Annotated in this window: 53 protein-coding genes (2 of these 53 running past the window's edge); 26 read left to right on the top strand and 27 right to left on the bottom strand. The window is 65.4% G+C overall.

Annotated features, from left to right (window positions below):
* Nucleotides 1–208, bottom strand: the 5' portion of a protein-coding gene (locus DFO50_RS19450; protein WP_028498538.1) for a SelT/SelW/SelH family protein. The gene continues 92 nt to the left of window position 1, outside the view; 208 of the gene's 300 nt are visible here — the first part of the coding sequence; its start codon is at nucleotides 206–208; its stop codon lies off the left edge, out of view.
* Between the two features lie 131 nt (nucleotides 209–339).
* Here DFO50_RS19450 and DFO50_RS02425 point away from each other — a divergent pair, with 131 nt between their 5' ends.
* Both DFO50_RS02425 and DFO50_RS02420 read left to right on the top strand, forming a co-directional pair.
* Entirely contained in the window at nucleotides 340–894 is a 555-nt protein-coding gene (locus DFO50_RS02425; protein WP_028498537.1) for a YaeQ family protein, read from the top strand.
* A gap of 33 nt (nucleotides 895–927) precedes the next feature.
* Nucleotides 928–1566 carry an alanyl-tRNA editing protein gene (locus DFO50_RS02420; protein WP_028498536.1) on the top strand — a complete coding sequence of 213 codons (639 nt, stop codon included), beginning with the start codon at nucleotides 928–930 and terminating at the stop codon, nucleotides 1564–1566.
* A 30-nt stretch (nucleotides 1567–1596) separates the two neighbouring features.
* Here DFO50_RS02420 and DFO50_RS02415 read toward each other — a convergent pair whose 3' ends face one another.
* Nucleotides 1597–5460 (bottom strand): FAD/FMN-binding oxidoreductase, encoded by a 3864-nt coding sequence (locus DFO50_RS02415; RefSeq protein ID WP_028498535.1) that lies wholly within the window; start codon nucleotides 5458–5460, stop codon nucleotides 1597–1599.
* A gap of 225 nt (nucleotides 5461–5685) precedes the next feature.
* On the opposite strand from DFO50_RS02415, the gene hemA reads away from it, so the two are divergent.
* The 3 genes from hemA to prfA all read left to right on the top strand — a co-directional run bounded on the left by hemA (nucleotide 5686) and on the right by prfA (nucleotide 9292).
* Complete coding sequence (hemA, locus tag DFO50_RS02410) at nucleotides 5686–6936, top strand: glutamyl-tRNA reductase (protein WP_107888881.1); 1251 nt, start codon at nucleotides 5686–5688, stop codon at nucleotides 6934–6936.
* Nucleotides 6937–6954: 18 nt separating this feature from the next.
* Nucleotides 6955–8118, top strand: a complete 1164-nt coding sequence (locus DFO50_RS02405) for a hypothetical protein (protein ID WP_107888880.1) — start codon at nucleotides 6955–6957, stop codon at nucleotides 8116–8118.
* A gap of 97 nt (nucleotides 8119–8215) precedes the next feature.
* The gene (prfA, locus tag DFO50_RS02400) at nucleotides 8216–9292 is read left to right on the top strand and encodes a peptide chain release factor 1 (protein ID WP_107888879.1); all 1077 of its coding nucleotides are present in this window, start codon (nucleotides 8216–8218) and stop codon (nucleotides 9290–9292) included.
* Nucleotides 9293–9294: 2 nt separating this feature from the next.
* Here the strand turns inward: prfA and DFO50_RS02395 are convergent, their stop codons facing one another.
* Complete coding sequence (locus DFO50_RS02395) at nucleotides 9295–9699, bottom strand: YbaN family protein (protein WP_199489731.1); 405 nt, start codon at nucleotides 9697–9699, stop codon at nucleotides 9295–9297.
* Nucleotides 9700–9833: 134 nt separating this feature from the next.
* On the opposite strand from DFO50_RS02395, the gene DFO50_RS02390 reads away from it, so the two are divergent.
* The gene (locus DFO50_RS02390) at nucleotides 9834–10667 is read left to right on the top strand and encodes a dienelactone hydrolase family protein (RefSeq protein WP_036385467.1); all 834 of its coding nucleotides are present in this window, start codon (nucleotides 9834–9836) and stop codon (nucleotides 10665–10667) included.
* Between the two features lies 1 nt (nucleotide 10668).
* Here DFO50_RS02390 and DFO50_RS02385 read toward each other — a convergent pair whose 3' ends face one another.
* Nucleotides 10669–11871 (bottom strand): cyclopropane-fatty-acyl-phospholipid synthase family protein, encoded by a 1203-nt coding sequence (locus DFO50_RS02385; protein ID WP_112691968.1) that lies wholly within the window; start codon nucleotides 11869–11871, stop codon nucleotides 10669–10671.
* 347 nt (nucleotides 11872–12218) lie between these two features.
* Between DFO50_RS02385 and DFO50_RS02380 the strand changes: the two genes are divergently transcribed.
* Nucleotides 12219–12707, top strand: a complete 489-nt coding sequence (locus tag DFO50_RS02380) for a universal stress protein (protein ID WP_028498529.1) — start codon at nucleotides 12219–12221, stop codon at nucleotides 12705–12707.
* A gap of 59 nt (nucleotides 12708–12766) precedes the next feature.
* On the opposite strand, the gene DFO50_RS02375 is transcribed toward DFO50_RS02380, so the two are convergent.
* Complete coding sequence (locus DFO50_RS02375) at nucleotides 12767–13555, bottom strand: DeoR/GlpR family DNA-binding transcription regulator (protein ID WP_028498528.1); 789 nt, start codon at nucleotides 13553–13555, stop codon at nucleotides 12767–12769.
* A gap of 229 nt (nucleotides 13556–13784) precedes the next feature.
* On the opposite strand from DFO50_RS02375, the gene glpK reads away from it, so the two are divergent.
* Nucleotides 13785–15257: a glycerol kinase GlpK gene (gene glpK, locus DFO50_RS02370; RefSeq protein ID WP_112691967.1), complete on the top strand. Its 1473-nt coding sequence runs from the start codon at nucleotides 13785–13787 to the stop codon at nucleotides 15255–15257.
* 62 nt (nucleotides 15258–15319) lie between these two features.
* Here the strand turns inward: glpK and DFO50_RS02365 are convergent, their stop codons facing one another.
* The 4 genes from DFO50_RS02365 to DFO50_RS02350 all read right to left on the bottom strand — a co-directional run bounded on the left by DFO50_RS02365 (nucleotide 15320) and on the right by DFO50_RS02350 (nucleotide 20106).
* Nucleotides 15320–16522, bottom strand: coding sequence for a heme biosynthesis HemY N-terminal domain-containing protein (locus DFO50_RS02365; protein ID WP_107888875.1), 1203 nt, complete (start codon nucleotides 16520–16522; stop codon nucleotides 15320–15322).
* Nucleotides 16519–17568, bottom strand: a complete 1050-nt coding sequence (locus DFO50_RS02360) for a uroporphyrinogen-III C-methyltransferase (RefSeq protein WP_051528716.1) — start codon at nucleotides 17566–17568, stop codon at nucleotides 16519–16521. Before DFO50_RS02360 ends, DFO50_RS02365 begins: the two co-directional genes overlap by 4 nt.
* Complete coding sequence (locus DFO50_RS02355; RefSeq protein WP_112691966.1) at nucleotides 17561–18307, bottom strand: uroporphyrinogen-III synthase; 747 nt, start codon at nucleotides 18305–18307, stop codon at nucleotides 17561–17563. The genes DFO50_RS02360 and DFO50_RS02355 overlap by 8 nt, the downstream gene beginning before the upstream one ends.
* 68 nt (nucleotides 18308–18375) lie before the next feature.
* Nucleotides 18376–20106: a DEAD/DEAH box helicase gene (locus DFO50_RS02350; RefSeq protein WP_112691965.1), complete on the bottom strand. Its 1731-nt coding sequence runs from the start codon at nucleotides 20104–20106 to the stop codon at nucleotides 18376–18378.
* Nucleotides 20107–20484: 378 nt separating this feature from the next.
* Between DFO50_RS02350 and DFO50_RS02345 the strand changes: the two genes are divergently transcribed.
* The 4 genes from DFO50_RS02345 to DFO50_RS02330 are packed head-to-tail and all read left to right on the top strand — an operon-like array spanning nucleotide 20485 to nucleotide 22799.
* On the top strand, nucleotides 20485–21441 hold the full coding sequence (locus DFO50_RS02345; protein WP_028498524.1) for a CsgG/HfaB family protein: 957 nt from the start codon (nucleotides 20485–20487) through the stop codon (nucleotides 21439–21441).
* Between the two features lie 22 nt (nucleotides 21442–21463).
* Entirely contained in the window at nucleotides 21464–21772 is a 309-nt protein-coding gene (locus DFO50_RS02340; protein ID WP_028498523.1) for a hypothetical protein, read from the top strand.
* Nucleotides 21769–22146, top strand: a complete 378-nt coding sequence (locus DFO50_RS02335) for a DUF4810 domain-containing protein (protein ID WP_036385463.1) — start codon at nucleotides 21769–21771, stop codon at nucleotides 22144–22146. The genes DFO50_RS02340 and DFO50_RS02335 overlap by 4 nt, the downstream gene beginning before the upstream one ends.
* Nucleotides 22143–22799: a GNA1162 family protein gene (locus tag DFO50_RS02330; protein WP_036385461.1), complete on the top strand. Its 657-nt coding sequence runs from the start codon at nucleotides 22143–22145 to the stop codon at nucleotides 22797–22799. The genes DFO50_RS02335 and DFO50_RS02330 overlap by 4 nt, the downstream gene beginning before the upstream one ends.
* A gap of 68 nt (nucleotides 22800–22867) precedes the next feature.
* On the opposite strand, the gene DFO50_RS02325 is transcribed toward DFO50_RS02330, so the two are convergent.
* From DFO50_RS02325 to DFO50_RS02305, 5 genes are all read right to left on the bottom strand, one after another.
* On the bottom strand, nucleotides 22868–24409 hold the full coding sequence (locus DFO50_RS02325) for a DHA2 family efflux MFS transporter permease subunit (RefSeq protein ID WP_112691964.1): 1542 nt from the start codon (nucleotides 24407–24409) through the stop codon (nucleotides 22868–22870).
* Nucleotides 24410–24421: 12 nt separating this feature from the next.
* Nucleotides 24422–25567 (bottom strand): HlyD family efflux transporter periplasmic adaptor subunit, encoded by a 1146-nt coding sequence (locus DFO50_RS02320; protein ID WP_112691963.1) that lies wholly within the window; start codon nucleotides 25565–25567, stop codon nucleotides 24422–24424.
* Between the two features lie 84 nt (nucleotides 25568–25651).
* Nucleotides 25652–27115: an efflux transporter outer membrane subunit gene (locus tag DFO50_RS02315; protein WP_158537389.1), complete on the bottom strand. Its 1464-nt coding sequence runs from the start codon at nucleotides 27113–27115 to the stop codon at nucleotides 25652–25654.
* A gap of 90 nt (nucleotides 27116–27205) precedes the next feature.
* Nucleotides 27206–27700 carry a MarR family transcriptional regulator gene (locus tag DFO50_RS02310; RefSeq protein ID WP_028498519.1) on the bottom strand — a complete coding sequence of 165 codons (495 nt, stop codon included), beginning with the start codon at nucleotides 27698–27700 and terminating at the stop codon, nucleotides 27206–27208.
* A 115-nt stretch (nucleotides 27701–27815) separates the two neighbouring features.
* Nucleotides 27816–28055, bottom strand: coding sequence for a DUF2061 domain-containing protein (locus DFO50_RS02305; protein ID WP_028498518.1), 240 nt, complete (start codon nucleotides 28053–28055; stop codon nucleotides 27816–27818).
* Nucleotides 28056–28250: 195 nt separating this feature from the next.
* Here DFO50_RS02305 and yedA point away from each other — a divergent pair, with 195 nt between their 5' ends.
* Nucleotides 28251–29156: a drug/metabolite exporter YedA gene (yedA, locus tag DFO50_RS02300; RefSeq protein WP_028498517.1), complete on the top strand. Its 906-nt coding sequence runs from the start codon at nucleotides 28251–28253 to the stop codon at nucleotides 29154–29156.
* A gap of 106 nt (nucleotides 29157–29262) precedes the next feature.
* Here the strand turns inward: yedA and DFO50_RS02295 are convergent, their stop codons facing one another.
* The 5 genes from DFO50_RS02295 to DFO50_RS02275 form a co-directional block, all read right to left on the bottom strand.
* Nucleotides 29263–30141 carry a phosphoribosylaminoimidazolesuccinocarboxamide synthase gene (locus tag DFO50_RS02295; protein ID WP_107888872.1) on the bottom strand — a complete coding sequence of 293 codons (879 nt, stop codon included), beginning with the start codon at nucleotides 30139–30141 and terminating at the stop codon, nucleotides 29263–29265.
* 63 nt (nucleotides 30142–30204) lie between these two features.
* Complete coding sequence (locus DFO50_RS02290) at nucleotides 30205–30882, bottom strand: NYN domain-containing protein (protein WP_112691961.1); 678 nt, start codon at nucleotides 30880–30882, stop codon at nucleotides 30205–30207.
* 155 nt (nucleotides 30883–31037) lie between these two features.
* Complete coding sequence (locus DFO50_RS02285) at nucleotides 31038–32168, bottom strand: 5-(carboxyamino)imidazole ribonucleotide synthase (RefSeq protein WP_028498514.1); 1131 nt, start codon at nucleotides 32166–32168, stop codon at nucleotides 31038–31040.
* On the bottom strand, nucleotides 32165–32656 hold the full coding sequence (gene purE, locus DFO50_RS02280) for a 5-(carboxyamino)imidazole ribonucleotide mutase (RefSeq protein WP_028498513.1): 492 nt from the start codon (nucleotides 32654–32656) through the stop codon (nucleotides 32165–32167). Before purE ends, DFO50_RS02285 begins: the two co-directional genes overlap by 4 nt.
* A gap of 94 nt (nucleotides 32657–32750) precedes the next feature.
* Complete coding sequence (locus DFO50_RS02275) at nucleotides 32751–33236, bottom strand: TlpA disulfide reductase family protein (RefSeq protein ID WP_028498512.1); 486 nt, start codon at nucleotides 33234–33236, stop codon at nucleotides 32751–32753.
* Between the two features lie 69 nt (nucleotides 33237–33305).
* On the opposite strand from DFO50_RS02275, the gene DFO50_RS02270 reads away from it, so the two are divergent.
* The 4 genes from DFO50_RS02270 (at nucleotide 33306) to DFO50_RS02255 (ending at nucleotide 37666) form a co-directional block, all read left to right on the top strand.
* Nucleotides 33306–34250, top strand: a complete 945-nt coding sequence (locus DFO50_RS02270; protein ID WP_107888870.1) for a carbohydrate kinase family protein — start codon at nucleotides 33306–33308, stop codon at nucleotides 34248–34250.
* Nucleotides 34251–34333: 83 nt separating this feature from the next.
* The gene (gene gshA / locus DFO50_RS02265; protein WP_112691960.1) at nucleotides 34334–35617 is read left to right on the top strand and encodes a glutamate--cysteine ligase; all 1284 of its coding nucleotides are present in this window, start codon (nucleotides 34334–34336) and stop codon (nucleotides 35615–35617) included.
* A gap of 28 nt (nucleotides 35618–35645) precedes the next feature.
* A complete protein-coding gene (gene gshB / locus DFO50_RS02260) occupies nucleotides 35646–36593 on the top strand; it encodes a glutathione synthase (protein ID WP_028498509.1) in 948 nt (315 codons plus the stop codon).
* Complete coding sequence (locus tag DFO50_RS02255; protein ID WP_233495164.1) at nucleotides 36578–37666, top strand: FAD:protein FMN transferase; 1089 nt, start codon at nucleotides 36578–36580, stop codon at nucleotides 37664–37666. The genes gshB and DFO50_RS02255 overlap by 16 nt, the downstream gene beginning before the upstream one ends.
* 253 nt (nucleotides 37667–37919) lie before the next feature.
* On the opposite strand, the gene yihA is transcribed toward DFO50_RS02255, so the two are convergent.
* The gene (gene yihA, locus DFO50_RS02250; RefSeq protein ID WP_028498508.1) at nucleotides 37920–38567 is read right to left on the bottom strand and encodes a ribosome biogenesis GTP-binding protein YihA/YsxC; all 648 of its coding nucleotides are present in this window, start codon (nucleotides 38565–38567) and stop codon (nucleotides 37920–37922) included.
* 93 nt (nucleotides 38568–38660) lie between these two features.
* On the opposite strand from yihA, the gene DFO50_RS02245 reads away from it, so the two are divergent.
* From DFO50_RS02245 to ccsB, 3 genes are all read left to right on the top strand, one after another.
* Nucleotides 38661–39281, top strand: coding sequence for a cytochrome c (locus DFO50_RS02245; protein WP_028498507.1), 621 nt, complete (start codon nucleotides 38661–38663; stop codon nucleotides 39279–39281).
* 101 nt (nucleotides 39282–39382) lie between these two features.
* Complete coding sequence (locus DFO50_RS02240; protein WP_112691959.1) at nucleotides 39383–41395, top strand: cytochrome c biogenesis protein ResB; 2013 nt, start codon at nucleotides 39383–39385, stop codon at nucleotides 41393–41395.
* A 23-nt stretch (nucleotides 41396–41418) separates the two neighbouring features.
* The gene (ccsB, locus tag DFO50_RS02235) at nucleotides 41419–42564 is read left to right on the top strand and encodes a c-type cytochrome biogenesis protein CcsB (RefSeq protein ID WP_028498505.1); all 1146 of its coding nucleotides are present in this window, start codon (nucleotides 41419–41421) and stop codon (nucleotides 42562–42564) included.
* 441 nt (nucleotides 42565–43005) lie between these two features.
* On the opposite strand, the gene DFO50_RS02230 is transcribed toward ccsB, so the two are convergent.
* The 7 genes from DFO50_RS02230 to DFO50_RS02200 form a co-directional block, all read right to left on the bottom strand.
* On the bottom strand, nucleotides 43006–43665 hold the full coding sequence (locus tag DFO50_RS02230; RefSeq protein WP_028498504.1) for an amino acid ABC transporter permease: 660 nt from the start codon (nucleotides 43663–43665) through the stop codon (nucleotides 43006–43008).
* Nucleotides 43666–43726: 61 nt separating this feature from the next.
* A complete protein-coding gene (locus DFO50_RS02225) occupies nucleotides 43727–44509 on the bottom strand; it encodes a transporter substrate-binding domain-containing protein (RefSeq protein WP_112692034.1) in 783 nt (260 codons plus the stop codon).
* Nucleotides 44510–44599: 90 nt separating this feature from the next.
* Nucleotides 44600–45712, bottom strand: a complete 1113-nt coding sequence (rodA, locus tag DFO50_RS02220; RefSeq protein WP_112691958.1) for a rod shape-determining protein RodA — start codon at nucleotides 45710–45712, stop codon at nucleotides 44600–44602.
* Between the two features lies 1 nt (nucleotide 45713).
* On the bottom strand, nucleotides 45714–47771 hold the full coding sequence (mrdA, locus tag DFO50_RS02215) for a penicillin-binding protein 2 (RefSeq protein WP_051528714.1): 2058 nt from the start codon (nucleotides 47769–47771) through the stop codon (nucleotides 45714–45716).
* 4 nt (nucleotides 47772–47775) lie between these two features.
* Nucleotides 47776–48273: a rod shape-determining protein MreD gene (mreD, locus tag DFO50_RS02210; RefSeq protein ID WP_107888866.1), complete on the bottom strand. Its 498-nt coding sequence runs from the start codon at nucleotides 48271–48273 to the stop codon at nucleotides 47776–47778.
* Between the two features lie 4 nt (nucleotides 48274–48277).
* Nucleotides 48278–49183, bottom strand: a complete 906-nt coding sequence (mreC, locus tag DFO50_RS02205) for a rod shape-determining protein MreC (RefSeq protein WP_107888865.1) — start codon at nucleotides 49181–49183, stop codon at nucleotides 48278–48280.
* A 63-nt stretch (nucleotides 49184–49246) separates the two neighbouring features.
* Entirely contained in the window at nucleotides 49247–50290 is a 1044-nt protein-coding gene (locus DFO50_RS02200; RefSeq protein ID WP_028498499.1) for a rod shape-determining protein, read from the bottom strand.
* 148 nt (nucleotides 50291–50438) lie between these two features.
* On the opposite strand from DFO50_RS02200, the gene gatC reads away from it, so the two are divergent.
* From gatC to rsmH, 6 genes are all read left to right on the top strand, one after another.
* Nucleotides 50439–50726 carry an Asp-tRNA(Asn)/Glu-tRNA(Gln) amidotransferase subunit GatC gene (gene gatC, locus DFO50_RS02195; RefSeq protein WP_028498498.1) on the top strand — a complete coding sequence of 96 codons (288 nt, stop codon included), beginning with the start codon at nucleotides 50439–50441 and terminating at the stop codon, nucleotides 50724–50726.
* Between the two features lie 65 nt (nucleotides 50727–50791).
* Nucleotides 50792–52243 carry an Asp-tRNA(Asn)/Glu-tRNA(Gln) amidotransferase subunit GatA gene (gatA, locus tag DFO50_RS02190; RefSeq protein WP_112691957.1) on the top strand — a complete coding sequence of 484 codons (1452 nt, stop codon included), beginning with the start codon at nucleotides 50792–50794 and terminating at the stop codon, nucleotides 52241–52243.
* Nucleotides 52240–52488 (top strand): hypothetical protein, encoded by a 249-nt coding sequence (locus DFO50_RS02185; RefSeq protein ID WP_028498496.1) that lies wholly within the window; start codon nucleotides 52240–52242, stop codon nucleotides 52486–52488. Before gatA ends, DFO50_RS02185 begins: the two co-directional genes overlap by 4 nt.
* Before the next feature lie 11 nt (nucleotides 52489–52499).
* Complete coding sequence (gene gatB, locus DFO50_RS02180) at nucleotides 52500–53927, top strand: Asp-tRNA(Asn)/Glu-tRNA(Gln) amidotransferase subunit GatB (RefSeq protein WP_112691956.1); 1428 nt, start codon at nucleotides 52500–52502, stop codon at nucleotides 53925–53927.
* 274 nt (nucleotides 53928–54201) lie between these two features.
* Nucleotides 54202–54648 (top strand): division/cell wall cluster transcriptional repressor MraZ, encoded by a 447-nt coding sequence (gene mraZ / locus DFO50_RS02175; RefSeq protein ID WP_112691955.1) that lies wholly within the window; start codon nucleotides 54202–54204, stop codon nucleotides 54646–54648.
* A protein-coding gene (rsmH, locus tag DFO50_RS02170; protein WP_028498493.1) for a 16S rRNA (cytosine(1402)-N(4))-methyltransferase RsmH crosses the window boundary here: on the top strand, nucleotides 54645–54960 show its start. 638 nt of this gene lie beyond the right edge of the window; only the first 316 of its 954 coding nucleotides appear in the window; the start codon lies at nucleotides 54645–54647; its stop codon lies beyond the right edge, outside the window. Before mraZ ends, rsmH begins: the two co-directional genes overlap by 4 nt.

Raw genomic sequence — 54960 nt, 5'->3', positions numbered from 1 at the left:
TATCCGGAAAGCCGTCTTCTTCCTTGCGATCCCATAGCTGCTCGCCATCGAGCAGAATGCGGAACAGCCCGCCGCGCGCCGGAATCAGCGCGACTTCGGCCAGTTCGCCGTCGCTGAAGGTGGTCAGCAGTTCCTGCGCCATCCAGCCGGCGCGCAGCAGCCAGCGGCACTGGGTGCAATAGTGGATTTCCAGTCTGGGGGACGGCATGGCGGCTCCGGAATGACAATATCAGGGTGGCAAACCCTGCCACGGAAGCCGGGAACGCGCCAGCATGGCACACAAGACAAGGCGGCAAGCCGCGCGGACCGGTAAACTCGATCTTTTGCCCGGAAGTCCCCATGGCGCTCAAAGCCACCATTTTCAAAGCCGATCTCGATATTTCCGACATGGATCGGGGCTATTACGCCAGCCACAGCCTGACGCTGGCCCGTCATCCGTCGGAAACCGACGAACGGATGATGTTGCGACTGGCCGTGTTCGCGCTGCACGCCAGCGAGCGGCTGGCCTTTACCAAGGGCCTGATCGCCGATGACGAGCCCGAGTTGTGGCAGAAGAACTACGGCGACGAGATCGAACTGTGGATCGATCTGGGCGAGCCGGACGAGAAGCGGCTGAAAAAAGCCTGCGCCCGCGCCGACCGGGTCTGGCTGTACTGCTATGGCGGTCGTGCCGCCGACGTCTGGTGGCAGGGCATGCAGAGCAAGGTCAGCCGGCTGGAGAACCTGACCGTGATCAGCATCCCGCCGGACACGCTGGCGCAGCTGACCACGCTGACCCAGCGCGGGATGCAGTTGCAGGCGACAATCCAGGACGGGCAGTTGTGGCTGGCCGGCCCGGCGCATTCGGTACTGGTGGAAGGCGAAGTCTGGCAGGGCGACGCCGAACGACGATAGGAAAAAGCGGGCACAGGCCCGGCAGGAGCGAGCATGACCGTCAAGGCATTCTGGCAGGACCCGTACTGCACAGGGCTCGACACCCGCGTGGCGACGGTAAACGGCAACGAGGTGACCGTCGAGGCGACGATCTTCTACGCGGAGTCGGGCGGGCAGGAAAGCGACAGCGGCACACTGGCCGGGCAGCCGGTGCTGGCGGCACGCAAGGCCGGGCGCGACATCGTGTATACGCTGGCGGACGGGCACGGGCTGAACGCCGGCGACCCGGCACGGATCGAGATCGACTGGGACCGGCGTTACCGGCTGATGCGACTGCATTTCGCCGCCGAGATCGTGCTGGAGCTGGTCAGCGCCCGGGTGCCGGGCATCGGCAAGATCGGCGCTCACATTGCCGCCGACAAGGCGCGCATCGACTTTCTGCATGACAGCAATATCAGCGTGCTGTTCGCTGCGCTGGAACCGGCCCTGGCGAGCCTGGTCGCGGCCGATCAGCCGATCGTCAGCGCCTTCAGCGACGAAGCGGCCGAGCGGCGCTACTGGGAAATCGCCGGCGTCGGCCGGGTGCCCTGTGGCGGCACCCACCTGCGTCGTACCGGCGAAATCGGCCGGATCACGCTGAAACGCAAAAACGTCGGCAAAGGCAAGGAACGGATCGAGATCTTCGTCGATTGAGTGGCCCGGAGGCCACCCGATCGCACCGGTCTACAGCAGCACCCGTTCCACGCCGCCATCGCGGGCCCGGGCGACATAGTCGGCCATCCAGTTGTCACCGAGCACCGCCTTGGCCATTTCCACCACGATATAGTCGGCTTCAATGCCGGTGCTGTCCTGATAGCGCGACAGCCCCTGCAGGCAGGACGGGCAACTGGTCAGGATCTTGACCTGTTGCGCCGCTTCGCCGGCCTTTTCCGCCGCGATATCGCGCGCCCGGTTGATCTCCTCTTCCTTGCGGAAGCGGAGCTGGGTCGACACGTCGGGGCGCGACACCGCCAGGGTGCCGGACTCGCCGCAGCAGCGCTCGCTCTGCACCACGCCGCCACCGAGCAGACCGTTGACGGTCTTGATCGGCTGCTGGGTCTTCATCGGCGTATGGCACGGGTCGTGGTACAGATACTGCACCCCGGCCAGTCCCTCAATGTGGACGCCCTTCTCCAGCAGGTATTCATGGATGTCGATGATGCGGCAGCCGGGGAAGATCTTGTCGAACTGGTACTTGTCGAGCTGGTCGTAGCAGGTGCCGCAGCTGACCACCACCGTCTTGATGTCGAGGTAGTTCAGCGTATTGGCGACGCGGTGGAACAGCACGCGGTTTTCCGTCGTGATGACGTCGGCCTTGTCGCCGTTGCCGGTCGCGTTCTGCGGATAGCCGCAGCACAGATAGCCGGGCGGCAGCACGGTCTGGGCGCCGACATGCCACAGCATGGCCTGGGTGGCGAGGCCGACCTGGCTGAACAGCCGCTCGGAGCCACAGCCGGGGAAGTAGAACACCGCCTCGCTGTCCTCGGCCGCCTGCTGCGGATTGCGGATCACCGGCACCACGGCCGGATCTTCGATGTCGAGCAGCGCGCGGCTGGTCTTCTTCGGCAGATTGCCGGGCATCGGCTTGGTGAAGAAGTGCACCACCTGCGCCTTGACGTCGGGGCGGCCGACCGTGGCCGGCGGTGCCTCGATAACCGAGCGGGTCAGCCCCAGCGAACCGGCAACCTTCACACCCAGCCGCTGCGCCTTGTAACCGAAGCCGATCATCGAACGGCGCAGGGTCTTGATCGTCGCCGGGTCCTTGGCGTTCAGGAAGGCCATGGCGGCGAAGGTGCCGGGATTGAATTTCTTCTTGCCGGTGCGGCGCAGGAAGTTGCGCATGGCGATGGTGACATCGCCGAAGTCGATCTTGACCGGACAGGGGTTCGCGCACTTGTGGCAGACGGTGCAGTGGTCGGCCACGTCGGACAGCTCGTCGAAATGCTTGAAGCTGACACCGCGCCGGGTCTGTTCCTCGTACAGGAACGCCTCGGTCAGCAGGCCGACACCGAGAATCTTGTTGCGCGGCGAGTACAGCAGATTGGCGCGCGGCACATGAGTTGCGCACACCGGCTTGCATTTGCCGCAGCGCAGACAGTCCTTGACCATGTCCGAGATCGAGCCGAGCTCGGACTGTTCGAGAATCAGGCTTTCCGCGCCGAGCAGTTCGAACGACGGCGTATAGGCGTTCTTCAGGTCGGCGCCGGGCAGCAGCTTGCCCTTGTTGAAGCGGCCGTGCGGGTCAACCCGCTGCTTGTACTCGACGAACGGGCGGATTTCCTCGTCGGACAGGAACTCCAGCTTGGTGATGCCGATGCCGTGTTCGCCGGAAATGACACCGTTCAGCCCGCGCGCCAGCGCCATGATGCGTTCGACGGCGCGATGGGCGGTCTGCAGCATCTGGTAGTCGTCGGAGTTGACCGGCAGGTTGGTGTGCACATTGCCGTCGCCGGCGTGCATGTGCAGCGCGACGAACACCCGGCCACGCAGGATGCGGGCGTGGATGGCGCGGATCGCGGCGAGAATGGACGCATCGGTGTTGCCGCCGAAATGCGCCTCGAACTCGGCCAGCAGTTCGCGCTTGAAGCTGACGCGCAGCAGGAAGTCGCGCATCGCGTGGAATACCGTATGCGGCGGTTCCGGCGGGGTGACCGGCTCCAGCGGCGCCTGCGGATAGCGCTGGCGGTAGTCGTCGAACGGGGCATCGAGATGGTCGAGGACCCACTGCCAGCGGGCGCGGGTTTCGGCAATCAGCGCCAGCGCGGTTTCACGCCGATCGCCGATCAGTTCCAGGCTCGGCAGATCGGTGCCGAGCTTGTCGACCGGCAGCCGGCTGTGGAAATACTCGGTCAGTTCGTCGAGCAGGCGCAGCTTGTTGCTCAGCGACAGCTCGATATTGATGCGTTCGATGCCGTCAGAATAATCGCCGAGACGCGGCAGCGGGATCACCACGTCCTCGTTGATCTTGAAGGCATTGGTATGGCGGGCGATCGCGGCCGTGCGCGAGCGGTCGAGCCAGAATTTCTTGCGCGCTTCCGGCGTGACGGCGATAAAGCCCTCGCCGACGCGGGCATTGGCGATGCGCACGATGCGGCTGGCCATGTCGCCGACCGCGTTCTCGTCGTCGGACACGATGTCGGCCAGCAGTACCATCTTCGGCCGGCCACGGCTCTTGGCCTTGGTCGCATAGCCGACGGCGCGCACATAGCGCCAGTCCAGATGTTCGAGACCGGCCAGCTTCACGCCGGCGGCGTCGCCTTCATGGCCCGGCTTGAACAGGTCGGTGATCTCGACGATGGCCGGCGTCGCCTGGGCCACGGTGCCGAAGAACTCCAGGCAGACGGTGCGGGTGTGCGCCGGCATCCGGTGCAGGATAAAGCGGGCCGAGGTGATGATGCCGTCGGTGCCTTCCTTCTGCACGCCGGGCAGGCCGGCCAGGAACTTGTCGGTCACGTCCTTGCCGAGCCCGACCTTGCGGAAGGCCTGGCCCGGGATGTCCAGTTGCTGTTCCGACAGCAACTGCTTGCCGTCCGGCGTATGGCGGGTCAGGCGGAAGCTGGCCATTTCGGCATCGTGGATCTTGCCGAGGTTGTGGCCGATACGTTCGACCAGCAGCCAGTTGCCGTCCGGGTCGACCATGCGCCACGACGCCAGGTTGTCCAGCGTGGTGCCCCACAGCACGGCCTTCTTGCCGCCGGCGTTCATCGCCACGTTGCCGCCGATACAGGACGCCTCGATCGAGGTCGGGTCGACCGCAAACACCAGCCCGGCAGCATCGGCCGCCTCGGCTACCCGCTTGGTGACCACACCGGCGCCGCACTGGATGGTGGCGACCGGCTGGTCCAGCCCGGGCAGGGTCAGGTACTCGACGCCCTGATGGCGGTCGAGCTTCTCGGTATTGATCACTGCCGCGAACGGCGTCAGCGGAATGGCGCCGCCGGTGTAACAGGTGCCACCCCCGCGCGGGATGATGGTCAGCTCCAGCTCGATACAGGCGGCGACCAGGCGGGCGATTTCTTCCTCGCTGTCCGGATTCAGCACCACGAACGGGAATTCGACCCGCCAGTCGGTGGCGTCGGTCGCGTGCGACACGCGGGCGAGGCCATCGAAACAGATGTTGTCCTTGCGGGTGATGCCGGCCATGCGCTTCAGGATCTTGCGGCGCAGTGCGTCGGCCTGGTCGAAACCGGACTCGAACGCATCGACGGCGGCCTCGGTGCCGGTCAGCAGGCGGCCGACCTTCTCGTTGCCGGCGCGGCGCTTGGACACTTCGGCCAGCCGGTGGCGCATGGCCTCGACCAGCAGCGTCAGGCGCTGGCGGTTTTCCAGCAGGTCATCCTGCAGGTACGGGTTGCGCTGTACCACCCAGATGTCGCCGAGCACTTCGAACAGCATGCGCGCGGAACGGCCGGTGCGGCGTTCGCTGCGCAGTTCGTCGAGGATGTGCCAGCCCTCCTCGCCCAGCAGTCGGGCAACAATCTCGCGATCGGAGAACGAGGTGTAGTTGTAAGGTATTTCGCGCAATCGGTGGACTTCGGGGGCAGTCATCGGCGGGGGGGCGGCGTGGCGTGAAAAATGGGCACGATTCTAACCGATTGTTGCAGCGCGAAAAACTGCATGTGAAAAGCGGTTTCTCCGGCAACGATCAGCGACCGGGTCGATAATGACGTCAGCGCCGGCTGCCGCTGCGCGCTTCGACCGGCATAACCGGCGTGCTTACGCTAGAATGTTTGCCCTTACCCATTCGTCTTCATTCACTCAAGACCAGCGTACATGTCGCTCGTAGCCTTCGGCCTCAATCACCAGACCGCGCCTCTCGCCATCCGCGAGCAGCTCGCCTTCCCGGCCGAGCGGCTGCGGGACGCGCTGTCGGGCATGGTGGGCGCGCACGCAGCGAACGAAGTGGCGATCCTGTCCACCTGTAACCGCACCGAGATCTACTGTAACGCGCCGGATGTGCGCGACACGCTGGCCTGGGTGGCGAACTACCACCAGCTGCCGGTGGACCGGCTGGAGCCGTACCTGTACGTGTACAACACCGAGGCCGCAGCCCGGCACGCGTTCCGCGTGGCGAGCGGGCTGGACTCGATGGTGCTGGGTGAAACGCAGATTCTCGGCCAGATGAAGGACGCCGTGCGCGCGGCGGAAACCGCCGGCAGCCTCGGCACCCTGCTGAACCAGCTGTTCCAGCGTACCTTCGCCGTGGCCAAGGAAGTCCGCAGCCAGACGGCGATCGGGGCGAACTCGGTGTCGATGGCCGCCGCCGCCGTGCGGCTGGCCGAGCAGATTTTCGGCTCGATCCGCGACCTGAACGTACTGTTCATCGGCGCCGGGGAGATGATCGAACTGGTCGCGACCCACTTCGCCGCACACACGCCGCGCGGCATGACCATCGCCAACCGGACGCTGGAGCGCGGCGAAAAACTCGCACGCCAGTTCGGCGCCCGTGCCGTGGTGCTGAACGACCTGCCGGACATTCTCGCCAATCACGATGTGATCGTGACCTCGACCGCGTCGCCGCTGCCGATTCTCGGCAAGGGCCTGGCCGAGCGCGCGATCAAGCTGCGCCGCCACCGGCCGATGTTCATGCTCGATCTGGCGGTGCCGCGCGACGTCGAGGCCGAAGTCGGCGAGCTGGCGGACATTTTCCTCTATACCGTCGACGACATTGCCCAGGTGGTCGAGTCCGGTCGCGAGGAGCGGCGGATGGCAGCGGAAGCCGCCGAGGCCATCATTACCGAGAAAACCCGCGAATTCGTCAGCTGGATCGACAGTCGTCGCGCCGTCCCGGTGGTGCGCGCGCTGCGCGACCATGGCGAGCGGGTCCGCCGGCATGCGCTGGACGCGGCAATGAAGCGGCTGGCCAGGGGTGAATCGCCGGAAGCCGTGCTGGAAGCCCTGTCCAGTCAGCTGGCCAACAAGTTGCTGCATGCCCCGACCACGGCCCTGACCCAGGCCAGCGGCGGCGAGCGTGACCATCTGATCGACACCGTGTCGCGTCTTTACGATCTGCACGCCGACTAGTCCAACCGGTTTCCGCCCATGCCCAAGATTCGCTCGCTCTGGCTTCTCTGCCTGCTGCCCCTGCTGCACGCTCCGGCCATCGCCGCGCCGCTGCTGCTGGAAGGCCGCGTCGGCGATGCGCCAGTGCTGATGGAACTGGACTGGAACGCCCAGAACGAAGTCGAGGGGCGCTATTTCTATCGCAAGTTCCGCAAGGACATCGTGCTGGCCGGCCAGCGCAACGAGGCCAGCGGCGAGCTGAAACTGGTCGAGCAGGCCGGCCGCGAGGCCAGCCGCCGCCAGCCGGCGCTGGTGCTGCATCCGGCCGGCGGCAACCGCTTCCAGGGCCGCTGGCAGGACCATGGCAAGACGCACAAGGTCACGCTGGCACCGGCACGGCTGCCGGACGGCGACCGCGACAGCCCCTATCTGCACCGGCTGCGGGTCCGTTCGCCGTATGACTTCCTGCGCCTGGCCGACCACCAGTTCAACCGGGGCAGCCACGAGCGTTTCATGGGCTACGGCCTGCAGTGGTGGAAGGACCCGTGGAGCGGCAGCAGCATGTTCCAGCTGACTGACGGCTGGTCCGAAGGCGACCGCAAGCGGATCAACCGCCTGCTGATGAACCGGTTGTGGCAGAGTGTCGGCAATTATTACGAATGCCAGCTTGGCGGCGCGCGCAGCCACGGTGGCGAGATGACGCAGAAGGTCACGCCCCGCTTCATCAATCCGGCCGTGCTGAGCCTCAGCGTGTTCAGCCGGTATGATTGCGGCGGCGCGCATCCGGATTTCGCCGACAATCCGATGACGCTCGACGTCGCCAGCGGTCGCGAGCTGGATCTCGAGGACATCCTCTGGCTCGGTCGTGGCAAGCCGGTACGCTATCTGCGTGGCGGCAACGGCCATACCCGCGATTTCGATGCGTTCTCCCGCTACCGGGACAAGCAGTTCGCGCCATGGGTGGTCGACCACTTCAAGAGCCTGTATCCGAAAATGATGATGCCGACGGCGAAGGACGACGAATGCAACTACGCCGACCCGTCGGTGTGGCAGTTCGTTTCGTGGTACCTGACGCCGAAGGGCGTGTACCTCGGTCCGTCCTTCCCGCGTGTCGCCCGTGCCTGCGAGTACCCGGACTGGTCCGTTGTGCCGTACCGGCTGGTAAACCGGCATCGTGGTCCCGCCAGGGTCCGCCTGCCCTGAGCCCCCGTTTTCTTCATTCACCTGCCCGATGCCCGCATCGGGCGACGGTCCGCCGCCGGCGGGTCGTCTTTTGCGTTCACTCGCAGCAAACGCCCACATGAAACCTTCCATTGCCGCCAGACTGGCACAGCTTGCCGACCGACTCGATGAAGTGACCGGTCTGCTGGGCGAGCCGTCCGTGACCGACGACATCGACAACTACCGCAAGCTGACGCGCGAACACGCCGAGCTGACCCCGGTGGTCGAGCAGTACCTGGCCTTCCGCCAGGCCGAATCCGACATTGCCACCGCGCGCGAGCTGCTGTCCGACCCGGACATGCGCGAACTGGCCGAAGCCGAGCTGGCCGATGCCGACGCGCGGATCGATGCGCTGGAGCGCGAACTGCAACGGCTGCTGCTGCCGAAAGACCCGAACGACGAACGCAACATCTTCCTCGAAGTGCGCGCCGGCACCGGTGGCGACGAGGCCGCCCTGTTTGCCGCCGACCTGTTCCGCATGTACTCGCGCTATGCCGAACGCAACCGCTGGCAGGTCGAAATCGTCAGCGCCAGCGAGAACGACCTTGGCGGCTACAAGGAAGTCATCGCCCGCATTGCCGGTTTCGGCGCCTACTCGCGGCTGAAATTCGAGTCCGGCGGCCACCGCGTGCAGCGGGTGCCGAGCACCGAGACCCAGGGGCGCATCCACACCTCGGCCTGCACGGTGGCGGTGATTCCGGAAGCCGACGAGCTGGAAGAGGTGAACCTGAATCCGGCCGATCTGCGCATCGATACCTATCGCGCCAGCGGCGCCGGCGGTCAGCACATCAACAAGACCGACTCCGCCGTTCGCGTTACCCACTTGCCGACCGGTATCGTCGCCGAGTGCCAGGACGACCGGTCGCAGCACAAGAACAAGGCGCGGGCGCTGGCCGTGCTGGCGGCCCGCATCGCCGACGTGCAGCGGCGCGCGCAACAGCAGAAGGAAGCCGCCGAGCGCAAGAGCCTGATCGGCTCCGGCGATCGCAGCGAACGCATTCGTACCTACAACTTCCCGCAGGGCCGGGTGACCGACCACCGCATCAACCTGACGCTGTACAAGCTCGATCAGGTAATGGATGGCGATCTGTCCGAACTGACCGACGCGCTGACCGCCGAGCACCAGGCCGAACTGCTGGCCGCACTGGGCGAATGACGTCAGTCATTTCGGCCGACAGCGGCGCCGGCCTGTGCCGGCGCCGCTGTCGTTTCCGGCAGGCGCCATAGCCAGCCACCGACCACGAGCCAGGTAAGCAGCAGCATCAGCACCAGCCACGGGCGCTGCTGGACGATCCACATCGACGTCCACATCGATGCCGTCATCAGCAGCAGCCCGAGCCGCTTGGCGCGGCGCGGCAGCGCGCGCCGGGTTTCCCAGGCGATGACGATCGGGCCGAAAGTGCGGTGACCGAGCAGCCAGCGATGGAAACGCGGTGAGGCACGCGCCCAGCAGGCAGCGGTCAGCAGCACGAACGGCGTGGTCGGCAGCAGCGGCAGGAAAATGCCGAGGATGCCGAGGGCGAGGCTCAGCCCGCCCGCAAGCATCAGCAGCGGGCGCAGCAGGTGTCGGGATGAAACGGGAAGCGGTCGCACGCCGTCTTTCTACCTTGGCCGGCGCGGACCGGCAAGCCGGGCTTGACGTACGCCGACCGGAAGGCGATACCGGAAACATTGCCTGCCGCCGTGGAGTGCCCGTCATGCCCCCCTTTTCCCGTCGTGATTTCCTGACCACGCTGGCTGCCGGCGGTTTTGCGCTGGCCGTGCAGCCGGTTGCGCAGGCCACGGTCATCACCACACCGTCGGACGGACTGGTTGCCGGGCTGGTCACGATACCGGCGGCCGATGGCGTCGCGCTGCCGGCCTACCGCGCCATGCCGACCGGACCCGGTCCGTGGCCGGTTGTGCTGGTAGTACAGGAAATTTTCGGCATTCACGCCCATATCCAGGATATCTGCCGTCGGCTGGCCCGGCTCGGCTACTGCGCAGTGGCACCGGCACTGTATTTTCGCCAAGGAGACGTGTCGCGGATCAGTGACATCGCGACCATCATGGACACGGTGGTGAGCCGGGTGCCGGATGCGCAGGTGCTGTCCGATCTCGACGCGGCACTGGCCTGGGCCGCGGCCCACAGCCATGGCGATACCGGGCGTGCGGCCATTACCGGGTTCTGCTGGGGCGGGCGCATCGCCTGGCTGTATGCGGCACACCGGCCGACGCTGAAGGCCGCTGCCGCCTGGTATGGCCGGCTGGTCGGTGAGCACACGGCGCTGACGCCGCAGCAGCCGGTCGATATCGGCGCCGGGCTCAGGGTGCCGGTGCTTGGCCTGTATGGCGGGGCCGACAGCGGGATTCCGCTCGATACTGTCGAGCGCATGCGTGCGGAAATCGGTGCCAGCGGTAGCGAAATCGTCATCTATGCCGATGCGCCGCATGCCTTTTTTGCCGACTATCGGGCCAGTTACCGGGAAAGCGCCGCCACGGATGGCTGGCGCCGCATGCTGGAGTGGTTCCGTCGCCATGGCGTGGCCTGAGCTACCACAGCACCGGCTCCCCGCCGTTGTACAGATGCGCCTGATGGCGCGGCGGATGTGCGGCCAGTCCGCGCGAGAACAGGAATTGGCCCAGATCCAGCCCGCCACCACGGAATGACGCCTCGCTGCCGCGCAGGTACAGCGTCCACATGCGCACGAAGCGTTCATCGAAACGGGCACGGACCGCATCCAGATGACGGTCGAAATTGGCGCGCCAGTGCGCCAGGGTGGCGGCGTAGTGCAGGCGCAGGCTTTCCTGCGTCAGCAGGAAGAAGCCGGTTTTTGCGGCGGTATCGGCCAGCCGCGGCAGGTACGGGATTTCGCCGCCGGGAAAAATGTACTTCTCGACCCAGCGGTTGGTGTTGCCATCGTCGGTATGGCCGACGATGGTATGCAGCAGAAACAGGCCGCCCGGTTCGAGCACATCGGCGACACGGGCGAAATAGCGGGCGGCATGCCGTTCACCGACATGCTCGTACATGCCGACGCTGACCGCCTTGTCGAAACGGTCGCTGGCACCGGACAGGTCGAGGTAATCCATCTGCCGGATCTCGATTCGGTCCGACAGACCGGCTTTGGCAAGGCGTGCGCGGCCGGCGTCGGCCTGTTCCGCAGACAGGGTCAGGCCGACGCCGCAGATGCCGTGGCGCTGGGCCGCGCGGATCAGCAGGGCGCCCCAGCCGCAGCCGACGTCCAGCAGTCGTTCGCCCGGTTTCAGGCACAGTTTGGCGAGGATATGGTCGATCTTGGCCTGCTGTGCCTGCTCCAGCGTCATGTCCGCTGTGGCGAAATACGCACACGAGTAGTTCATGTCCGGATCGAGCCACATGCGGTAGAAATCGTTGCCGATATCGTAATGATGGGCGATGTTTTCCTTCTGCCTCGCCCGCAGCCGCAGCCGGTCGAGCGTGCGTGCCACACCGGCCACCCGCGCCAGCGGACCGTCCAGTATCTGCCGGTTGCTGTTGATCAGCCCCAGCATGGCATTCCAGTCGCCATCGAAGTCGAGCACGCCATCCATATAGGCTTCGCCCAGCGATACCATGGGATCTTCGGCGTTGAAGGCCGGTTCGGCATGGAAATTCAGGCTGAACGCAGGCTCGTCCCCGCCGTAGCGGCGGACATCACCGTCCCACCATTTCACCTGGAAGCCGGGGCCGGTCAGCCGTGCCAGAACGGCTGCGAGTGTGGACTTGGTCAACATGGCAGTCTCCTTTTCCTGCTCAAGCCGGAGGACAACGATTCGATGATCACTTGAGCATAGTCACGGTTGGCGCTTGCTTCACGTCAAATCGTTTGCCGAATATGACAGCTGCCGTCGCGGCGGGCCGGGGGATTGCGTTATCCTCATTGCCATCATTCCCGCACGTATCGGTTTCCCTGCCGTTAATGAACCGGCCGTGACAGCGGTTGCCGGGCCCGGTCGGCCGGCAGGGGGAGAGAAGGTGTTTTCGCCTGCCGCCGGTGCAGCCCCATCATGGGAAAATGATGTGGAGACAGGGCATCGGGCCGTGCCGGCGTCCAGTCATCGTGAAAATCCAAGGAGTCCTCATGTACCAGCACATCGTTGCGTCGATCGACGAGAGCAACAACGCGTCGCAAGCGCTCGAACAGGCCATCGCAGTGGCGAAACTGGCAGGTGCGCAACTGCACCTGGTGCATATCGTCAATCTGTTCGAACTGGCACTGGAAGAAGTGGTGCTGGCTGACAAGGCCAAGCTGGCCGAACTGGCTCACCGTCACGGCGAGGCGCGGCTGGAAGGGGCCGCTGCGCAGGCTCGCGCCGCCGGTCTGGAACCGTCGCTGTTCATCGCCGAGTGCTGGGGTGGTGGCGATGAAATCGCCGACGGGCTGCTGAACTATGCGCGCAGCGTGCCGGCCGATCTGCTGGTGCTGGGCACGCATGGCCGCAGCGGACTGATGCACATGATGCTTGGCAGTGTGGCCGAGTCGGTCATGCGTCAGGCCGACATGCCGCTGCTGGTGGTGCGTTCGGAAACCAGCGAGCACACGCCGGGCAAGCGCCGTCCGGTGCTGTAAGCGGACAGCAGAACGCCGGGCATGGCCCGGCGTTCTGCTGTCCGCAATGCGCGGGGGACTTATCCGCGCACGGGAGCCGGCTGACCTTCGACCACGAACAGGCGCACGCTGTTCTCGTTCAGATGCGGCATCAGCTCGGCCGGCGGCTCGTCGTCGGTGAACAGTGCGTTCATCTCGCCGATATGGCATACCTTCATCATCGCGTTGCGGCCGAACTTGCTCGAGTCGACGACCAGGAAGCGCTGACGGGCATTGTTCATCATGGCCTTGGTCGCGCGGACTTCGCGATAGTCGTAGTCGAGCAGCGTGCCGTCGTTGTCGATGCCGTTGGCACCCATGATCACGTAGTCGACCTTGAACTGCTCGATCATGTCGACCGGCGCCATGCCGGTCAGCCCGCCATCCTTGCTGCGCACCACGCCACCGGTAATGATGACTTCGAAGTCGGGGCGGCGGGTAATGATGGTGGCGATATTCAGGTTGTTGGTGATGACGCGCAGGTGCTGGTGATTGATGATCAGCTCGCGTGCGACAGCCTCTATCGTGGTGCCGATGCTCATGAACAGCGAACAGTCGTCCGGCACGTGCTCGGCGACCAGCTTGGCGATCCGGGTCTTTTCGGCCTGGTTCTTGACCTTGCGGGTCGCGTATTCCTCGTTTTCGACGCTGGGCCCGAGGGCGGCACCACCGTGGAAACGGCGCAGCAGGTTTTCTTCGGACAGGGTATTGATGTCGCGGCGGATGGTTTGCGGCGTGACATCGAGCAGACGGGCGAGTTCCTCGATCGGCATGAACCCGCTGGCCCGTACCAGCTTCAGGATCTGTTCATGACGCGGCAGGCGATTCATCTGGCTGGGATCTTGTGTTGCGTTTGAATCACATGTTTTTAGCATGATTGACAGGGGTGCGCAAACGAAAGCATCCGCACCATTGCCCTGCGTTCCGGTTCGGAATCGAAACAGGGCGCCAGGAAAAAACCGACAGACGGCGGCAATGGCGAGGTTTGACATAAAATGACCGACGTCCATTTCTCCACCCGGATCGGGCCTTCGCCCATCCCTGCCTGCGGCCCGAAAAATGCCTGAATACCTGCTGGCCATCGACCAGGGCACGACCAGTTCGCGTGCCATTGCCTTCACCCGCGACGGCCACGCCGCTGCCAGCAGCGGGCGGGAGCTGCCGCAGATCTATCCGGCCTCAGGCTGGGTCGAACACGACCCGGAGCGGATCTGGGACGATGTGCGCCACTGCGTGCGCGAAACCCTGTCGCAACTGGAGGACGGCAGTCGCATTGCCGCCATCGGCGTGACCAATCAGCGCGAAACCACCGTACTGTGGGATCGCCGCAGCGGCCGCCCGCTGCACAACGCCATCGTCTGGCAGGACCGGCGTACCGCCGCCGACTGCGAGGCGCTGGCCGAACACGAGGACAGGATCGCCGAGCGCACCGGCCTGTTGCTCGACCCGTATTTTTCCGCGACCAAGCTGGCATGGCTGCTGAAAACCGTGCCCGGCGCCCGTGCGGCGGCCGAGGCCGGCGAACTGGCGTTCGGCACCATCGACAGCTTTCTGCTGTGGCGGCTGACCGAGGGCCGCGTCCACGCGACCGACGCCAGCAATGCCGCCCGTACCCTGCTGTTCAATATCCATACCCAGCAGTGGGACGACGAACTGCTGGCGCTGTTCGACATCCCGCGCTCGCTGCTGCCCGAGGTGCGCGATTCGGCAGCCGATTTCGGCCAGACGCGGCTGTTTGGCGACCTGATGCCGATTACCGGCATGGCCGGCGACCAGCAGGCCGCCACGGTCGGCCAGGCGTGCTTCGAGCCGGGCATGGTCAAGTCCACCTACGGCACCGGCTGCTTCATGGTGATGAATACCGGCAGCCTGGCCCTGCGTTCCCGCCACCGGCTGCTGACCACGGTCGCCTACCGGCTGGACGGCGTGCCGACCTACGCGGTCGAGGGCAGCATCTTTATTGCCGGGGCGGCGGTGCAATGGCTGCGCGATGCGCTGAAGCTGATCGAGCACGCCGGCGATACCGAAGGCCTGGCGCGGCAGGTCGACTCGACCGGCGGCGTCTATCTGGTGCCGGCCTTCACCGGCCTGGGTGCGCCGTACTGGGACCCGCTGGCGCGTGGCGCCATTACCGGCCTGACGCGGGATTCCGGCATCAGCCATATCGTGCGTGCGGCGCTGGAATCGGTCTGCTACCAGAGTCGCGACCTGCTCGATGCGATGCGCGCCGATGGCGCCAGCCCGGCATCGATCCGCGTCGATGGCGGCATGGTCGCCAATGACTGGCTGATGCAGTTTCTGGCCGACATGCTCGGCGTGGATGTCGAACGCCCGGGTACCAGCGAAACCACGGCCCTGGGCGCTGCGTGGCTGGCCGGGCTCGGCTGCGGCTGGTACCGCGACCTGGCCGAGCTGTCGGCGCTGTGGCGGCGCCAGGCCCGCTTCGTTCCGGCCATGGCCGAGGACCGGCGCGCGACGCTGTACGCCGGCTGGCTGAAGGCGGTGGCGAAGACGCGGGATACGGATGGTTGACGCCTGAAAATGAGAACAGGCCGGCATATGCCGGCCTGTTCTCATTCAGACGTGTTCCCGGCTCAGCCGGCTTGTGCCAGTGCCAGTCGCACGCATTCGTCGAAGTGGCGACGGGCCTCTTCATCGCGGTCGAGGCGCTTGAACAGCTTGGCCAGTTCGGCATGTGTCGCCAGGGCCGGGTCCAGCGTGGCGCTGGCTTCCAGATAGCCCTGTGCCTTGCCCCAGAGCTTCTGGGCGACGGCCAGCCGGCCCAGCGTCAGCAGCAGGCGCGGATCGCGGCGTTCGGTTTCCAGCCACTTCTCTGCCCGCTTGGCCAGCGCCAGACGACCCTCGTCGTCGAGGTCGGCAACGTAGCGGCCCAGTTCCCCGGCCAGTTCGCTGGAATAGCTGGCATCCAGGCGCCGGGTCAGGAAATCGACCGCCATCGGCGTGTCGCCGAGTTCATGCGCGTGCTGGGCGGCGGCGATGCGCAACTCGTCATTCTCGCGCTCCTGCGCCGGAATCTTGCTCCACCAGCGCTTGAGTTCCTCGGCGTCGATCAGGCCACCCATCTGCTGGCGCCAGGCGGCCAGCCGGTAGCGGCGTGCCTGTTCCGGGCTGATGGCCTCGGCCTTCAGCAGTTTCTCGGTCAGGGCCAGCACGGCATCCGGCGCGCCCTGGGCCAGGCTCAGCCGCAGTTCGAGCCGCAATGCGGCGGTCAGGTTCGGCGACAGCTGGCGCGCGCGGTCGATGACGGCGCGAGCCGCGACGTACTGCTTGTCCTCCAGCAGGAATTCGGCGGCGCTGACGCAGCGGGCCAGTTCGGCCGCCTCGCCCTCGTTCTCCAGCCGGACCAGATAGCTGTCGCGCTTGCCGGCATCCTTGACCGCATGGGCGGCACGGGCCGCGACCAGCAGGGCAATGGCGCGATTCTGCGCGTCGCTCTCGTTGTCGACCGACTTGATCGCCTCGCGTTCGGCCTTCTGGTAGCGGCCTTCGAACAGCGACAGCGTCGCATCGCGCAGCGCGTGGCGCGCCGCGTCGAGTTTTTTCTGGCGCTGGAAGCGCTTGACCCGTTCCGGCAGCGACAGCGCAATGCTCAGCGCACGCAGGATCAGGTAGGTTGCGATCACTGCCGCCAGCAGCAGGACCACCATCAGGTTCAGCGACAGCTCCACCCGGTACGGCGGCAGGATCAGGATCGCGTAACCCTTACTGACTTCAGCGAACAGCGCAAAGCCGACAGCGACGGCAAACAGGCCGACCAGCCACAACACCCACTTCATGACGCGCTCCCCGGCTTGGCCAGCGGCGTCAGCAGCGCCCGTGCCGCCTTCAGGCTGGCATCAAGACTGGGAATATCGGTGCTGACCGGGCTGCTGGCGACATTGTCGAGCAGTTGCAGCCATTGCGCCGTCTGCTGGGTCTGGGTGTCGAAGTAGCGGCGCGCGTAGTCCTGCGCCTGGCCCAGATCGGTCGTGTAGCCCTGCGAGTCACGCTGCAGCAGGGCCAGACGGGCATCGAGCAGGCGCAGCTTGAGGTTTTCGCGCAGGAAGAACGCCTGTTCGGGCGACAGCAGCAGCGCATCCGGCTTGTCCATGTTCTGGATGCGGATCAGACCGGTAAAGCCGTTCCACAGCTCGCGGGTGATTTCACGCCAGCGGCTGGTGGCCGGTGCCGTCGCGGGCGGCGTGGCGGCCTTGCCGTTCGCCGCCGTTTCCACCACGCGGTGGCCGTCGACGACCAGCGGCAGGGTGTCGACGCCGGAGACCAGCCGGTCCAGCTTGACCGACAGGCCGACCACGTCGACATACGGCAGCGCCTTCAGCGCTTCCAGATCGTGGCCGATGCCGCGGCGCAGCGCGATGTATTGCGGCTTGTCCTGGTTGGCCAGACGGGCGTCGATGTTTTCCAGCGCGGCGATGGCGGCCGGCACATTGCCGGCCAGTTCGAGCTGCTGGCTGGCGATGGTCAGTGCGTGTTCGATTTCAGCCTGCTGCCAGTCTTCCCGGTTCTTGGTCAGCTCGGCGTACATCGACTGCAGCGTCGCGTACTGGCCGGCGGACTCGGCGACGCGCGCTTCGGTCTGGTTCAGGCGGGTGGCGAGCTGGTCGATGGCCTGCTGGCTCTGCGATTGCGCGGCCCGCGCGGAGACGCTCAGGCCGGAGGTTTCCGCCAGCCGTTTGGCCAGGTCGAGCTCGGCGCGATCGAGAACGCGCCGGGTCTCATACCATTGCCAGCCGGAAACCCCGAGCGCGATGAGGGCGACGATCAGCGCGAGGCTGATGCGGCGCGGCGTACGGGTGACGACAGGTACAGAAGATTCAGTCATGCGTGGCAAACCATTCGATCAGCGCGGCGACGATGCCGTCGTCTCCGGCCGAAGTTGTCAGGACATCATGCACGCCAAGCTGGCGCAGGCGGTCGGCCACCCGCTCATGCGGCACGATATGCACGATTGATTGTAACGACGCCCATAGGGCCTCGCCAACCGCGTCGCGCAAGGCATTAGCGATTTCACGGCTGGTCACCACCGCGCCAGCGCGCGGATGGGCCGCGAGCGCGGCCGCCAGCGCGGCGCGATCGACCGGCCGGGGCCGGCGTTCATAAGCGTCAATAGATACCACGCGCGCACCGCGCGCAGCCAGTGTTTCCGTCAGCAGGGGGCGTCCGCCACGGCCCTTGACGACAAGAAAGCGCCGATCGTGAAGATCGGCGAGTTCCGGACAGGCGAGCAGGGCTTCGCTGTCATTGCCACTGGTCGGGAACAGCACCGGCCGGCCGGTCAGTGCCGTCAGGGCACGGGCGGTGCCGGCGCCGACGGCAGCCAGCTTCAGCGTCGGTGGCAATGCCTGCAGCACATCGGCACATACCGAAACGGCCGACGGGCTGACGGCGACCAGCCAGTCACAGCCGACCAGTTCAGCGGCCAGCCGGCCCAGCCGGGCCGGGTCGGGCACGATGTCGATGACCGGTAGCGCCAGCGGGACCAGGCCCGCCTGCGCCAGCCGGTCGGTCAGCGCGGCAGACACCGTGTCCGGACGGGTCACGAGTACGAGCGGAGCGGACATGGATTCCGTTCAGAAAGAGACAACGGCCATTCTACCCCGGCGGCATCGCTCCCCGCCCTTGTCTGCGCTCAGCGACCCCGGTTCTTGTTGCCGTGACCGCCGAGCAGCGCGGCGACCGGCTTGCGCGGCGGCTTGCGGTTGCCGCCGTTGTTCAGCACATGGCTCAACAGCACCGGCTGACCACTGTAGACCGACGGATCGCTTTCCATCGAGTTGCCGGGGGCGGTACGGTCGTTGCGCGACTGCTTGTTGCCGTTGGCTTCGCCACGATTGCTGTCCTGCGGACGGTTGTCGCGCGGCTGGGCATCGCGGTCACGCGGTTGCGCGTCGCGGTCACGCGGCTTGCCACTCTTGCCGCCATTGCGGTTGCCCGGTTGCGACGAACGGCCCTCGTGCGGCTTGCCCGGTGCACGCGGCGGGCGGGCGCTGGCCGTTGCCTGGACTTCCGGCTGCTGGCCTGCGGCCTGCTCGCCGGCCGGCTTCTTGGTGCGGCGGCGCTTCTTCCGGGCGGCGCCATCGGCGGATTCGCGCGCGGCGCTGTCCTGGCGGTCGCCTGCGGCCGGGCGCGGCTGGCGCGGCGACGCATTGTGGCGCGGTTGCTGCTGGCGGCCGCGGTTGCCACCCATCGGGATCGGTTCCGGCGGCACGCTCAGGTCGGCCTCGAAACCTTCGATGGTGAAGCGCGGGATCGACTGGCGGGTCAGCTTTTCGATATCGGCCAGGAACTTGATCTCGTCCACGCAGACCAGCGACACGGCGCAGCCGGGGCTGCCGGCGCGGCCGGTACGACCGATGCGGTGCACATAGTCTTCCGGCACGTTCGGCAGTTCGAAGTTGACGACTTGCGGCAACTGGTCGATGTCGAGACCGCGCGCGGCGATATCGGTGGCCACCAGCACCTGCAGCGAGCCGTCCTTGAATTCGGACAGCGCACGGGTACGGGCGCCCTGGCTCTTGTTGCCGTGGATCGCGGCGGCGCGGACGCCATGCTTGTCCAGCGTTTCCGCCAGGCGGTTGGCACCGTGCTTGGTACGGGTGAACACCAGCACCTGCTCCCAGTGACGTTCGCGGATCAGGTGTTCGAGCAGTTCGCGCTTCTTGTCACGGTCGACCAGGTGCACGCTCTGTTCCACCAGCTCGGTGGTGGTGTTCGGCGGCGAGACCTCGATCAGCTTCGGCGACTGCAGCAGGGTATCCGCCAGACGCTTGATCTCGTCGGAGAAGGTTGCCGAGAACAGCAGGTTCTGGCGATGGGCCGGCAGCAGCGCGAGCACCTTGCGGATGTCGCGGATAAAGCCCATGTCCAGCATGCGGTCGGCTTCGTCCAGCACCAGGATTTCGATGCCGGACAGATCGACCGCGCGTTGCGAAATCAGGTCCAGCAGCCGGCCCGGCGTTGCCACCAGGATGTCGACGCGCTTTTTCAGCGCGCTGATCTGCGGATTGATGCCGACACCGCCGAAAATCACCAGCGAGGTCAGGGGCAGGTATTTGCCATAAGTGGCCACCGATTCCTCGACCTGGGCGGCGAGTTCGCGCGTCGGGGTCAGGACCAGCGCGCGCGGCCTGCCGGGCGGGTGCGAGTTGGCGTGGGTGGACGCCAGCAGTTGCAGCAGGGGCAGCGTGAAACCGGCGGTCTTGCCGGTGCCGGTTTGCGCGGCCGCCATCAGGTCTCCGCCTGCGAGCACCTGTGGAATGGCCTCGCGCTGGATCGGGGTGGGTTCGGTATAGCCCTGGTCGGCAACGGCACGCAATAGCGGCTCGGCCAGACGCAGGTCTGCAAACGTCGTTTGGCTCATAGACTTTCCTGCATCCACACCATCAACGCGAGCGCGTGATGCCAATCCGGTGCAGATGTTGTCGGATTTCAGCCGGAGCAGGACGCTCCTGGCAGGGTCTTTTCTAGAAGGATTCCAGCCCGCGGGGACTGGCTCGACGCGGGCTGGCGGATTTTAGCGGTTGTTGGCCCGCCCGTGTAGTGATTCCTGCACGAATTGACCAATGACGGCTTCCCGCCTGTCGGATCATGCCCGTGTTTCACCTCTCTGTGCACGTATTCACAAGCTAATTTGCCCTGTCGCAAAATGCCGACATTCTGACGGCATGGGTTTCACGGGGTCCTGCATGTCATGCCAATATGGCTGCCGTTTCACCTTTTTTCACGAAAAATTTTCCCGATGACCAAAATCCACCTGGCCGTACTGGCTGCCCTGCTGGCAGGGTGCGCCACGCAGAACCCTGTTCCCAAGTCGGTCGAGTTGCCGGTGTCGCCGGTTCGCCAGGCAGAGGCCCAGGCCACCGCTGCCCAGCCGCAGCAGAAGACGCTGAAGCGCAAGCTCGCCATCGGTCGCTTCACCAATGAAACCCGCTACGGCCGCACCTTCGTCACTGACGACAACCTCGATCCGATCGGCAAGCAGGCCTCGGACATGCTGGCCAACCGGCTGGTGGCGTCCAACCGCTTCCTGGTGTTCGAGCGCCAGGACCTGAACAGGATCAAGGCCGAGCAGGCCATCCTGCAGCAGGCCGACCTGGTCGGCGTCGACACGCTGATCCTCGGCTCGGTGACCGAGTTCGGTCGCAGCACCACCGGCAAGTCCGGCTTCCTCAGCGCCACCAAGATCCAGACCGCACGGGCCAAGGTCGAAATCCGCCTGGTCGATGCCCGTACCGGGCATGTGTTCTTCTCGGCCAATGGTGCCGGCGAGGCCAGCACCGAGTCCGGCCAGGTCGCCGGTTTCGGCAGCAAGGCCGATTACGACGGCTCGCTGAATGATCGCGCAATCGGCGCCGCGCTGTCCGATGTGCAGACCGCGCTGATGAACAAGCTCGATGCGCGGCCATGGCGCACCGACATCCTGAAGGTCAGCGGTCGCCAGCTGTATATCAGCGGCGGCGAGCGGCAGGGCCTGCGCGTCGGCGACATGCTCGACGTGATGCACGAGGGCGAGAAGGTCAAGAGCGGCCAGACCGGCTTCCGCATCGCCCTGCCGGGCACGCAGGTGGCCCGGGTCCGCGTGGTGCAGCTGTTCGGCGACAACGACAGCAACGAAGGCGCCGTCGCCGAACTGGTGTCCGGCTCGCTCGGCAAGGCCAGAACCTCGGACCTGTACATCGCTGAATCGCGTCACTGATCCCCGACCTGAAGGAACCCGCATGAAACGGCTTTCCCTGGTGGCCCTGCTGGCGTTGACCGCCTGCGCGCTGCCGCATACCGATGTCCGCACCGCCACGCTTCGTCCGACGCTGAGCGTCGTGGGCGCGCCGGCCCGGGCCCAGTTGTTCGTCGACGGCATCGCTGCCGGCGATGCGTCGCAATACGATGGTGTCCGGCAGACGCTGACGGTCGAGGAAGGACCGCACCAGCTGCGCGTCGCGGCCGATGGCCAGGACCTGTACCGGCAGCAGGTGCTGCTGACCAATGGTGAGCGCCATGTGATCCGGCTGGGAGAGGCTGCCAGATGACCCATCGCCACCTCCTGCTGCCGCTGCTGGCCGCGCTGATGCTGGCCGGCTGCGCCGCCCAGCGCGACAAGTACGCGTGGGGCGAGTATGAAAGCTCGCTGTACAGCTACTACAAGAATCCGGAAAACGCCGCCGCCCTGACACTGGCGCTGCAGAAAACCATCGAAGGCGCAGAAAAGGGCAAGCTGCCGCCGGCGCCCGGCCTGTATGCCGAATACGGCTACCTGCTGATGCAGCAGGGCAAGAAGCAGGAAGCCATTGCCGCATTCGAGAAGGAAAAGCAGCGCTGGCCCGAGTCCGGCAAGCTGATGGACAACATGATCAAGGCGGCTTCGGCCGGCAAGAAACCCGCCAGCCAGGAGAGTGCATCATGATCGCGCGCCGGATCGGAACCGTGCTGGTCGGCCTGATGCTGGCCGTCTCCAGCCTCGCGGCAAGGGCGGAGGACGCCGACAAGCCGTCGGCGGAAAAACTGCGCGAGGCCAACCTGCGCTCGGTGCTGGTGGTGCCGGTGGTCAACCGCAGCGTGGACGTGGATGCGCAGGACTACTTCCTGACCACCATTTCCCGCCCGCTGGCCGAACGCGGCTACTACGTTTTTCCGGTGCATCTGGTCAAGCGGATGATGGAAGACGAGGGCATGGCCGATGCCGACATGGTGCACGGGGCCGACCCGCGCCAGCTGGCCGGCCTGTTCGGCGCCGACAGCGTGCTGTACATCTCGATCGAGCGCTGGGATGCGCGCTATATCGTGCTGTCGACCACGGTCACCGTGGCGCTGGACTATACGCTGAAGAGCGGCCTGACCGGCGAGACGCTGTGGAAGAGCCACCAGCAGCTTGCCTATTCGCCGCAGAACAACAACAGCTCCGGCAATCCGCTGGTGGATCTGGTCGCCATGGCAGTGACTGCAGCCATCGCCAAGGCCTCGCCGAACTACATGCCGCTGGCGCAGCGCGCCAATCAGCAGGCGGTGTATACCGGCGGCCTGCTGCCGGGGCCGTACGACCTGCCGGCAGAAAAGTAGTCATTCAGCAGCAGTAAAAAAAGAACGCTCCGGAAACGGAGCGTTCTCTGTTTCCGCATACTGGCTGACTAGTGGGCGCCACCGCCGTCGGACGCACTGCCACCGGATGGCCGGCTGGCGAACCAGATGGTGCCGGTCAGGATCAGGAACAGCCCGCCGGCGGCCCAGAAGATCTCGTTTGCACCGATCACGTAACCCTGGCGCACGATTTCGCGCAGCGTGACCCCCAGTGCCTGGCCGTCGGTCAGCCCGGCCAGATGGTAGTCACCCAGCGCTGCATGCCAGGCCGGGTTGTAGGTCGACACGTTCGCGCTCAGGTCGACGTGGTGGACGGCCTCGCGCCGCTCCCAGATCGACGTGATCAGCGAGGTGCCGATCGCGCCGGCCTGCACCCGCATGAAGTTCGACAGCGCCGAGGCGCCGGCGATCTGGTTCGGCTTGAGCCCGGACAGGGTGATGGCAGTCAGCGGCATGAAGAAGCACGCGATGCCGATGCCCTGGACGAACTGCGGCCAGACCACGTCGGAGAAGGCCATGCCGGGCTCGAAGGTCAGCGCACGCCAGATAAAGGTGAAGGCGAACATCACGAAGCTCAGCGTGGCCAGCCAGCGGAAGTCGATCCGGTTGGAGAACTTGCCGATGATCGGCGACAGGATGACCGGCAGGATGCCGATCGGCGCTGCCGCCAGACCGGCCTGGGTCGCGGTATAGCCGAGGTGTTCCTGCAGCAGCAGCGGCAGCAGCACGATCGAGCCGAAGTACAGCATGTAGCCCAGCGCGGTCGAGACCGAACCGACCAGAAAGTTGCGCTGCCTGAACAGCGACACGTCGACCACCGGGTGGGCGTCGGTCAGCTCCCAGATCACCAGTGCGATCAGCGCCAGCCCGGACACGATGGCCAGAGTGACGATCTCGGTCGAGGCGAACCAGTCGAGATCCTTGCCCTGGTCGAGCATCACCTGCAGCGCGCCGATGCCGAGTGCGAGCAGGATCAGGCCCATGCGGTCGATCGGGATCTCGAAGCGGGCAGTTTCGCGCTCGCGCAGGATCGGCCAGGCCATCCAGCAGGCCAGAATGCCGATCGGCACGTTGATGAAGAAGATCCACGACCAGTGGATGTTGTCCGAGATCCAGCCGCCGAGAATCGGGCCGAAAATCGGCGCGACAATCACTGTCATCGACCACAGCGCCAGCGCCATGCCCTTTTTCTCGTTCGGATAGCAGGACAGCAGCAGGCTCTGCGACAAGGGGATCAGCGGACCGGCCACCGCGCCCTGCAGCACGCGGAAGAAAATCAGCAGTTCCAGGCTCGGCGCGATGCCGCACAGCGCCGAGGTGATGATGAAGCCGATATTGGCCAGCATGAACAGCCGGACTTCACCGAAACGCTTGGCCAGGAAGCCGGTGATCGGAATCGAGATGGCGTTCGCCACCCCGAACGAGGTGATCACCCAGGTCCCCTGGCTGGTGGACGCCCCGAGGTTGCCGGCGATGGTCGGGATCGCCACGTTGGCGATCGTGCTGTCGAGCACCTGCATGAAGGTCGCCAGAGACAGGGCAATGGTGATCAGCCAGCGGGTGCTGCCTTCCAGCGGCGGATGCGGGGTCATGTGACCGCTCCCTTACTTGCCGGCGTTGGCGGCGATGACATCGGCCACCAGCGCGTCGGCATCGGCCAGGTCCTGGGCATAGACCCCGGTGTGCGAGGCCGGACGGGCCGGCGGGGCGTCGGCCAGGATGCGGCCCGATTCGTCACGGGTGTCGATATTCACCGTCATCGACAGGCCGACACGCAGCGGATGCGTTTCCAGTTGCTTCGGGTCCAGCGTCACCCGCACCGGCAGGCGCTGCACGACCTTGATCCAGTTGCCGGTTGCATTCTGCGCCGGCAGCAGCGAGAAGGCGCTGCCGGTGCCGGCCGAGACGCCGGCCACCTTGCCGGTGTATTCGATCTTGCCGCCGTACAGGTCGGCTTCGAGTTTGACCGGCTGGCCGATGCGCACGCGGTCGAGCTGCACTTCCTTGTAGTTGGCATCGACCCAGACGTCACGCAGCGGCACCACGGCCATCATCGGCGTACCGGCGGCCACGCGCTGGCCGACCTGCACCGAGCGGCGGGCGACATAGCCGTCGACCGGCGCCACCACGGTATTGCGCTTGCGCGCCAGGTAGGCTTCCTTCAGCGCAGCGGCAGCCTGGGCCACCTTCGGCTGTTCGGCGATCGGCGAGTCCAGCACCTGGGCGCGGGCCGTGGACCGGTTGCGGTTGGCGACATCGAGGGCGGCGCGGGCGGCGGCGACCGCGTCGCGGGCATGGGCGAGGTCTTCCGGCGTCACCGCGTCGGTGCCGACCAGTTTTTCGCGCCGGGCCAGATCGCCTTCGGCCTTCTGCAGATCGATTTCGCGGGCGGCAACCTGGGCGGCCGCGCTGTCGGCGCTGAAGGTCGCGCCACGGGTCGAGCGCACGGCATCGGCCAGGGCGGCACGGGCGCGCTGGTAGGCGAGTTCGGCATCGGCCGGATCGAGCTTGACCAGCACCTGGCCGGTCTTGACGAAGTCGGTGTCGTCGACCATGACCGTGCTGACCGTGCCGCCGGTCAGCGGGGTGATGGCGACCATGTGACCGGCGACATAGGCATCATCGGTTTCGATGTGATAGCGGCCATGCAGTCCCCAGTAGGCACCATAGGCAACGCCGGCGACGACAACAGCGGCGGCCAGCAGGGTCAGGGCCTGCTTGCGGGACTTCGGTCTGGCTTGTGCGTTCATTTTTCTTTATCTCCGGGCCGGCGTCAGGGACGCCGGCACGCTCGTGTCATTGGGTAGGGTATAGCTGTGGGGGTGTGATCGGGGTCAGGCGCCGAGTGCGCGGGCAGCATCCATGCGTGCCAGCCATTCCTGTGCCAGCGCGTGGCGGGCGCTGCGCTCGCCCTGCAGGCGGGCCAGTTCGGCTTCCAGCGCGTTGCGGACCGGTGCGATGCCGCCGGCGGCACGCGCCCTGGCAATGCTGGCGGCGCGGGCGTTTTCGCCGAGCACGGCATCGGCCTGGCGGCGGGCATCGCTGCTGGCCTGCACCGTCACCATGGCATCGGCGCCATCACGGGCAGCGTTGATCAGGGTGCGGGTGTACTCGGCATTGGCCAGATCGAAATGGGCGGCGCGGCTGCCGAGCTGGGCGCGCAGTGCGCCACCGTCGAAGATCGGCAGCGAGATGGCCGGCATGATGTCGTAGGTGCCGCTGGCTTTTTTCAGCAGATCACTGACATGGCCGGCGGACACGCCGGCAAAGCCGGTCAGCGACACGGTCGGATAGAAGGCGGCGCGGGCCGATTTCACCCCTTCGGCCGCCGCCGTCACGCTGTCGCGGGCGGCCTGCACATCCGGGCGGGCCGCCAGGTGGGCCAGTGTCGGCTGGGCCGGCAGGGTCACTGCGCTGGCGGCGGGCAGCGCGGCCGGCGTCAGTGCGGCAAAGGCATCCGGTCCCTTGCCGGCCAGCGCGGCCAGCGCATGGCGCGCCTTGGCAACGCTCTGGTCGAGACTGGCGATCTCCGCCTTCTTCTGGTCGCGCTGGGCATTGATATTGGCCGCCAGATCGGCCGGCGCGATGCCGGCCGTCACCTGCTGCCGGGTCAGCGCCGCGCGGCGTTCCAGCGCCGCCAGTTCGGCACGGGCCAGATCACGCTGGGTGATGGCGTCGCCAAGCGTCACATACTGTGCGGCCAGGGTATGGGCCAGCAGCCGGTCGGCATCGCGGGCCTCGGCGCGCGCCACTTCGACCTGCGCCTGTGCCGCGCGTTCTTCGGCGGCGAATTGTCCCCACCAGTCGAACACATACTGCACCGACAGGCCGGTCCGGTAGAGCGGGTACCACTCGCCACCGAGCGGAGCCGGGAACATCGGGTTGTTCAGCGAGATGCGCTGGCGGTCATAGGCCAGTTGCAGGTCGACATTCGGCCCCTGGGCCGCTTCGGCCAGGCCGGCGGCGGCCATGGCCGAGCGCACGCGGGCGGCGGCGGCGGTCAGTGACGGGCTGGCGGCGCGGGCCTCGGCCAGTGCGGCGGCGAACTGCGGGTCGCGCTGCGCCAGCGCGAGCCAGCCATCCGCTACCGGCGCGGCCTCGACGCCGGCCGGACGGGCCAGCTGCATTTGTGCCGGGTCCGGCGTGGTGGTCTGCGGCGCAATGCCGTGCGGTGATGCGCAGCCGGCCAGAATCAGCGCCGCGACCAGCGCGGCCAGGGGCGAAGCGGACCGGGCCGGCTGTCCGTGCCGGGTCCGGGCGTCGCAATGCGGTCGGCCCGCAAGCTGGGATGCACTCATGTGTTCTTTATGTCCTGTGAAGTCTCGCAGGCAGGAAGTCGATACTTCCCATGCGATTAATTTCATTTGTAATTATATTTGTGACAAATTTCAGCCGCCCAGCGTGGCCAGCAGCTTCCGCATCAGGCCTTCCATGGCCACTTTCTCGGTCTCGGAAAACGAGCCCCACAGCGAGCGGTGCATGACGCGGATTTCCGGCAGCAACTGTTCGACCATCTTCAGCCCTTCCGGTGTCAGTTTCAGGTACAGCCGGCGGCGGTCCTCGCTGCAGGTTTCGCGCGACACCCAGCCGTTGCGGACCAGCTCGTCGGCCACGCGGGTGATGTTGGTCCGCGACGAGTCGAGTACATCGGACAGGTGGGACGGGCCAATAGCGTGGTTCTCGGCCGAGAAGATCGACATCAGGGCCAGGTACAGCGTCTCGTTGAGGCCGTACTGCCTGAGGCCGTCATTGAAGAAATTGTTCAGGCGCGGAATGATGTGATAGTAGAGCCGGGTCAGCAGGATTTCCTGCCGCGGCGAGCCGGGGTAGCGTGCACCGGCCCGGTCGATGGCCTGCTCGAACTGCTTGAAGGATTCGTTCATTGCTCTGGGTCAAATGGTCAGCACTGAAATTGTAACGTGAGTGACTACTTAGTCAAGAAGAAAGTCCATTATCGGACCTTTCTTTAAGCGCTGTCTAAGATTTCGGCGGCGGATTTCAGATGCCGGCACCGGCGACCGCCTGTGACTGGCGCCGTGCGCGGCCGAGCGCGTTCCAGGCCTTTTCATGGAAGAAGTAGGCCACGGTATTGCACAGCGGTTCGACCATGGCCAGCAGGCTGGCGATGCCGAGGCTGCCGGTCAGCAGATAGGCGACAGTAAAGGCCACGGTGAAGTGGACGGCGGCGAAAGTCAGCGTCTTCAGCAGCGGCGAGTTCGGGGCGGGATGGAAGTGCATGGCGGGCTCCGGCGGGGTCGGCGTGATAACGATGTCTGCAGATTACCCATCACCGGGCCAGAGATGAATTTGATTGTAAAAACCAGTTTGATTGCCAATCGCTATCGTTGACAGGTGTCAGCCGTCTGCCTGACCCTGAAGCCCATAGAATGAGCCGCTGCCGGCCCCTGTCCCGCTTTTTCCGAAAGACCTTCCATGCAAGCCCCTGCTCCAGCCGACCGACTGCGGCTGATCGCCTCTTTTTTTGCCCTCTACGTGATCTGGGGCTCGACCTATCTGGCGATCCGCTTCGGCGTGGAAAGCTGGCCGCCGCTGATGATGGCCGGCGTCCGCTTCCTGATTGCCGGCAGCCTGATGTACGTCTGGCTGCGCCGGCATGGCGCGCCGGCGCCGACCCGTGCCGAGTGGAAGGGGGCGGCCCTCGTCGGCGCCCTGCTGCTGGCCGGCGGCAATGGCGGCGTGACCGTGGCCGAGCAGTGGGTGGCTTCCGGGGTTGCTGCCCTGGGCGTTGCCACGGTGCCACTGTTCACCCTGGTTTTCGCCCAGCTGTGGGGCCAGCGCAATACCCGCCGCGAATGGCTGGGCATCGGACTCGGACTGTTCGGCATGCTGCTGCTGAATATGGGCGGCAATCTGCAGGCCAGTCCGGTCGGCGCCGTGCTGATCCTGCTGGCGGCGGCGTCGTGGGCGCTGGGCTCGGTCTGGGGCAAGCGCCTGTCACTGCCGGCCGGTGCGATGGCCCCGGCGGCGGAGATGCTGGCCGGCGGCGCGGTGCTGATGGTGGCCAGTCAGCTGGCTGGCGAGCGCATGCACGCCCTGCCGACGGCGACGGGCTGGGCCGTGCTCGCCTATCTGGTGGTGTTCGGCTCGCTGATCGCGTTTTCTGCCTACCAGTACCTGCTGCGGCATGTACGGCCGGCTGCGGCAACCAGTTATGCGTATGTGAACCCGGTGGTGGCCGTGCTGCTCGGCATGCTGTTTGCTGGCGAGCATATCGGTGCGGCCGAATGGATGGCGATGGGCGTGATTGTCTGCGCGGTGGTGCTGATCGGCCTGCCGAAGCGGGGGCCGCGCCTCGCTGCGCGAAACCGCCGGCACTGACATTCGTGGACGGGGTTTGCAAGCATCTGGCCGGCCCGTTGCCGGGCCGGCCAGATGCTTGTGGTGGTGCGCACCGGCGCGACTGCAATTGCCGGTGCTGTCTGACTCAGGCCGTCAGCCGGGTCAGCGCCTCACGGTACTTGTCGGCGGTCTTCTGCGCGACGTCGGCCGGAATGGCCGGGGCCGGCGGCTGCTTGTTCCAGCCGACGCTTTCCAGCCAGTCGCGCACGAACTGCTTGTCGTACGACGGCGGGTTGCTGCCGGGCTGGTACTGGTCGGCCGGCCAGAAACGGCTCGAATCCGGGGTCAGCGCCTCGTCCATCAGCGTCAGCGTGCCGTTTTCGTCCAGGCCGAATTCGAACTTGGTATCGGCGATCAGGATGCCGCGGGTGGCGGCGAAGGCAGCGGCGGCCTGGTACAGGCGGATGGCGGTGTCGCGCACTTCGGCGGCACGGTCGGCGCCGATCAGGTCGGCGCACTGGGCGAACGAGATCGGTTCGTCATGGTCGCCGACGGCAGCCTTGGTCGACGGGGTGAAGATCGGTTCCGGCAGCTTGTCCGCTTCGCGCAGCCCGGCCGGCAGCCTGATGCCGCTGACTTCGCCGCTCTGGCGGTAATCCTTCCAGCCGCCACCGGCCAGGTAGCCGCGCACCACGGCTTCGACCGGAATCGGCGTCAGTCGCCGGCAGACCACGGCGCGGCCTTCGACCTGTGCGCGGTCTTCGGCGGACACCACGTCTTCCGGACGATCGCCGGTCAGGTGGCTGGGCACCAGGTCCTTGAAGCGTTCAAACCAGAAATTGGAAATGGCGGTCAGGATCTTGCCTTTTTCCGGGATCGGTTCGTCGAGGATGACGTCGAACGCCGACAGGCGGTCGGTGGCGATCATCAGCATGCGGGTGTCGTCGATCTGGTACAGGTCGCGAACTTTCCCGGAGTAGATTTTCTTCAGGCTTTTGAGGTCGGTGGTGGTCAGGCCGCTCATGGCTATCTTTCGGATCAGGAAAAAGGCGCGGGACGATGCGGGGTGGCATCGTCCGCAGTCGATTCAGACGTTGCCGCTGATTTCGCGCACCGGGCGCGGACAGGTGGAACGCAGGCCGTCGATATGGTTGAACAACTCGGAGGCGACCGGCTTCCACATCGGATCGAGCACCAGGTCGATGCCTTCCGGGCGCACCAGCTTGGCCAGCGGCACGAAGTCGGCGTCGGCGGAGAACAGCACGATCTGGTCGACCTGCTTCTTGTACACCAGTCCGGCGACATCGAGGGCCATCAGTGTGTCGATGCCGCCCTGGCGCACGTCATAGGCGAAGTCTTCGTCACGCAGTTCGTCGACGGCGCGCTCGTGCTTGACCAGCGCGCGCTGGACCATCGGTTTCAGGTTCCACTGGCCGAAATCGGCCAGCTGGCCGTAGCGCAGCACCAGCTTGCGCTTGCGCGACAGCGCTTCATGCAGGCCGGTGCGGAAGCGGGCCTCGGCCGATTCGCCAAAATCGCGCAGATTGCCGGAAACCGGCATGTGGACTTTCTTCGCCAGCGGCGGACAGTCATAGAAGAAGATGCGGTACAGGTCGCGGCGTTCGTCCTGCTGGTTCAGGTGGGCGAGCGACCAGCGGACCAGGGTATCGGCCACGTCTTCAGGGGTGTGCGCTGCGGCGTCGGATACCAGCGAACGGTAGCGGTGCAGGAAAAAGGCACCGTCGATGAGGATGGCTGTTGCCATGTTGGGATGAACCTCGGTTAAAACGATAAAACGCCTGTGGGGTCGGCCGGCCGGCAATGGGGATCGGACGGGCTTACTGCCAGAAGCGGTAGGGGGCGAACAACACAGTAAAAAAGTAAAAAGGCCCCGGAGGCGGGTCCGGGGCGATGTGATGGTTACAGCGTTTCCTGCAGGGCCCTGGTCTGCTCGATCAGGTTGTCGACATCGCTGCCGACCACGGTGAAGTGCCCCATCTTCCGGCCCTTGCGGGCGGTGTCCTTGCCATACAGGTGCAGTTTGGCATTCGGGGTGTCCATCAGCACGGCCCAGTACGGTGCCGAGCCGTCGGCCTTCCAGCGGTCGCCGAGCAGATTGGCCATCACGACCGGCGTCAGCAGGTCAGCGCGGCCCGGCGCCAGGCCGCACAGTGCGCGGACCTGTTGCTGGAACTGGTCGGTATTGCAGGCATCCAGCGTGTAGTGACCGGAATTGTGCGGACGCGGGGCGATCTCGTTGATGACCAGCGAGTCGTCGGCAAGGACGAAGAACTCGACGGCCAGCACGCCGACGTAGTCGAGCTCGTGCGCCAGGCGGATGGCCATCTCGCGGGCGCGGGTGGCCAGCGCGTCGTCAATGCGCGCCGGTACGATCGACAGCTCCAGAATGCCGTCCACGTGTTCGTTTTCGGACACCGGGAAGCTGTTGACCAGTGCGTCGGACACGCGGGTGACGATGACCGAGATCTCGCGCTGCAGCGGCAGGCGTTTTTCCAGCACACAGGCCTGGCCGCCAAGGTTGGCATAGGCGGCGCGCGCGGCTTCCGGCGTGTCGACCCGGACCTGGCCCTTGCCGTCGTAACCGAGGCGGGCGGTCTTCAGGATGCCTGGCAGCCACGGCGACAGGTCACAGGCCAGCTCTTCCACCGATTCGATGGCGAGGTACGGCGCGGTATCCAGCCCGGCGCGGCGAATCCAGGATTTTTCGGCGATGCGGTCCTGGGCGATGGCGACGCAGTCGGCCGACGGGCTGACGCGGATGGTCTGGGCGAGCCAGCGCATCGAGTCGGCATTGACGTTCTCGAATTCGGTGGTCACGGCGGCACAGGTATCGGCCAGCGTCTTCAGCGCATCGCGATCGTCATAGGCGCGGCACAGGTGGACGTCGGCGAACGCGGCGGCCGGGGCCCTGGCGTCCGGGTCGAGCACGGTGACGCGGTAACCGAGCGTGCGGGCGGCGATCGTGAACATGCGGCCGAGCTGACCACCGCCGAGAATGCCGAGCATGGCCGGCGGAAGGATGGGGGTCATTCGGCGCTGATCTCCGGCAGGACCATGTCCAGCACGGTCTGCTTCTGTTTTTCGCGGAAGGCCTTCAGCTGCGTCGCCAGCGCCGGATCGGCATTCGCCAGCATGGCGACGGCGAACAGTCCGGCATTGGCCGCGCCGGCTTCGCCGATGGCGAAGGTCGCGACCGGGATGCCCTTCGGCATCTGGACGATGGACAGCAGCGAGTCCTCGCCGCGCAGGTAGCGCGACGGCACCGGCACGCCAAGCACCGGCACATGGGTCTTGGCGGCCAGCATGCCCGGCAGGTGGGCCGCGCCACCGGCGCCGGCGATGATGGCTGCCAGTCCGCGCTGTTCGGCCGTTTCCGCGTACTCGAACAACAGGTCCGGGGTCCGGTGGGCGGAGACGACCCGGGTTTCAAAGTCGACGCCGAAATCCCTGAGGACGCGGGCGGCGTGTTCCATCACGGGCCAGTCGCTCTGACTCCCCATCACAATACCGATTTTCATGCGATGCAGTTGTTGTTCAACGGAAAGCGCGATCTTACCTGAAAACCGGGTGGATTCAGCGTTTGGCTGTCGCCAGGGCATGCTTTTCAGGGCCTTACAGGCGCGGGCGGACTGCGGCTTCAAGCTGGGCTTCATTGAGCCGGCCGGTCAGGCTGGCGACCTGGCGGCCGCTGCGGTCGAGCACGGCGGTGAATGGCAGCGCACCGACCTTGTTGCCGGCGGCGCGCAGCAGATTCATGGCGCTCTGGTCGCCGATCAGCACCGGATAGGTGATGCCGAACTGATTGACGAAGTTGCGTACCGACACCTTGTCGTCGATGGCGACGCCGACCACGGTCACGCCATGCGGGCCCCATTTCTGGCTGAACGTGTTCAGCATCGGCATTTCCTCGCGACACGGCGCACACCAGGTCGCCCAGAAGTTCACCACCACCACCCGTCCGCGCCACGCTTCAAAGCCGTGCGGCTTGCCCTGCAGGTCCGCATAGCTGATGCCATCGAACGGCGGCGCGGCCAGGCTGACGGCCGGCGCGGCGCCGAACAGCAGCGCGGAGAGCAGAAGGAGGGAGGATTTTTTCATTGCGGGCCTTTCAGGGGGGAGCGCGAACCATCTTAGAATGGGCGGATTACGACATACAGGAGCCGGCCCATGTCCGTGCTGGTCTGCGGTTCCATTGCTTATGACACCTTGCTGACGTTCCAGGATTCGTTCAGCAAGCATATTCTGCCCGATCAACTGCACAAGCTGTCGGTGTGTTTCATGGTGCCGCACTTGCGGCGCGAGTTCGGCGGATGCGCCGGCAATATCGCCTACAACCTGAAAATGCTGGGTGGCGACCCGGTCATCCTGTCGTCGGCCGGTGACGATTTCGGCCCGTATCGCCAGCACCTGCAACGACAGGGACTGCGTACCGACGGTATTCGCGAGATTGCCGACTGTTATACCGCGCAGTGTTTCATCACCTCGGATCGCGACGACAACCAGATCACCGCCTTCCATCCGGGTGCCACCGATTTCGCGACGCTGAACCATGCCGGGCAGATGCCCGGCATCGAGCTTGCCATCGTCGCCCCGAGCGGCCACCAGGCCGATCTGCAGCATGCGCGCGAGCTGTCCGCTGCCGGCGTGCCGTATTTTTTCGACCCGGGCCAGGAATTGCCGCTGCTGTCGGACGCCGAACTGCAGGAAATGATCGAGCGGGCGACCTATCTGGCGCTGAACGACTACGAGGCCGAAATGATGCAGGCGCGCACCGGTCTGACGCTGTCGCAACTGGCCGGACGGGTCGAGGCACTGGTGGTGACCCGTGGTGCACAGGGTTCGGACATCTATGCCGACCGGCATTATCGTATCGAGGGCGTGCCGGCGGAGCGGGTCGTGGACCCGACCGGTTGCGGCGATGCGTATCGTGCCGGTCTGCTGTACGGCATCAGTCATGGACTGGGCTGGCTGGCGTCGGGCCGGCTGGCGTCGATGCTGGGCGCCATCAAGATTGCCAGCCGCGGCGGACAGAACCATGTATTCGACTGGCCGGGCCTGGCGCGGCAGTACCAGACGCATTTCGGCGACGCGTGGCCAGGGCAGCTGCCTTGACTAATTTCGCCGGCTACTCTTGAAAAATGACCCGGCGATCGCCATCAACGCCGTTTGTATACAAACCTCCCCAAGGGGACACCATGCCCGTCACGTCGCTTGCTTCTTGTCAGACCGCACCGCTCATCGAACTCGAGCGACGCCTGCTCGCCGGACAACCGCAGATCGAACACTGGTTCCGTCGTCAGTTCGCCGAGCATGCGCCGCCGTTCTATGGCTCGGTCGACTTGCGCAACAGCGGTTTCAAGCTGGCGCCGGTGGACATGAACCTGTTCCCGGGCGGCTTCAACAATCTGGGACGCGATGCGCAGCCGCTGGCGGTGCAGGCCGTCACCCATGCGGTGGAGCGGGCCTGCAACGACGCCAAGAGCATCCTGCTGATTCCGGAAAACCACACCCGCAACACTTTCTATCTGAAAAATGTCGCGGCACTGGCGCGCATCCTGTCGCAGGCCGGCTTCCGGGTCCGCATCGGCAGCCTGCTGGCGGAAATCACCGCACCGACGGTGTTCGACCTGCCGGACGGCGACACGCTGACGCTGGAACCGATCGTGCGACGCGGCAACCGGCTGGTGCTGGCCGACGGCTTCAATCCGTGCCTGATCCTGCTGAACAACGACCTGTCGGCCGGCGCGCCGGCGCTGCTGCGCGATCTCGAACAGAACGTGCTGCCGCCGCTGCATGCCGGCTGGGACGTGCGCCGCAAGACCCACCACTTTGCCGCCTATGACAGCGTGGCCAACGAGTTCGGCGAACTGCTGTCGATCGACCCGTGGTTCGTCAATCCGTACTTTGCCGCCTGCGGCGGGCTGGATTTCCACGAGCGCCAGGGCGAGCAGGTACTGGCCGACGCGGTCAGCGACCAGCTGGCGCGGATCGGTGCCAAATATCGCGAACACGGCATCAGCGAAACGCCGTTCGTGATCGTCAAGGCCGATGCCGGCACCTACGGCATGGGCGTGATGACCGCCAAGAGCCCGGACGACGTGGTCGGGCTGAACCGCAAGCAGCGCAACAAGATGTCGGTGATCAAGGAAGGCCAGCAGGTCAGCGAAGTCATCGTCCAGGAAGGGGTCTATACCTTCGAGACGGTGGCTGATGCGGTGGCCGAGCCGGTCATCTACATGATCGACCGCCATGTGGTCGGTGGCTTCTACCGGGTGCACGAGGGCCGCGGCGTGGACGAGAACCTCAATGCGCCGGGCATGCATTTCACGCCGATGACCTTCGATGCGGCCTGCCTGCCGGACATGACCTGCGGGCCGGAATGCTCGACCAACCGGCTGTACGCCTATGGCGTCGTTGCGCGGCTGGCGCTGCTGGCGGCATCGCGCGAACTCGAAGCCACTGATCCGGCTCAAGGCTGAACCGGCGCGGACCCAGGAAAATATTCCCATGAAAATTGCCTTCATCGCTGACCCGCTCGCCAGCTTCAAGACCTACAAGGACTCCACCTTCGCCATGATGGAGGCGGCAGCCGCACGCGGTCACACGCTGTATGCGCTGGAACCCCGGCAGCTGTTCGCCCGCGACGGGCGGGTGCTGGCCGAGGCCACCGCAATCGGACTGACCGGTCAGCGCGATGACTGGTATGTGCCCGGCGATACCGCCGTGCACGACCTGGCCGCGTTCGACGCGGTAGTGATGCGCAAGGACCCGCCGTTCGACGACGAGTACCTGTACGCGACCCACCTGATGAGTCTGGCCGAGCGGCATGGTGCGCGCTGCTTCAACCGGGGCCAGGCGATCCGCGATCACAATGAAAAGCTCGCCATCCTCCAGTACCCGGACTTCATTGCCCCGACCCTGGTCAGCCGTGACATGGCCGCGCTGCGCGCCTTCGTGACCGAACATGGCGATGCGATCCTCAAACCGCTGGACAGCATGGGGGGCGACGGCATTTTCCGGCTGACGCCGACCGACCCGAACCTGGGTTCGGTGCTGGAAGTCATGACCGGGCGCGGCACGCGCACGCTGATGGTCCAGCGCTATCTGCCGGAGATCGTCGATGGCGACAAGCGCATCCTGCTGATCGACGGTGTGCCGGTCGATTACTGCCTGGCGCGCATTCCGCTGGCCGGCGAGACGCGCGGCAACCTGGCCGCCGGTGGCCGCGGCGTGGCCCGTCCGCTTACGGCGAACGATCGCCGGATCGCCGAGGCCATCGGCCCGCGCCTGGCCGCCCAGGGTCTGCTGCTGGTCGGACTGGACGTGATCGGCGACTGCATGACGGAAATCAACGTCACCAGCCCGACCTGCTTCCGCGAAATCATGGACCAGACCGGGCTGGACGTGGCCGGGATGTTCATCGCCGCCATCGAGAAGCATTGTCTGGCCAGCTGACGGCCGGCGGCTGGCGGCGGTGGCTGCTCGCTGCCGTCGCGCTGCTGGCGGTGACCGCCTGCGCCGACCGGCCCGAGCCGTACCGGCAGGAAAGCTATGTATTCGGCACCCGGGTCGAGGTCAGTGTTGCCAATCTGCCACAGGCGCAGGCAGCACCCGCCGTCACTGCTGCACTGGCCGAACTGGACCGGATGCACAACAAGCTGCATGCCTGGCAGGCCGGCAGCGACGTGGTGCGGCTGAACCAGGCGTTCGCGGCCGGCCGTGCCGCGCCGGTCGATGCCGAACTGGCCGGCCTGATCCGGCTGGCGCAGGACGGCGAGAGAAACAGCGACGGGCTGTTCAATCCGGCCATCGGCCGGCTGGTTGAACTCTGGGGTTTTCACGCCGACCGCTTTGCGCCGATTGCCCCGCCGACAGCAGCCCTTCGCGCCGTGCTCGCCCTGCATCCGTCCACCCTCGATATCACGGTCGCCGACGGCATGGCCCGCAGTCGCAACCCCGATGTGGCACTGGATTTCGGCGGGCTGGCCAAGGGCTGGGCGCTGGACCGGGTCGCCGATATCCTGCATCAGCACGGGGTACGCGATGCGCTGATCAATATCGGCGGCAATGTACTGGCGCTGGGGGAGAAGGCGCCCGGCGTGCGCTGGAAGGTCGGCATCCAGCATCCGCGCGACCCGCGCGCGATGGCGGTGGTCGCCTTGCAGCCGGGCGAGGCCATGGGCACCTCGGGTGACTACCAGCGCTTTTTCATGCTCGACGGCCAGCGCTACTGTCACCTGATCGACCCGCGCGACGGCAACGCCCGCTGCCGGGTACAGGCAGTGACGGTGCTGGTGGAGCGTGGCACCGATCGGGGACTGCGTTCCGATGTGGCCAGCAAGCCGGTGTATTTTGCCGGTGCGGCAGGGGCACTGCGTGCGGCTGGACGTTTTGGCATCCAGTCGGTGCTGCTGGTGGACGGAGAGGGCGGGATTCATGTCAGCCCGGCGATGGCTGCCCGGCTGGAGTGGCTGATCGAGCCGGTACACAAGTCGGTGCTGGTGGCGAGGGCGCAAGAAAAGCCCTGAGCGACAGGGGTGCGACTCAGGGCTGAATGCCTGGCCTGGAGGCCGGGCTCCCGCTCAGGGAGGAGAAGCGGGAGGTGTTCGCACTTCCGGGCGCAACCGTCTGCGTTCGGGGGCGGCGATGTTGCCGCTTCCCTTTTATCCGCCGCAGCGGCGCAGGTTGCTGCGCGTCATCCATGCCGGACACTCCGACTTCGGCCGCGCGGGCAGGGGAAAAGTTCCCGGCACTGCCCGCCGTCCGTCGCGCAGGCGGCGTTTATTCGTCGCGGTCCGGCTCCTCGTCCAGCAGCACGTCGTCATGCGGCGGCTGGCGATCGGCAAACCATGCCGACACCACGGCCTCGACCTCGGCCACGCCGGTTTTCTTCGAGCTGGAGAACAGCTGGACACTGACCCCCGGGTAGTCGTCCAGTGCATGGCGGACGGCGGCCAGGGTCTTCTGCTGGTCCTGGCGGCTCAGCTTGTCGGCCTTGGACAGCAGGATGTGGACCGGGCGATTGGTCACGCGGAAGAAATTCAGCATTCGCACATCCAGGTCTTTCAGCGGATGGCGCGAATCCATGATCATCAGCAGGCCGATCAGGCTTTCCCGGGTTTGCAGGTAGCGGCCAAGCAGTTCGACCCAGTGGGTGCGGATCGCTTCGGGCACTTCGGCATAGCCGTAGCCCGGAAGGTCGACCAGGTAGTCCTCGCCGCCGGTGTCCAGCTTGAAAAAGTTGATATGCTGGGTGCGACCCGGCGTCTTCGAGACGAAGGCCAGCCGGGTGCGGTTGGCGAGGGTGTTCAACGCGCTGGATTTGCCGGCGTTCGAGCGGCCAACGAAGGCGACTTCGGCCGCCGTATCGGGCAGATCCTTGATATGGTTGACGGTGGTAAAGAAAGTTGCATTCTGGAACAACGGCATCGGTAGTCTGCTTAAAATCATTTGGTATAGAATAAGTGGTTTGAAAATACTACGTCCGCCAAGGATTTGCGACTTCTTTCGCTAGGAGAACCCATGAAAATCAACATGCTGTTGGCGGTTGCCGGCCTCTCCCTGGTCACGGGCGCGCTGGCAAACCCGGCCCCTGCCGTCCCCAAGGCCGACCCGGCAAAAGGCAAAGTGATCGCCGAACAAGTGTGTGCGGCGTGTCACGGCGCCGACGGCAACAGCGTGGCGGCGGCCAATCCGTCCCTCGCCAGTCAGCACGCCGAGTACATTGCCAAGCAACTGCACGAGTTCAAATCGGGCAAGCGCCAGAACGCCATCATGCTGGGGATGGCGTCCACGCTGTCCGAAGATGACATGCGCAATGTGGCTGCCTACTTCAACGAGCAGAAGCTGAAGCCGCGCGAAGCCGCCGACAAGACCACCATCAAGGCGGGAGCCACGATCTACCGTGGTGGCGTTGCCGATCGGAAAGTGCCGGCCTGTATGGCCTGTCACGGTCCCGCCGGCGCCGGCATCCCCGGCCAGTACCCGCATCTGGGCGCACAGCACGCAGGCTACGTCGAGGCGCAGATGCTTGCGTTCAAGAAGGGCGAGCGCGCGAACAACAAGGTGATGTCCGACATCGCCGCGCGTCTGTCCGACACCGAAATCAAGGCGGTGTCCAACTACGTGTCCGGCCTGCGCTGAGGCCGGGCATGAAACGGCCTGATTCGGATTAAGTCGGCTTTCATCCGGCCGTGATACACAGGGGGAGGTCAATGCCTCCCCCTCTTTACATTGTGTGGTCCATGACGTCCAAACGCCGCCAGACTGGCTTTGCCGCCAGCCTCTACGAATTGCTCAGCTCGATGCGTTTCGCCATCGGGCTCCTTACCATCCTCGCCATCGCCTCGGTGATCGGCACGGTCCTCAAGCAGAACGAGCCGTACTCGAACTATGCATTCGAGTTCGGCTCGTTCTGGTTCGAGGTCTACCGCACGCTCGGCCTGTTCGACGTCTACCACTCCGGCTGGTTCCTGCTGATCCTGGTGTTCCTGGTCACCTCGACCACGCTGTGCATCTGGCGCAATGCGCCGGGCTTCATCAAGGACATGAAGGCCTTCCGCGAACGCGCGACCAGCCAGTCGCTGGCCGCCATGACCCACAGCGCCCGCATCGAGCGCGCGCTGCCGGCTGACAAGGTCGAGGCCTACCTGAAAGCGCAGGGCTTCAGCGTGCGCAGCCTGCAGCGCGACGACGGCCTGATGCTGGCGGCCAAGAAGGGCGCGGCCAACAGGCTCGGCTACTTCCTGGCCCACATCGCGATGGTGGTGATCTGTATCGGCGGCCTGATCGACGGCAACGTGCCGTTGAAACTGGCCGAACTGTTCGGCCGCGCCAGCGCGGAAGTCCGCGACGTGCCGCAAAGCCAGGTGCCGGAAAAGAGCCGGCTCGGCGATGGCAACCTGTCGTTCCGCGGCAATGTCACGCTGCCGGAAAACCAGTCGGCCGACGTGGTGTTCCTGAATGCCGGCAACGGCTACTTCGTGCAGGAACTGCCGTTCATCGTCACGCTGAAGAAGTTCCATGTCGACTACTACACGAACGGGATGCCGAAGCGTTTCGCCAGCGATGTGGTGGTGACCGACAAGCAGAACGGCAAGGAAACCACTGCCACCATCGAGGTCAATCACCCACTGACCATCGATGGCGTGTCGATCTACCAGGCCAGCTTCGGCGATGGCGGCTCCGGGCTCGAATTTGCCGCCTGGGACCTGAACCGTCCGCTGGACAAGCCGGTCACACTGCGCGGCAAGTCGATGAACGGTCAGCCGCTGGTCATCGACGGCAAGCGCTATACGCTGGAATTCGGCGATTTCCGGCCATTCAACGTCGAGTCGGTCGCCGACAACTCGGCGATGGGCGTGAAGAAGAACCTGCAGGGACTGCTGGCCGACGCCAGCCGGGTCAACCATGACAAGCAGGTGAAGAACCTCGGCCCGAGCATCCAGTTCAAGCTGCGCGATGCGCAGGGTCAGGCGCTCGAGTACATGACCTACATGGCGCCGATCCAGCTCGAAGGTCACAGCTATATCGTCAGCGGCGTGCGTACCCAGGTTGGTGGCCCGATGTCGTTCCTGCGTTATCCGCTGGATGCCGAGGGCAAGCTGGACAGCTTCATGCGGCTGAAGAATGCGCTGCAGAACCCGGCCCTGTACGGCGAAGTGGCGCGCCGCGCGGCCGCCAAGGCGGAAGCCGGCGGCGCGATCGACGCGTCGCTTGCCCGCCAGTTTGCCGGCAGCGTCGAATGGGTGCTGGCGCGCTTCTCGCAGCAGGGTTTCGCCGGGCTGGAAAACTTCCTCGACCAGAAGGTGCCGGAAGAGAAAAGACAAGCCGTGGCACAGACTTATGTGAAAATCCTGCAGGGCGCGATCATCGACCTGCAGGACGTGGCCCGTCGCCAGGCGCAACTGGAACCGCTGCCGCTGAATGAAAACAGCTACCGCTTCCTGCTCGACAGTCTGGTTGCCTACAGCGCCAGCCGCGACTATGGCTCGCCGCTGTTCCTGCAGCTGACCGGCTTTGACGAGGTCAAGGCCTCCGGGTTGCAGATGACGCGCTCGCCGGGCAAGAACGTGGTCTATCTCGGCTCGCTGCTGCTGGTGGCCGGCATCCTGTTCATGTTCTATGTGCGCGAGCTGCGGCTGTGGGTGCTGATCCAGCCTGAGGGCAACAGCCGGATGGCCATGGCCTCCAACCGCAAGACCAGCGATCTCGACCGCGATTTCGATCGCCATCGCGACGCCATCGAACACCTGTAATCCCCTGCTGAGGAGCGTTTCCGATGGAACTCGTAGCCAAGAACCGGCCTGACAGCCCCCCGCTGCGGACCGGCCTGATCAAGGACGTACTGTACGCGCTGGTCATCATCGCCGCCGCCGGCATCGCCGTCGCGCAGTACGGTGCCTATATGGACGTCTACGAACACGCGATTCTGGCCGGTTGTACCGTCGGCCTGATCGCGCTGGGCGTGTTCTGGAAGCCGTGGCGCTGGTTCTTCCCGCTGAGCGGCGCCCTGGCCGTGGCGGCCATCGCGCTGTATGACGGTGACCTGGCCAATGGCCAGAAGCTTTTCCTGCTCAAGTACATGCTGTCCAGCCAGTCGGCGATCATGTGGATGTGCGTGCTGTTCTTCCTGGCCACGCTGGTGTACTGGGTCGGCGTGCTGGCACGCAGCGAGTTCGGCACCCGGGTCGGCAGCGGGCTGACCTGGGCCGGCGCGGTCATGGGCCTGACCGGCCTGTTCGTGCGCTGGGACGAGAGCTATCTGATCAGCCCGGATATCGGTCACATTCCGGTATCCAATCTGTATGAAGTATTCATCCTGTTCTGTCTGGTGACCGCACTGATGTACCTGTACTACGAGGCCCGCTATCAGGCCCGGCAGATGGGTGCATTCGTGCTGATGGTGATCTCGGCCGCGGTCGGCTTCATCCTCTGGTATGCCTTCAGCCGCGGCGCGCATGAAATCCAGCCGCTGATTCCGGCGCTGCAGTCGTGGTGGATGAAGATCCATGTCCCGGCGAACTTCATCGGCTATGGTGCGTTCTCGCTGTCGGCCATGCTCGGCATCGCCGAGCGGCTGTCGGCGAAGGGCGTGCTCAGCGGTCGCCTGCCGAAGCCGGAAGTGCTCGACGAAGTCATGTACCGTGCCATTGCCGTCGGCTTCCTGTTCTTCACCATCGCCACCATCCTTGGCGCGATGTGGGCGGCGGATGCCTGGGGTGGCTACTGGAGCTGGGACCCGAAGGAAACCTGGGCGCTGATCGTCTGGCTGAACTACGCGGCGTGGCTGCATGTCCGTCTGGTCAAGGGCTGGCGCGGTGCCGTGCTGTCGTGGTGGGCCATCATCGGCCTGCTGGTGACCACGTTCGCCTTTATCGGCGTGAACATGTTCCTGACCGGCCTGCATTCCTACGGCGGGCTGTAGTCGGGCGGGCCAGCATCACTTTACGACGCCAGCATTCATTGCTGGCGTTTTTCATTTGCCATGCATTGGCGGAGAGGCCGGAAGCGGGCTACAAACACAGTGCAGGGCGGTGCAGGCCGTCGTTGCATGATGGTGAGTCCCGTAGCCAGTCAGGGCGGAAACCGACCCGCGCCACTGCGCCCAGCGCGCACGGGGTCCCCAGCCGCCGTACACGCGATATCGATGCGCGACCACGGGGAAACAGAGGGGCCGGCCCGTAACGCCGGCATGTTTGAAACCGCGTCATGGACAGACAGCGTTCTTTAACACGTTCATCCACCCTCGCCAACGAGCCGCTCAATGCGGCTCGTTTCAATTTGGGCCTGCTGGTCTGCTCCGGGCAGATGAGGGGGCTACGCTGGCGAGGTCGGAGCTGGCCTGACGCCAGCGGCACGTACCGGCTCAGTGCCGGTGCGCGACGGCGAGGCGGGTTTCCACCCGCTTCTGTACCCGCTCGAACAGAAAACTCAGCAGCCAGTAGATACCGGCTGCGGCCAGGTACAGCGGCAGTGGCTGGAAGGTCTGTGCGATCACGTCCTTGGTGGCCAGCATCAGCTCGCCCACGGTGATGACCGAGACCAGCGACGTGTCCTTGATCAGCGAGATCAGGCTGTTGGCGAGGCTGGGCACGGCCAGGCGCAGCGCCTGCGGCGCGATGATGTAGCGCATGCTTTGCCACCAGGTGAAGCCCAGCGACAGCCCGGCATCCCATTGCCCGCGCTCGACGCCGGCCAGTGCGCCGCGCATCGATTCCGACAGGTAGGCGGCGACATTCAGCGTCAGCGCCAGAATGCCGGCCGGCACCGGCGAGAACTCGATGCCGACGCTCGGCAGCCCGTAGTAGATGACGAAAATCTGCACCAGCAGCGGCGTGCCGCGCATCAGGCTGACATAGGTGGCGGCAATCGGGGCCAGCACCGGCACCCGGGCGACGCGCAGCAGCGCCACGGCGAAGCCCAGCGCCAGCCCCAGCACCATGCTGGTCACGGCAAACATCAAGGTGTAGCCGGCCCCGGCCAGCATGACCGGCAGCGCGGTCTGCAGCAGTTCCATCCAGTTCATTTCTTCTCCCGAAAAAGCGACACCGCCCGACCGGGCGGTGTCGCTCATGCGTACCCGCTAGTTACTTCTTGTGCGCCGGCGCCTTCGAGACGTCGATGCCGAACCACTTGACCGACAGCGTCCTGAACGTGCCGTCCTTCTTCATGCCGTTCAGCGCGGCGTCGACGGCGGTCTTGAATTTCGGATTGCCCCTGGCGAACGGCACCGCCATGGTGGTCAGGTCGCCGACCGGTGCGCCGGCCTTGACCGGCAGGCGCGATTCCTTGATCGAGAACGGAATCATCAGGCTGTCGTTCAGCGCGGCATCGATGCGGCCGGTGGCCAGATCCTGCAGGTATTCCGGCGCACCCGGGTAAGTCTTGACCTCGACGCCGTCGACCTTCTTCGCCATGTCGGCGTAGTTGCTGCCCTGGCCGACGCCGAGCTTCTTGCCCTTCAGATCGTCCAGCGAGTGGAAGACGCGGGTTTCATTCTTGCGCACCACCAGCTGGGCGCTGGAAATCGTGTACGGCACGCTGAAGTCGAAGATCTGCTGGCGCTGCGGCGTCACCGACACCTGGTTCAGTGCAATGTCGTACTTGCCGGCCTGCAGACCGGCCAGCATGCCGCTCCACTCGCTCTGCACGAACTCCGGTTTGACCTTCAGGCGCCTGGCGATCTCGCGGCCGATCTCGACATCGAAGCCGGTCAGTTGCTGCTGCTTGTCCTTGAACGAGAACGGCGGGTAGGTGCCTTCGGTGGCGATTTTCAGCGTGCCGCGGGCCTGCACCGTATCGAGCAGGTCGGCAGCCAGGGTGGTGGTGCTCAGGCCGGCGAGTGCCAGCACAGCAAGGAATTTACGCATTTTCATATAACCTTTTGTTCTATTTGCGCCAGGCAAAATAACGGATGAACATTATCACCGCCCGGCGTGCCTGAACAGTCCTGTCGGCGCTCAGCGCTTGATCAGTGGCCTGTGTTTCTGGATCGACATCAGCATGCCGAAACCGACCAGGATCGACACCATGGCGGTGCCGCCGTAGCTGACCAGCGGTAACGGCACACCGACCACGGGCAGGATGCCGGACACCATGCCCATGTTGACGAAAGCATAGGTGAAAAACGACAGCGTCAGCGAGCCCGCCATCAGGCGGCCGAACAGATTGGTGGACTTGGCCGCGATCATCAGCCCGCGGCCGATGACCAGCAGGTACAGCACCAGCAGGATGCCGTTGCCGAGCAGGCCGAATTCCTCGGCATAGACGGCGAAAATGAAGTCGGTGGTCCGTTCCGGGATGAACTCCAGGTGAGTCTGGGTACCGGCCAGCCAGCCCTTGCCGAGCGGGCCGCCGGAGCCGATGGCGATCATCGACTGGATGATGTGGTAGCCGGCGCCGAGCGGGTCCTGGGTCGGGTCCAGCAGCGTCAGCACGCGCTGGCGCTGGTAGTCGTGCATCATGTTCCAGATCACCGGCAGCGTGGCGCCAAAGCCCAGCAGGCCGATCAGCAGCACGCGCCACGGCAGGCCGGCGAGGAAGATCACGTAGAAGCCGGCGGCGGCGATCAGCGATGCCGTACCGAGATCGGGCTGCTTGAGCACGAAGGCGACCGGCACGGCGATGATCAGCGCCCCGATCACGAAGTGAAACCAGCGCAGGCTGCTTTCGTTTTTCTGGAAGAACCACGCCAGCACCATCGGCACCATGATCTTGAGGATTTCCGATGGCTGGATGCGGGTGACGCCGATGTCGAGCCAGCGCCGCGAGCCATTGACCACCTCGCCGAACAGCGCCACACCGACCAGCAGCAGGACGCCGATCAGGTAGCCGGGCAGCGCGAGCTGCATCAGCTGCTCCGGCTTGATGTTGGCAATCGCCCACATCACGCCGAGGGCGATGGCCATGAACGCCATCTTGTTCAGCACCTTGTCCAGATTCTGGTTCGAGGCGCTGTACAGCACCACCAGGCTGACGATGAAGATCAGGATGGTGAACAGGAACAGCCAGCCGTCCACCGGCGCCTTGATGCGCTCGAAGATGCGGCCGATCAGGTTGCTGGATTGCGACATGTTATTCCTCGGGTACCTCTTCGACACCGCGCGGCGGTGCGGCGGCCGGTTTCCCTGCCGGTGCGCCGGGCTTGCGCGATGGTTTGGCCGGCGTGGCGGCCGCCGCTTCGGCATCGGGCGCAGGTACCTCGTCACCGGGGTGGATCAACGGGGTCTTGCCATTGTCGAGCAGGTAGAAATCGACCAGCTGGCGGACGATCGGCGCAGCGGCGGCGGCGCCCCAGCCACCGTTCTCGACGATGACGGCGACCGCGATTTTCGGCTGATCGACCGGTGCGAAGGCGATGAACCACGAGTGGTCACGGTGCTGCTCGGCCAGGGCTGCGGCGTTGTACTTGGCCCCCTGCTTGATCTGCACCACTTGCGCGGTGCCGGTCTTGCCGGCCATGTCGTACTGCAGGCCGGCGCCGATGCGGGCCCCGGTACCGCCAGGCTTCAGCACCGCCGCCATGGCTTCCTTGACGAAATTGACGTTCTTCGGATTGAAATGGTTGTCGCGAATCGGCAGTGCCGATACCCGGGTCGGCGCATGCGTGGCCGGGTCGATGATTTCCTGCACCACATGCGGTTTGAACACCTTGCCACCGTTGGCGAGAATCGCGGTTGCATTGGCCATCTGCAGCGGTGTGTAGGTGTTGTAGCCCTGGCCGATGCCGATCGGCACCACGTCGGCCGGCATCCAGCGACGCACGTTTTCCGGGTAGCGGGCGAAGCGCCTGGCCTTCCATTCCCGCGACGGCAGCACGCCGCGCGCCTCGTGGTCGAGGTCGATGCCGGTCTGGGTGCCGAGGCCGAACTTGGCCAGCTGCGGCGCAAGGCGGTCGATACCCATGTCCCAGGCCAGCTTGTAAAAGTAAGTGTCGCTGGAGACCTGGATCGCCTTGAACAGGTTGACCGAACCGCGGCCGCTCGGGAACGAGTCGCGGAAGCGGTGCGAGCTGCCCGGCAGCGTGAAGTAACCGGGGTCGGCGATCGCGTAGTCCGGGCTGCGGAAGCCGGCTTCCAGATTGGACATGGCCATGAACGGCTTGAAGGTCGAGCCGGGCGGGTACAGGCCGCGCAGCGCGCGGTTGACCAGCGGTTTCTTCCAGTCGTCGTTCAGATCTTTCCAGGTCTGGCTGTCGATGCCGTCGATAAACAGGTTCGGATCGAAGCCGGGCTCGGACAGGAAGGCCAGCACGCCGCCGGTTGCCGGGTCAATGGCGACCAGCGCGCCGCGCCGGCCGGCAAACAGCTGGCTGGCTTTCTGCTGCAGGCGGATATCCAGCGCGAGCTTCAGGATCTTGCCGTTGCGCGGCGGGGTGCGGCGCAGGGTGCGGATGGCGCGGCCGCCGGCGTCGGTCTCGACTTCCTCGAAACCGGTGACGCCGTGCAGTTCTTCCTCGTAGACCTTTTCCAGCCCGGTCTTGCCGATATGGGTACTGCCGCGATAATTTGAAATCTGCTCGGTCTCCTCGAGCATGTCCTGGTCTTTCTGGTTGATGCGGCCGATATAGCCGATCACGTGCGACAGCAGGTTCTTGAACGGATAGTCACGGAACAGGCGGGCATTGATGTCGACGCCGGGCAGGCGATAGCGCTGGGCGGCGATGCGGGCGATCTCGACATCGGTCAGCTTGACCTTCAGCGGCACGCTCTCGAAATTGCGCGACTCGCCCAGCAGCTTGCGGAAGCGGCGCAGGTCACGCGGCGTGACCTCGACCAGCTTGCCGACTTCGGCGATGGTGGCATCGAGATCGTCGATCTTGGACGGGGTCAGTTCCAGCGTGTAGGCCGAATAATTCTGCGCCAGGATCTCGCCGTTGCGGTCGACAATCAGCCCGCGATTCGGCTCGACCGGCACCAGCGAAATGCGGTTCTGCTGCGCCAGGGTGGAAAAATGGTCGTGCTGCAGTACCTGCAGGAACACGAAGCGGGTGAACAGCAGGAAAAACGCGAACACCATTGCCGCAAAGGCGACGACCAGCCGGATCTGGAACTGGCTGTCCTGCTGCTGGGCGGACGGGGAGTCGGCGCGCCACAGCGCTTTGAACCGGAACCGGCGTCGAAAAGACAGCATCGCGTCAGCCCGGGCGCCCGCGGCGCTGCGGAATGATCAGGATATTGGTGACCAGCGGCCACAGCAGGGCGCCGACGAACGGCGAGGTGAAATAACCGAGACCCACCGGGGCGCTGCCCAGTGCGACGCGGGTAATCCACATGATGGCCTGGTTCAGCAGCAGCAGCGCCAGCACGACCAGCGCCTGCTGGCCGAGGTTGTACATGACCACCTGACGCTGGCGCAGCGTGATCAGGTAGGTGGTGAAGGTGTAGGCCAGCGCGTGCTGGCCGATGACGCTGGCGCTGGTGAAGTCGCAGGCGATGCCGACCAGAAAGGCCAGCACGATGCCGAAACGCGACGGCTGGTTGATGGACCAGTACATCACCATCAGCGCGGCGAAGTCGGGCAGGAAGCGGGTACTGCCGCCCAGCGGCAGCAGCTCGACGATCAGGGCCAGGGCCACGGATAACAGGATCCAGCGCGCCTTGATCGGCTTGAGCAGTTCTCTCGGTTTGTCCATGGGCCTATTCGTCGCCGCCAGCGCGGCGGTTCTTCTTCTTCTGGGGTTTCGGCACCGGCTCTGGCGGCGGGGCCGGCAGCTCGGGCTGCTGCTGCAGCACCAGCGCAAAGCGGCCGCGGTCGACTTCACCCAGCGGGGTGCAGATGACGCGGGCGAAGGCGCCGCCAACATTGTGTTCGACCTTCAGCACCCTGGCGACGGCCAGGCCGGGCGGATAGGTGCCGTCGATGGCCGAGGTGACCAGCAGGTCGTTGGCCTCGATATCGGCGGTGGACGGCAGGAAGCGGACTTCGACGCCGCCGCCGGTACCGAACAGCAGCGCGCGCAGTCCGTTGCGCGACACCATGACCGGAACGGCGGAATCCTTCTCGGTGATCAGCGTGACTTCGCTGGTCAGCGGGGCAACCCGCGACACCTGACCCAGCAGGCCATGGGCATCGATGACCGGCATGCCGGGCTGGATGCCGCTCTGGTCGCCCTGGTCGATGATCAGCTTGCGGGTGAACGGGTCGCGACTCTGGTACAGGATTTCGGCGAACTGCTCGTGGCCCTGCTTTTGCGGCTTCAGGCCACCGAGCGAGCGCAGTTCGCGGTTTTCCTGTTCGAGATTGGCCAGGCGCTGCAGCTTGGCCGACAGCATCAGCTGTTCGTTGCGCAGGGTGTGGTTTTCGCGCTCCAGCACCGCCTGGGCGGTGAAGAAGTCGCTGGCGCGCACCGCTGCCTCGATCGGGGTATTGACCAGCCACTGCAGCGGATAAAGGGCGACCGCCACCGTCTCGCGAATATGCTCGAGCAGGTGCAGGCGGCTGTCAGTGACCATCAGCGCGAGCGACAGCGACCCGCAGGCAATCAGGCGGGTCAGCGGTGTCGTACCGCGGCGAAAGAATCTCGGTTGGCTGGAAAAGTCCATGCGGCAGTCTGTGGGCCGTCAGTGGCCGGCCATCGCTGGCCGGCCGTCTCGACTGCAAAGGGATCAATCGTTGGTGAAGATGGTGCCGATGGCCTTGTCGAGCTTGTCGAGTGCCTTGCCGGAGCCGCGAACCACGCAGGTCAGCGGGTCTTCGGCAACGAACACAGGCAGGCCGGTTTCTTCCTGCAGCAGGCGGTCGATATCGCGCAGCAGCGCGCCACCACCGGTCAGCACCATGCCCTTGTCGGCGATGTCGGCGCCGAGTTCCGGCGGCGTCTGTTCCAGCGCGATCTTCACGGCGGACACGATCTGGTTCAGCGGCTCGGTCAGCGCTTCGAGGATTTCGTTCGACGACACGGTGAACGAACGCGGAATGCCTTCGGCCAGGTTGCGGCCCTTGACTTCCATCTCGCGGACTTCGGCGCCCGGGAAGGCGGAACCGATGGTCTTCTTGATCTCTTCGGCCGTGGTTTCACCGATCAGCATGCCGTAGTTGCGACGGATGTAGTTGATGATCGACTCGTCGAACTTGTCGCCGCCGACGCGAACCGAGTTCGAGTAGACGATGCCGCCCAGCGAGATCACGCCGACTTCGGTCGTGCCACCGCCGATGTCGACCACCATCGAACCGGTGGCTTCCTCGACCGGCAGGCCAGCACCGATGGCCGCGGCCATCGGCTCTTCGATCAGTTCGACGCGACGCGCGCCGGCGCCGAGCGCGGATTCCTTGATGGCACGGCGCTCGACCTGGGTCGAGCCGCACGGCACGCAGATCACGATGCGCGGGCTGGACGACAGGAAGCGGCTCGGGCTGACCTTCTTGATGAACTGCTTGAGCATCTGCTCGGTGACGGTGAAGTCAGCGATCACGCCGTCCTTCATCGGGCGGATCGCCGAGATGCTTCCCGGGGTGCGGCCGAGCATTTTCTTGGCTTCGAGGCCGACGGCGAGAATGGTCTTCTTGTTCGAATTCGACTCGTGGTGGATCGAGACCACAGAGGGTTCGTTAAGCACGATGCCCTTGCCGGTGACGTAAATCAGCGTGTTGGCGGTGCCAAGGTCGATCGCGAGATCGTGAGAGAAATAACCGGTAATGGAACGGAGCATGTAACAATCCTGATCAGGGACGCCGCGTTTTGCGACGGCCCGAAATTCCGTGTGTGGGGGCAAATCCGCCGGTGGCGGAAGCTTGGGCGAAACGGCGCGGTATGATACCCTACAAAGTTCTAAATATTAAGGCATTAACGAGGTTTTTATGGCGCTCACGACCGAAGATGTCACCCGGATTGCCCGGCTTGCCCGGCTCCGGGTCAGCGACGAGGAACGGATGGCGGTGCAAGGTCAGTTGAATGGCATCCTCGGATTGATCGAGGCGATGCGCGCAGTCGACACGGAAGGTGTCGAGCCGATGGCGCATCCCCAGGACGTCAGCCTGCGTCTGCGTGCGGACGTCGTGACGGAAACCGATCACCGCGATGCGTTCCAGGCCGTGGCGCCGCAGGTCGAGGCTGGCCTCTACCTGGTGCCGAAAGTCATCGAATAACGCATTACCGTGCCCGGCCTCGTGCCGGCCGCCTCCCTTTATATCAAGATACTGCCCGCTCCGACATGGAATACACGCTAAAAGAGCTTTCCGACGCGCTCGCCGGCAAACAGGCGTCGGCGGCCGAACTGGTTGCCGATGCGCTTGACCGCATCGAACGCGCCAACCCGGCACTCAATGCCTTTATCACCATTGCCGACCGCGACGTCGCGCTGGCCGCCGCCCGCGCGGCCGATGCGGCCCGCGCCGCCGGACAGGCCCCGCGTTTCGCCGGCATCCCGCTGGCGCACAAGGACCTGTTCGTCACCGAAGGCATGAAGACCAGCTGCGCATCGCGGATGCTCGACACCTTTATCGGCCCGTATGACGCCGCCGTGGTGTCGCGCTGCAAGCAGGCCGGCTTCGTGACCGTCGGCAAGACCAATATGGACGAGTTCGCGATGGGCTCGTCGAACGAGAACTCGTTCTATGGCCCGGTGCGCAACCCGTGGGATCACGGCGCGGTGCCCGGCGGCAGCTCCGGCGGCTCGGCCGCCGCCGTGGCCGCGCGGCTGGTGCCGGTTGCCACCGGTACCGATACCGGCGGCTCGATCCGCCAGCCGGCGTCGTTCTGCGGCATTACCGGCATCAAGCCGACCTATGGTGTCGTCAGCCGCTACGGGATGGTCGCCTTCGCCAGTTCGCTGGACCAGGGTGGCCCGATGGCGCAGACCGCCGAAGACTGCGCGCTGATGCTGAACGTGATGGCCGGTTTCGACGAACGCGACTCGACCAGCCTCGACCGTCCGGCCGAGGACTACACCCGCGAGCTGGGCCAGTCGCTGGCCGGGCTGAAGGTCGGCCTGCCGCGCGAATTCTTCACCGACGGGCTGGATGCCGAAGTGGCGCGGGTGGTTGACGCGACCGTGGCCGAGCTCAAGCGGCTCGGGGCCAGCATCGTCGAAGTCAGTTTGCCGAAGACCGAGCTGTCGATCCCGGCCTACTACGTGATCGCCCCGGCCGAAGCCAGCTCGAACCTGAGCCGCTATGACGGCGTGCGCTACGGCCACCGTGCGGCCGAATACCGCGACCTGACCGACATGTACGAAAAATCGCGCGCCGAAGGCTTCGGCGCCGAGGTCAAGCGCCGCATCCTGATGGGCACCTACGTGCTGTCGCACGGTTATTACGATGCCTATTACCTGCAGGCGCAGAAGATCCGCCGCCTGCTGGCCGACGATTTCCGTGCCGCGTTCGCGCAGTGCGACGTGATCCTCGGCCCGGTGGCGCCGACCCCGGCCTGGAATCTGGGCGAGAAGGGTGACGATCCGGTCGCGATGTACCTGGCCGACATCTACACGCTGGCGGTCAACCTGGCCGGCCTGCCGGGCATGAGCATGCCGGCCGGTTTTGCCGCCAGTGGCCGTCCGATCGGCGTGCAGCTGATCGGCAACTATTTCCGCGAGGCACAGCTGCTGAACGTTGCCCACCAGTTCCAGCAGTCGACCGACTGGCACCGACAGGCGCCGGCGTCGTGAGCGAAAAGCTTCGACATATCGTGCGCCGCGGCAAGGCGATCGGCACCGTGCTGACGCCGCACCGGTTCCGCGACGGCCTGCTCGCCGCCAGTCCGACCCACCTGGAGCGTGATTTCGTGCGTGTGCGCAGCGAACGCGAACTGGTCGAACTGGCGCGGCAGGGCTTGAAGATCCTGATGAGCAACCCGAAAGTGCCAGGCCACAACGTGCCGGTGCCGGTGATTGCGGAAATCTACGAAAAATAGGTACTGAAGCGATGAAATGGGAAGTCGTCATCGGGCTTGAGGTGCATACGCAGCTCTCGACCCAGTCGAAAATCTTTTCCGGCAGCAGCGTCGCCTTTGGCGCCGCGCCGAACACCCAGGCCAGCGCGGTCGACATCGCGCTGCCGGGCGTGCTGCCGGTGATGAACCGGGCCGCCATGGAAAAGGCCGTGCGCTTCGGGCTGGCCATCGGCGCGAAGATCAATCGCAAGTCGATCTTCGCCCGCAAGAACTACTTCTACCCCGACCTGCCGAAGGGCTACCAGATCAGCCAGTTCGAGCTGCCGATCGTCGAGGGCGGCGAGCTGGTGATCCGGGTCGGTGAGGCGGAAAAGACCGTGCGTCTGACCCGTGCCCACCTTGAGGAAGACGCCGGCAAGTCGCTGCACGAGGCCTTCCAGCACGTGACCGGCATCGACCTGAACCGCGCCGGCACGCCGCTGCTGGAAATCGTGTCCGAGCCGGACATGCGCTCGGCGGCCGAGGCAGTCGCCTATGCGCGGACCCTGCACGGGCTGGTGACCTGGCTCGGCATCTGCGACGGCAACATGCAGGAAGGCAGCTTCCGCGTCGACGCCAACGTGTCGATCCGTCCGTTTGGCCAGGTCGAATTCGGTACCCGGCGCGAGATCAAGAACCTGAACTCGTTCCGTTTCCTCGAACAGGCGATCAATGCCGAGATCCAGTGGCAGATCGACACCATCGAGGACGGCGGGCGCGTCCAGCAGGCCACCGTGCTGTTCGATGCGGACAGTGGCGAAACCCGGGCAATGCGCAGCAAGGAAGACGCGCACGACTACCGCTACTTCCCGGACCCGGATCTGCTGCCGCTCGAAGTGACCGATGCCGACCTCGACGCCGTGCGCGCCGACATGCCGGAACTGCCGGGCGAGATGAAGGCCCGCTTTATTGACGCCTATGGCGTGTCCGCCTACGACGCCGGCGCGCTGACCCAGGATCTGCACACCGCCCGTTATTTCGAGGCGGTGGCGAAGCTGTCCGGACAGGGCAAGCTGGCCGCGAACTGGATCGCCGGTGAAATCGCCGCGCGTCTGAACCGTGAGGAAAAGACGCTGGCCGATGTGCCGGTGTCGGCCGAACGCTTCTCCGGCCTGCTGGTCCGCATTGCCGACAACACGCTGTCGAACAAGCTGGCCAAGCAGGTGTTCGACGCGATGTGGGACGGCGAACTCGATGCCGATGCGATCATCGAACGCGACGGACTGAAGCAGGTGTCCGATGCCGGCGCGATCGAAAAACTGGTCGAGGAAGCGATCGCGGCCAACCCGAAGGCGGTCGAGGAATTCCGCGCCGGCAAGGAAAAAGCGCTGAACGCGCTGGCCGGTCAGGTGATGAAGGCCAGCCGCGGCAAGGCGAATCCGGGCCAGGTGCAGGAGATCCTGCGTCAGAAACTGGCCTGAGGCGCTGACCGTTCGTCATTTTCCCGGCAGTCCACAGTACGAGGCCCCTTGCGGGGCCTTTTACTGTTTTTGCCGTGTGGGCACTGCAGCAAGCCGCTGATTCTTTCCGTTTTTTCCCATTCAGCAAATCCCCTAAGTACTTGTCCTGCAAGGTGAATCGCGCGGGATGGTCATTGACCGGATTTTGTCGAATCCTTATAGTGGCGGAATGTGGGGGAAAGTGGATTAAAGTGGATTATTGCCCCCGGGAAAACCAGGAACGCATCGGGCCATCATGTTAGGCGGCGTCAGCACCCTCAGTCTCGACAGCAAAGGTCGCCTTGCCATCCCGGCCAGGCACCGCGAGACCTTGTGCGCCGATTTCGGCGACAGGCTGGTGGTGACGCTCGAATCGCTGAATTGCCTGCTGGTGTATCCGCATAAAACCTGGCTGCCGGTGGCGGAGAAAATTGCCGCGCTGCCAGCCAACAACCCGGCCGCGCTGCGCTACCAGCGCCTGCTGCTGGGCCACGCCGAAACGCTGGAGATGGACAGTGCCGGCCGCGTGCTGCTGCCGGCCAAACTCCGGCAGATGACCGGACTGGACAAGAAAGTGGTGCTGGTCGGCATGGGCCGGCGCTTTGAATTGTGGGACGAAGACCGCTGGGACGCCGAGACCATGGCGACCCTGGCATTGCCGCCGGGCGAACTGACCGGCCAATTGGGAGAATTTTCATTGTGAGCACGCCGCTGCAACATATTACCGTGCTGCTTGACGAGGCCGTCGAGGCCCTCGCCGTGCGCGCGGACGGCGTGTATGTGGATTGCACGTTCGGACGCGGGGGACACTCGCGCCTGATCCTGTCCCGACTCGGGCCCGAAGGCCGGCTGATCGCCTTCGACAAGGACCCGCTGGCCATTGCCGAGGCCGGCCGCATCGACGACCCGCGCCTGACCATCGTCCACGCCGGCTTTGAAACCCTGGCGGACGAGCTGGACCGGCTCGGCGTCGAACGGGTCGACGGCGTGCTGATGGATCTCGGCGTGTCCTCGC

This window comes from Microvirgula sp. AG722, from assembly GCF_003269145.1.
Lineage (GTDB): Bacteria > Pseudomonadota > Gammaproteobacteria > Burkholderiales > Aquaspirillaceae > Microvirgula > Microvirgula aerodenitrificans.
Note: the sequence above shows the minus strand (reverse complement) of the source record. Positions and strands in the feature narration are given on the sequence as shown.

What these genes read in the sequence shown, in the direction of transcription:
- purE (WP_028498513.1), bottom strand. Translation starts at nt 32,656, where the DNA reads ATGAAAATCGGTATTGTGATGGGGAGTCAGAGCGACTGGCCCGTGATG.
- gatA (WP_112691957.1), top strand. Translation starts at nt 50,792, where the DNA reads ATGGAATACACGCTAAAAGAGCTTTCCGACGCGCTCGCCGGCAAACAG.
- DFO50_RS02405 (WP_107888880.1), top strand. Translation starts at nt 6,955, where the DNA reads ATGCCCAAGATTCGCTCGCTCTGGCTTCTCTGCCTGCTGCCCCTGCTG.
- DFO50_RS02415 (WP_028498535.1), bottom strand. Translation starts at nt 5,460, where the DNA reads ATGACTGCCCCCGAAGTCCACCGATTGCGCGAAATACCTTACAACTAC.
- DFO50_RS02305 (WP_028498518.1), bottom strand. Translation starts at nt 28,055, where the DNA reads ATGCACTTCCATCCCGCCCCGAACTCGCCGCTGCTGAAGACGCTGACT.
- DFO50_RS02200 (WP_028498499.1), bottom strand. Translation starts at nt 50,290, where the DNA reads ATGCTCCGTTCCATTACCGGTTATTTCTCTCACGATCTCGCGATCGAC.
- gatC (WP_028498498.1), top strand. Translation starts at nt 50,439, where the DNA reads ATGGCGCTCACGACCGAAGATGTCACCCGGATTGCCCGGCTTGCCCGG.
- DFO50_RS02225 (WP_112692034.1), bottom strand. Translation starts at nt 44,509, where the DNA reads ATGCGTAAATTCCTTGCTGTGCTGGCACTCGCCGGCCTGAGCACCACC.
- glpK (WP_112691967.1), top strand. Translation starts at nt 13,785, where the DNA reads ATGCCTGAATACCTGCTGGCCATCGACCAGGGCACGACCAGTTCGCGT.
- DFO50_RS02340 (WP_028498523.1), top strand. Translation starts at nt 21,464, where the DNA reads ATGAAACGGCTTTCCCTGGTGGCCCTGCTGGCGTTGACCGCCTGCGCG.
- hemA (WP_107888881.1), top strand. Translation starts at nt 5,686, where the DNA reads ATGTCGCTCGTAGCCTTCGGCCTCAATCACCAGACCGCGCCTCTCGCC.
- DFO50_RS02315 (WP_158537389.1), bottom strand. Translation starts at nt 27,115, where the DNA reads ATGAGTGCATCCCAGCTTGCGGGCCGACCGCATTGCGACGCCCGGACC.
- DFO50_RS02335 (WP_036385463.1), top strand. Translation starts at nt 21,769, where the DNA reads ATGACCCATCGCCACCTCCTGCTGCCGCTGCTGGCCGCGCTGATGCTG.
- DFO50_RS02360 (WP_051528716.1), bottom strand. Translation starts at nt 17,568, where the DNA reads ATGACTGAATCTTCTGTACCTGTCGTCACCCGTACGCCGCGCCGCATC.
- DFO50_RS02425 (WP_028498537.1), top strand. Translation starts at nt 340, where the DNA reads ATGGCGCTCAAAGCCACCATTTTCAAAGCCGATCTCGATATTTCCGAC.
- gshA (WP_112691960.1), top strand. Translation starts at nt 34,334, where the DNA reads ATGCCCGTCACGTCGCTTGCTTCTTGTCAGACCGCACCGCTCATCGAA.
- DFO50_RS02380 (WP_028498529.1), top strand. Translation starts at nt 12,219, where the DNA reads ATGTACCAGCACATCGTTGCGTCGATCGACGAGAGCAACAACGCGTCG.
- mrdA (WP_051528714.1), bottom strand. Translation starts at nt 47,771, where the DNA reads ATGCTGTCTTTTCGACGCCGGTTCCGGTTCAAAGCGCTGTGGCGCGCC.
- yihA (WP_028498508.1), bottom strand. Translation starts at nt 38,567, where the DNA reads ATGCCGTTGTTCCAGAATGCAACTTTCTTTACCACCGTCAACCATATC.
- DFO50_RS02310 (WP_028498519.1), bottom strand. Translation starts at nt 27,700, where the DNA reads ATGAACGAATCCTTCAAGCAGTTCGAGCAGGCCATCGACCGGGCCGGT.
- DFO50_RS02275 (WP_028498512.1), bottom strand. Translation starts at nt 33,236, where the DNA reads ATGAAAAAATCCTCCCTCCTTCTGCTCTCCGCGCTGCTGTTCGGCGCC.
- DFO50_RS02330 (WP_036385461.1), top strand. Translation starts at nt 22,143, where the DNA reads ATGATCGCGCGCCGGATCGGAACCGTGCTGGTCGGCCTGATGCTGGCC.
- DFO50_RS02385 (WP_112691968.1), bottom strand. Translation starts at nt 11,871, where the DNA reads ATGTTGACCAAGTCCACACTCGCAGCCGTTCTGGCACGGCTGACCGGC.
- DFO50_RS02375 (WP_028498528.1), bottom strand. Translation starts at nt 13,555, where the DNA reads ATGAATCGCCTGCCGCGTCATGAACAGATCCTGAAGCTGGTACGGGCC.
- mreC (WP_107888865.1), bottom strand. Translation starts at nt 49,183, where the DNA reads ATGGACTTTTCCAGCCAACCGAGATTCTTTCGCCGCGGTACGACACCG.
- DFO50_RS02295 (WP_107888872.1), bottom strand. Translation starts at nt 30,141, where the DNA reads ATGAGCGGCCTGACCACCACCGACCTCAAAAGCCTGAAGAAAATCTAC.
- DFO50_RS02285 (WP_028498514.1), bottom strand. Translation starts at nt 32,168, where the DNA reads ATGACCCCCATCCTTCCGCCGGCCATGCTCGGCATTCTCGGCGGTGGT.
- gatB (WP_112691956.1), top strand. Translation starts at nt 52,500, where the DNA reads ATGAAATGGGAAGTCGTCATCGGGCTTGAGGTGCATACGCAGCTCTCG.
- DFO50_RS02320 (WP_112691963.1), bottom strand. Translation starts at nt 25,567, where the DNA reads ATGAACGCACAAGCCAGACCGAAGTCCCGCAAGCAGGCCCTGACCCTG.
- DFO50_RS02355 (WP_112691966.1), bottom strand. Translation starts at nt 18,307, where the DNA reads ATGTCCGCTCCGCTCGTACTCGTGACCCGTCCGGACACGGTGTCTGCC.
- DFO50_RS02270 (WP_107888870.1), top strand. Translation starts at nt 33,306, where the DNA reads ATGTCCGTGCTGGTCTGCGGTTCCATTGCTTATGACACCTTGCTGACG.
- DFO50_RS02245 (WP_028498507.1), top strand. Translation starts at nt 38,661, where the DNA reads ATGAAAATCAACATGCTGTTGGCGGTTGCCGGCCTCTCCCTGGTCACG.
- mraZ (WP_112691955.1), top strand. Translation starts at nt 54,202, where the DNA reads ATGTTAGGCGGCGTCAGCACCCTCAGTCTCGACAGCAAAGGTCGCCTT.
- DFO50_RS02290 (WP_112691961.1), bottom strand. Translation starts at nt 30,882, where the DNA reads ATGGCAACAGCCATCCTCATCGACGGTGCCTTTTTCCTGCACCGCTAC.
- gshB (WP_028498509.1), top strand. Translation starts at nt 35,646, where the DNA reads ATGAAAATTGCCTTCATCGCTGACCCGCTCGCCAGCTTCAAGACCTAC.
- DFO50_RS02420 (WP_028498536.1), top strand. Translation starts at nt 928, where the DNA reads ATGACCGTCAAGGCATTCTGGCAGGACCCGTACTGCACAGGGCTCGAC.
- DFO50_RS02240 (WP_112691959.1), top strand. Translation starts at nt 39,383, where the DNA reads ATGACGTCCAAACGCCGCCAGACTGGCTTTGCCGCCAGCCTCTACGAA.
- DFO50_RS02230 (WP_028498504.1), bottom strand. Translation starts at nt 43,665, where the DNA reads ATGAACTGGATGGAACTGCTGCAGACCGCGCTGCCGGTCATGCTGGCC.
- DFO50_RS02325 (WP_112691964.1), bottom strand. Translation starts at nt 24,409, where the DNA reads ATGACCCCGCATCCGCCGCTGGAAGGCAGCACCCGCTGGCTGATCACC.
- yedA (WP_028498517.1), top strand. Translation starts at nt 28,251, where the DNA reads ATGCAAGCCCCTGCTCCAGCCGACCGACTGCGGCTGATCGCCTCTTTT.
- rodA (WP_112691958.1), bottom strand. Translation starts at nt 45,712, where the DNA reads ATGTCGCAATCCAGCAACCTGATCGGCCGCATCTTCGAGCGCATCAAG.
- mreD (WP_107888866.1), bottom strand. Translation starts at nt 48,273, where the DNA reads ATGGACAAACCGAGAGAACTGCTCAAGCCGATCAAGGCGCGCTGGATC.
- DFO50_RS02365 (WP_107888875.1), bottom strand. Translation starts at nt 16,522, where the DNA reads ATGAAGTGGGTGTTGTGGCTGGTCGGCCTGTTTGCCGTCGCTGTCGGC.
- DFO50_RS02390 (WP_036385467.1), top strand. Translation starts at nt 9,834, where the DNA reads ATGCCCCCCTTTTCCCGTCGTGATTTCCTGACCACGCTGGCTGCCGGC.
- DFO50_RS02350 (WP_112691965.1), bottom strand. Translation starts at nt 20,106, where the DNA reads ATGAGCCAAACGACGTTTGCAGACCTGCGTCTGGCCGAGCCGCTATTG.
- ccsB (WP_028498505.1), top strand. Translation starts at nt 41,419, where the DNA reads ATGGAACTCGTAGCCAAGAACCGGCCTGACAGCCCCCCGCTGCGGACC.
- DFO50_RS02345 (WP_028498524.1), top strand. Translation starts at nt 20,485, where the DNA reads ATGACCAAAATCCACCTGGCCGTACTGGCTGCCCTGCTGGCAGGGTGC.
- prfA (WP_107888879.1), top strand. Translation starts at nt 8,216, where the DNA reads ATGAAACCTTCCATTGCCGCCAGACTGGCACAGCTTGCCGACCGACTC.